The following is a 57,671-nucleotide window of genomic DNA, read 5'->3' on the forward strand; positions in this document are numbered from 1 at the left end:
CGCCCCAGGCCCGATTTGGACACCCCTCATCCCGGCTACGTTCTCGGCTGAGAAAGTCGCCACGTTCGGTGACTCTTCTGAGATGAAGCGTGCGGGTCAACCGGCAGAGCTCGCCCCGGCTTACGTCTATCTCGCAAGCGATGACTCGACGTACGTCAGTGGGCAGGTCATGCACGTCAACGGCGGTACCGTCATTAACGGATAAGTGTTTCGGAAGGCTCAGTTCACAGCTGAGTCTTTTTTGTGTGCGTGTCATACTTTGCGCGCGTTTCTTGCGTCCTTTCGTCGGATTGCTTTTCTGCATGAGTCTGGACGCCAAGGACGCATTTCCCTCTCCATGAAAAGATTCTGAATATCGATGGCATCGAACAAGTATACTAATGATAAACAAGTTTGGATGGAAGTCACTCGAAATCCTAAGGAGAATCAATTCATGGATAATGATATGCCGTTTTTTAAAGAACGTATTACTTCTCTCCTTGTAGCCTTTCTCTGTCTCAGTGTAGTCGCAGGCTGTTCAACCGATTATAGCGAGGTCGATGTTCAAGGGAAAATTGTAGACGTAAATACTGAAGAGACGATGATTTTAGTCGAAGATCAAGACCGCGGTCAAATTTGGGTCGATTTATCCGGTTTGAATGACGAGATTGAACGACTGCACAGTCCGCTCGAGGTCAACGTTTGGTTAGACGAATCCATCACCGAAGACACCTCCACTGTAGGAAAGGCCGAACGAATCGATGTCATCAAATAATATCGAACACATCAAAAAAGCACGAACGCCCACAACGGACGTTCGTGCTTCTCTCATTTCTTGACCATTCCTTTTAACACGAACGCGACATTGGCCGGACGTTCGGCGAGGCGGCGCATGAAGTAACCGTACCAGTCACGGCCGTACGGCACGTAGACCCGGACTTTATAGCCTTGGCGGACGAGCTCGAGTTGACGCTCGACCCGGATGCCGTACAGCATTTGGAACTCGAACTGGTCGAGTGGGATGTTGTTCAATTTCACATGCTCGATGATGGCATCGATCATATGGTCGTCATGGGTCGCGATAGAGGCGTAGTTCCCGTTCGCAAGATGGAGTTTGACGAGCTTCAAGTAGTTGTGGTCGACGTCTTCTTTCTCCGGGAAAGCGACCGTCGCCGGCTCTTTGTAAGCCCCTTTGACGATACGGAGGTTCGGCTTGATCAGCGCGAGATGATTGATGTCATCTTCCGAACGATACAAGTACGATTGGATGACCGTCCCGAGTCCGTCAAAGTCCGCTTTCAACTTCTTGAACAAGTCGAGTGTCTTCTCGCAGCGCGACTCGTCTTCCATATCGATGGCGACGAAGACGCCGACCGACTTAGCCGTCGTCAAGATCTGGCGCATATTGTTCTCGATCAACTTGTCCGAAATATCGAATCCGAGTGACGTGAGCTTGAGCGACATATAGGCGTCGAGTTTCTCTTCGGCCATGATCTCGATGGCACGGATGATCTCGTCACGGTTTTGGTTCGCTTCTTCGACCGTGTTAATGAATTCCCCTAGATGGTCGACCGTGACCGATAGCCCTTTCGCGTTCAGTTCGCGAATCGTCGGCACCGACGTCTTGAAATCTTCTCCCGCCACAAATCGTGAAGCCCCGAACCGAAGCCCGTACTTTTTAGCCAAACTGTTGAGTGCTTTGTTTTGAGACATGTAAATAAAGCCATCACGTAACACTTTTTCCATCAGATTTTCCCCCTTGCGTTTACACTCATCTATCTCTATGACGATGTCTGAAATTATTATGACATACAAACGTCAATTCGTCTTTAGTTTTGTAACCGTTTCCAACACTTCATTGGCCAAGTTTATAAAAAAGCAGACGCCCTCACGGACGTCTGGTTCACAGGCCTGTATTCGGTGCGACGTAGAGCAAAATACTGAGGAAGACGAACACGCTCCCGGCGAGCACGAACAAGTGCCAAATCGCATGATTGAACGGCAGTTTCTGCCAGACGTAAAACACGATCCCGACCGAATAAGCGAGCCCACCAGCAAGCAGCAACATGAACCCTTGATGCCCGAGCGACTCGTAGAGCGGACGGATCACGATGATACAAATCCACCCGAGCCCAAGGTACGTCACGTTCGATACCCACATGTACTTCCCGGTCGAATACATTTTCCAGACGATGCCTAAGATGGCGACGCCCCAAACGATGCCGAATAACACCCATCCGAGCGTTCCCTGAAGCGACACGAGTGCGAACGGCGTGTAGCTCCCGGCAATCAGTAAGTAAATCCCAGCGTGGTCGAACACTTGGAGCACCCGCTTCGCCCGTGGATGCGGGATCGCATGCATGAGCGTCGAGAACAAGTACAACAAGATCATCGATACCCCGAACACGCTCACCGCGATGACGTTGCCTGTGCTACCGGTCTCAGTCGCGGTCGTGACGAGCAGGACGAGAGCGACGATGCTGAAGATGACCCCTAGTCCGTGCGTGACGGCGCTCGCGATTTCTTCGCCGAGCGTATCGGCATGGAGCATGTCTTTTAGTTTCTCTTGATCCATTCGGGTCCCACCTTTCTTTCCTTGCCTCTATTATGGATATTCCCCAATTTTGTTGCAAATAAAAACACGGGTCTGTAAAAACCCGTGTCCTTGATTATGCGACTTCCTTCACCGGAACGTCACATTCCATATTTTGTGCCCGCATCGCCCGTGCGCGTATGTGGAACAAGACGAGTAGCGTCACCGTACCGATCGTCGCGATGACGTAGGGAATGACCCCATCCATCTTGAAACCGATCGGTGCTGTGAGGATGTAGAACCAAACCGCATACAGCATGAACGTCCCCGGGATGAGTGCAATCCAGTGGTTGCGTCCTTTAATGTACAAGTACATCGCACCAACGAACAAGGCGATGACCGCTGTCGTCTGGTTGGCCCAGTTGAAGTACTGCCAAAGCATTTGGAAGTCCATGTTTGTGAGCACGTACGAGATCGCGAACAACGGGAGTGCGATCCAAAGGCGTGACGAGAAGTTCTTCTGCGCGACTTTCAAGTAGTCGGCAATGATCATCCGGGCACTCCGGAACGCCGTATCGCCTGACGTGATCGGCAAGACGATGACGCCGAGGATGGCGAGCGTGCCGCCGATGCTGCCGAGCATGAGTGTCGCCACTTCTTGGACGACGAGCGCCGGTGTCCCCGCTTGAATCATGCCGAGCAACTCACCCGGCTCGAAGATGGCCATGGCCGCTCCGGCCCAAATCATGGCGATGACGGCCTCGACGATCATCATGCCGTAGAAGATGCTGCGGCCATTACTTTCTTTCATCGTCGTCCGAGAGATGATCGGCGACTGCGTCGCGTGGAAGCCTGAGAGTGCGCCGCACGAGATCGTGAAGAACAAGAGCGGCCAGATCGGCAAGCCGTCCGGGTGCATGTTCGTCAATGTCATCTCTGGGATTTGATAGCCTTGGACGAACAGGCTGACCCCGATCCCGATGGCGCTGATCATGAGGAGCGCCCCGAAGAACGGATAGATGCGGCCGATGATCTTGTCGACCGGGAGGAGTGTCGCCAAGATGTAATAAGCGAAAATCGCAAAGACGACGAACACGAGCGTCGACGCGTTGCCGTCGAACAAGTTGTTGATCATGTTACTCGGCGACGTGACGAACACCGTCCCGACAAGGAGCAGCAGTAACAGGGCGAACCCGTTGACGATATGGCGGAGCGAGCGGCCGAGGAACTTCTCGGCGAGCTGCGGCAAGTGTGCCCCGTTGTTACGGAGTGAGATCATCCCGGTCAAGTAGTCGTGCACGGCACCTGCGAAGATCGATCCGAAGACGATCCACAGGAAGGCGACCGGACCGTAGAGCGCCCCCATGATCGGCCCGAAAATCGGACCGACGCCGGCGATGTTCAACAGTTGGATCATCGAGTTCCGTTTTTTCCCCATCGGCACGTAGTCGATGCCATCCTGCGACGCATAGGCGGGCGTCGTCCGCTCTTCCTTGATACCGAACGTCTTTTCGACGTAACGGCCGTAGACGATGTACCCGACAATTAAAATAGCTAAGGCGATAAAGAATGTAATCATGTGTGCTGTCCCCTTTTAAACTGTGTAGCCGATCCCCATCGGCCCCGAAAAATGAATCCTGATGTTTTACGCATATAATGTAAACGCTTTCGTGATTGATTATACAGCAATTCCCAACGTTTCGTAAGGGGTTTCGTTCACTTTTTCGACACTTTTTTAACACGAGAAAAGACGGCGCTGTACACGCCGTCTCCACCCCATTATTTAAGTACGATTTTCGCTTGTTTCGCACCTGATCCATTATAGTCACTCGCGATGACGGTATAGTTCCCTTTCGCCAATCCTTTTTTCGATGTGAACGTATACCAACCGGCCCAGTTCGCTTTCGTTTGGGCGATTTTCTTGCCTTTCGCGTCTTTCAAGACGACCGTCGCGCCACTCGTCGTACGTCCACCAAGCGCTTTCGTGTTCGCTTTCGCCCCACGTAATACATTCGGTGTCTCGACGACTAGTTTTTTGAGGGTGAACGCTGTCTGCTTCATCACTTTCCCAGAAATTTCTTTACTCGTCACTTCATATTTACCGGCTGTGAAACCTGAACGGCTCGTGAACTTGAATGAGCCTGAGTCATCTGCTGTCATGGTGCCGATTGTTTTGCCGTTCTGCTTGAGAGTGACGTTCGCCCCCGGTGAAGATTTCCCGTAAAACGTGTTCGTGTTTGTATACGTATACTTCGATGATAAGGCAGGGGTGCGGACGAACCCGGCACCGACGACTTTCGTTTCAGTCATCGTTTGTCCGTTCAACTCGCTGACGACCGTCAATGACTGACGAAGTTTGAGCGGTTTGACAGCAAGTTTGTACGTTCCGTCTGCCTGGGCTGTCGTCGTAGCCAACACTTTGTTCCCGTCTTTTAATGTCACTTTCGCCCCTGATGCCGTCACACCTGTGACTTGCTTCGCTCCTGGCTTGATGACATCGATTGTGAGCGTCACATCGACTGCCGCTACTTCAAGTTCGGCCGTATACGTCCGGAAGAGGCGGTTTGCCGCATCGGCACGTGTCGCGTCTGTCGCTTCAATCCCTTCATACAAGTCGACGTACTGCTTGCCGGCGTCTGCCGTCTCAAACTTCACGGTCCGCTTCGCGTCCGCGACAATCTTCCAGTTGTCGTCAGCTTTATAGTCGACGGCACCTTTACTCGCGATAATATAGTCCGAGATGACGTTACGTGTCTCATATGCCGAGCGGTAGACGATATTCTTTCCGCCGCCAAGGCCTGGGAACGAGCTCGACCCAGCCCGGTAGTTGTTCGTCGCGACCAAGAACTCTTGGTCCATCGTAATCGCTTTTCCGTCATACTCAACGTTTTTGACCCGGTTCGCTGACGCGTCGAGCAGTTTCCCGCCACCGTCATACTTCGCCGGTCCCGTCACATCGATCTCATACGTCAAGCCGTCCAAAATATCGAAGTTGTAGCTGCGGAATTGAAGGTTCAATAGTTCGTCCCCATCCGCATCGATCTCGTTATACACCCCAGCCGACATCTCGAGCCAGTCCATCACGTCCGCTCCTGTCACTTTGACGACTTCGAGCGTGTTCGGATAAACGTACAAGTCGGCCACGTTCTTCAAGGCGATTTGGCCTTTCGGGATGTTCGTGTAGTATCCGGCATCTGTCAATTCACGGCCACCTGCTTTGAACGGGGCGCCTGCTGACAGGAGTGGCAGCCCTTTGTACGGGGCGAGGTCTGGATTCGTCTCGAGCTCTTTCTCGACGTACCATTGTTGTGCGTTCGTCACGAACTGGACCGAAGCGTCGTCGCGGACGAGCGCGAAGTAGCTTTGAATGTCGTCTTGAACCTCACCGACGGAACGATTGATGTAGTCGATCGTCGCCCGGTGCTCCGTGTCGATCAGTGCGTGTGTTTCGGCATCGACCGGCGTGCTAGCCGTGACCGTGTCAAGTTTCGCCGACGCGTCGAGAATTTGCCACTTGCCGTCGACTTTCTCGAGCTCGAAGTCGATGACGCCGAGGTCTTTCCCTTGGTTGTTCGCCATGACGACCGGTTTGCCGTTGATGAGCCCTTTTTCATTGTCCACGTTCGGGAACGAGGCGAACATGCCTTTCGCATCCGGGAAGCGACCGTGTTGATGCCCCGTCATGACCATGTCGAGCCCGTCGATTTTCGTGAGCGCGTAGCCGACGTTCTCTTCGCTATCGAGTTGGGCGTCGGCGAGCGCCGCACTCTCCCCGATACCTGAGTGCGCGAGCGCGACGACGACGTCCGCCCCTCGGTCTTTCAACTTGCTGACCGCTTCACGCGCCGACGGGATGATATCATCCACCGTCACACGGCCTTGAAGGTTGCCCGAGTCCCACGACATGATCTTCGGTGGGACGACACCGAACACGCCAACTTTGATCGTATGTGTCTCCCCGTCCGTGTCCGTGACCGTCCGCTCGATGATTTGGACCTCTTGTCCGTCAACGTTGAACTTCGATACGATTGGATTCCCCTCTAAATCCTTGACGTTCGAGTTGACGAAACGAAGCTTGCCTTTTGACCCTTCCATCGCGTCATATAAAAATTCAAGCCCGAAGTTGAACTCGTGGTTGCCGAGCGTGACCGCGTCATAGTCGAGCGAAGCCATCGCCTTGTACATCGGGTGCTCGAACGTGCCCGGATTTTGTTGATGCAATTCGCGGATGTAGTCTCCGAACGGTGTCCCTTGAATCGTATCCCCGTTATCGAACAAGAACGTGTTCGCCGCCCCCGCCTGTATTCGGTGCGATTTGATCAGCGTCGCTGTCTTCGTGAGCCCGATCGTCTCATCGACCTTGTCTTGAAAGTAGTCATAGTTGGTAATGTTCGTATGTAAGTCGGTCGTCTCTAAAAATCGAAGTTTGACGAGGTCTTCGTCCGACGCCAAGACGTTCGGTGCTTGGAGCGGTAACGTCGAAGGCAATACGAGTGCGGTCGCGATTGTCCATTTCAGAGCAGTTTTCATGTTCGTTTCCCCTTTTGAATGAAATTGGTCTCACCGTCTTCAATATACCACCAGAATGAGAGCACAACTATTAAATTTTTTCAAACAAAAGACCCGATTTTCTTTACAGAAATCAGGTCTTTTGTCACTGTTTATTGTTTGATCCGGACCGTGAACGGACCGTCCGCGGTGACGTCTTCGAAGACGACCGAGACCGGATAGGCGTGTTTGCCTTGGACCGGCTCGCTCAAGCGAATCGTCGTGTTCGCAATCGCTTCGTCCCCGCTCACGAGTTCGAGCGGTAACTGTTCAACGTTCAGTTCATGCCCGTAGCCGTTACGGAGAAGCAACGTCGCCGTGACGTTCGTCTCACTTGTTTCGACCGAGACGAGCATCAAATTGAACTCATTCTCGCCGACGGGCGGTGTCGACACGTTCGTGCGACGGAGCTGTTGCCACGCCGTGTTCGAAAATTGTTCGACTTCCTCATCTAGAAGCATCTGTAACGGATCGATCGGATTCATTTGGAAGACGAGTCGCATCGACGTCAGTTCTTCCGCTTCAAACTCGCCGAACAGTTCATCTGCAAAAAAGTCCAAATAGACCGGTTTGCTCGTCCACGGCTCGAAGCTCGGAAGGTCGACGCGGCTCAATACTTTCCGCCCGAGCGGAACGTTGTCTTTGTTCAAGAGGAGAACCGGCAATTCATTGACTTCGAACGAGCTCGGGAGCGTGTTCCGGAACAAGGCGACGAGCGACAATCCGCCCATCAAGTTTTCAGCGTGCAACAGCTCGATCGACAGTTGGTTGTCGAGGAGCGCCGGCAGCCGCTTCGCATGATAGCGGAACATGTACTCGTCTTCTTTCGGAATTCCCATGTCGCTGTCGATCACGAGCGTCAGTTGACGCCCTGTCTCGGTCTTCCCTGTATCGATCTGTTTACGTTTACGAAACCCTAACATATTACTCCTCCTCCAATTGCGTGACGAAATAGCGGTCGAGCTGACATACTTCCGTCGTCACTTCACGGGCAATATTGACATACGTCTGTTCGAAGATCTCAAATCCTTCTTTACCGAACTGACGACTCGGGTCTTCCTGACCATAACTGCGGAGTCCGATGCCTTCTTTTAATCCGCTCATCGTCGTGAGGTGGTCCGTCCATTTTCCGTCCAACGCCCGTAACAGTGATTCTTTGACGAACGTCACGACTTCCTCGGCTTGAAGACGGGCCTCGGCCGTTTTGACGATGTCGTCGATCCACGGCGCAAGCTCTGCCTTCAATTCCAACGAGTCGGCGATCTCATCTGACCAGACCGGCTCGCGTGTCGTCAAGTAGACGAGGTCTGTCTTCAACTCGTCGAGCGGCCACTCTTCTGGGACGAGCTCGTCCGAGACGTGCATGTCGATACTGTTCGCTAAAGCGAGATGCATCATGCCGAGCACGTTGTTCGTGATCGCCGCAGCGTCGGCGTTGACCGCCTGATCGCGGATCGTGTAGATGATTTTCCGTTGTTCGTTCAAGACGTCGTCGAGCTTGAACAAGTAGTCCCGAATCGAGACGCCGAGTCCTTCGATCGTCGTCTGGGCGTACTCGATGACGTCAGCCGCGTCTTTTGCGGACACTTCGCCACGTTCGTCCGGCTTCAGTTTCTTCTCGATCCGCTCCAGTTTTTGGATCGCGTAACGTTTGACGATCTCATCTTCGAGCGAGACGAAGAACTGCGTCGCGCCGGGATCGCCTTGACGTCCCGAACGACCGCGGAGCTGGTTGTCGACACGTTGCGACTCATGGCGTTCCGTCCCGATGACGAACAAGCCGCCCACTTCTTTCGATTTCGCGTCAAGCATGATATCGGTCCCGCGACCGGCCATGTTCGTCGCGATCGTCACTTTGCCGAAGCGTCCGGCGTCGGCGATGATGTCCGCTTCTTGCGTGACCGTCTTCGCGTTCAACACCTCATGCTGAATCCGCTGTTTCGACAAGTGCTTACTGATGGCCTCGGACTGGGCGATCGACGTCGTGCCGATCAACACCGGGCGTCCCGTCTCATGCAGCTCGACGACTTTGTCGGTCACGGCCGCATACTTTTGGTCGACCGTCATGAAGATACGGTCCGGGTTGTCTTCGCGCAAACGCGGCCGGTTCGTCGGCACTTGGACGACGTCCATGTTGTACGTCTTCAAAAACTCTTGGCGAGACGTCTGGGCCGTCCCGGTCATACCGCCGATGAGCGGATACATCCGGAAATAATGCTGAATCGTGATCTCGGCCGTCGTCTTGTTCTCCTCGGTGATCGTGACGCCTTCTTTCGCCTCGAGCGCCTGATGAAGCCCTTCCGACAGACTGCGTCCTTCCATGATCCGTCCCGTGAACAAGTCGATGAGCTCGATTTTGTCTTCTTTGACGATATAGTCGACGTCGAGTTCGAACAAGACGTTCGCCCGGAGCGCTTGGACGAGGTAGTGATAGAGCACTTGATGCTCGGCGCTGAACAAGTTGTCGACCGCGAACATGTCTTCGATTTTCAAGATTCCGGAGTCAGTGAGCGCCGTCGATTTCGATTCGAGGTCGACTTCGTAGTCCGCCTCGTCGAGCTCGGTGACGACACGTTGCGCCAACTCCTTCAAGCGGATGTGCGAGCGGTCTTTTTGGGCGATGATGAGCGGCGTCTTCGCCTCGTCGATCAAGATGCTGTCGACTTCATCGATGATGGCGAAGTGGAACGGGCGCTGGACGCGCTCTTCCGGTGACCCGACCAAGTGATCACGCAAGTAGTCGAACCCGAACTCGGTCCCGACGCCGTATGTAATGTCGGCCTGGTAAGCAGCGTGCTTGTCGCTCTGTTCCATCTCAGGAACGTTCAACCCGACCGAGAGACCAAGGAAATCGTGGATCTGCCCGATTTGTTTCGCGTCACGCGTCGCGAGATATTCGTTGACGGTGATGACGTGGACGCCTTTGCCTTCGAGTGCTATGACGTAACTCGGGAGCGCGGCGACGAGCGTTTTCCCTTCTCCGGTCGGCATCTCGGAAATGTTCCCTTCGAGGAGGGCGAACCCGCCGATGAGCTGGACGTCATAGTGACGCATGCCTAAGACACGCACCGCCGCCTCACGGACGAGGGCGAACGCTTCTTCGGCGACATCATCGACTTTGGCGCCGTCGGCGATTTTTGCTTTCAATGTTTCGGTATATGTGCGCATCTCGTCGTCCGAGAGCGCCTGCATCGTTGTCTCTAATTGGTTGATCCGGTCGACGCGTCGCTGATAGCCTTTCAAGCGCCGGCTCTGGTCATTCGTCAATTGCTTTACAAACTGAATCACGTTGTAGCCTCCATTTAGTTCACAGTCATTGTCAAATCCATACCCGTCTATTATAGCGAAATTTTGCTCATTTCGGAGACTTTTTTACGAAAACTTCCTAAAAGATGGTTTTTAAATTGTGAAATTCCTATAAAAATTGGGTAAATTTCAAAATATATTTACAAGTTTATTTTCATTTTTCTATTTGAGACGGTTTGAGACCGTGATACGATAAGAAAAACAGAACATTTGTTCGTAAAAAGGAGATGGAATCATGCGCCGGCGGATCTTCTGTGTCGACAGCGTCTCATTTTATGCCAGCTGCGAGTGCGCAGCCCGTAACTTGAACCCGTACAAGGCGAAGCTCGTCGTCTTATCGAACTTACAGGACAGCGGCGCCCTCGTCCTCGCCGCGACCCCGCCGCTGAAACGGCTCGGCATCAAGACCGGCTCCCGGCGCTTTCACATCGACCGCCTGCCTTGGCATGAACGACGGCACGTCCTCTACGCCGAGGCCCGGATGAGCCACTACTTGAACGTATCGGTGCAAATCGTCCACATCCTGCACCAGTTCGCACCGCCTGAGGCGATCCGCGTCTACTCGGTCGATGAGACGCTCGTCGACTTGACGGGGACGGAGCGCTTGTTCGGGAACGATGACCACGTCGCCCGCCTCATCCGCTCGACCGTCTTCCGCTACACCGGCGTCCCGGTCACGATTGGGATCGGACCGAACAACGTCCTCGCCAAACTCGTCCTCGACTTGCATGGCAAAAAGACCGGTGTCGCCAGTTGTGCCCTCCACGACGTCGAACGATTGATCCATCCGGCGCCGATCGAGAAGATGTGGGGCGTCGGGGCGAAGATGGCGGTCCATCTCCATCGGCTCGGCATCGACACAATCGGCGACCTGGCCCGTTATCCGCTCGACGTGTTGCACGATAAGTTCGGTGTCATCGGCGCCGAGCTGTGGCACCACGCCTGGGGCATCGACGAGTCGCCGACGATCCTGCCGGCGAGTTCGCTGTTCGGGGCGAAACGCCAACGGCCCCGGACGATCGGCCACGGCATCACGCTCATGAAAGACTATACGACGGAAAGTTCGATCCGACTCGTCTTGCAGGCGATCGCCGTCGAGGTCGGGATGCGGACGCGGCAGTCGGGACTCGTCGGCGGCAACATCCATCTCGGTGTCCGCTACACTCGGACGAGCGAGCGGCGCGGCTTCAGCAAACAAAAAAAGCTCGCCCGCTTCACAGCGGACGAGCGTGAGTTTTTGCCGGTCCTGTTCCAACTGTTTCTTGAGGCGTGGGACGAGACGGAGGCGGTCCGTTACGTCTCGGTCGCCCTCGGCAAGCTCGAGCCCCGGAGCGACCACATCCAGCTGTCGTTGTTCGAGGACGAATGGGCCCGGGCCCGTCGGTTCGACTTTTTAGACCTCGTCGATCAATTGAACGTCCGCTTCGGCCGCGGCACGATCCGTCCGGCATCGAGTCTACTGAAAGACAGTCCGCTCCGCACGCGGCAACGCCTGATCGGCGGACATAAACAAGGAGGTGAACCGTCATGAGCCAAACCCGCTACAAAGACCGCGGTGAATTGAAGTGGATCCCGTTTCTCATGCCCGAACACGTGGCGCTGCTCAAAAAATATTACGCCCACGTCCAAAAGATCGAGCTGCCCGACATCGACGAGCAACTCCTTTATCTGTGGCAGACCGAACTCGAACGGGCCATCCGGGAAGGCGATCAAGTCGAACTGACGTTGTTCGAGGATGGTCTCGCCCGCTCTATGCGTGGCTACGTTCATGCCATCTATTACGCCGAACGCGAAGTCGAACTGTTCGACACGGACGTGCGCCGCATCCCGTTCGGCCACATCCTGTCGGTCCGTTAAGACGCGTCAATCGCGTCTTGCGTCGTCTCGAACGTCGCAATCCCGTCAAGGACGCCGTAATGGTCGAGCGTCTGCCGCACGGGTTCCGATAAGTGGGCGAAGACGACACGACGATCCGCCGCTTTCAGTTCCCGGACGACCCGGCGGACTTCTTCGACCGCCGTCACATCGATGACCGGACAGCGATGGAAGTTGAAGATGAACACGTTGGGCTCGTTATGGATCTGTTGCAGGACGTGCTCGAACATCTCGATCGCCCCGAAGAAGAGCGGCCCTTCGACGCTGAAGACGACTTGGCCGTCGCGCGTCACGTAACGTTCCGTCTGTTCGCGGACGTCGATCGTATCGGCCATCCGTTTCGCGAACAAGGCGAGCGCACAGATGACCCCGACCTCGACGGCGACGACGAGGTCGACGAAGACGGTCAGGCCGAGCGTGACAAGCAAGACGAGTGACTCGGCGGAGCGATGTTTGAGCATCTCGAAGACGTGGTGCCGCTCCGACATGTTCCAGGCGACGCGCATCAAGATCGGCGCGAGGGCGGCGAGCGGGACGTAGCTCGCGAGCGGTGCCAACACGAGTACGGCGAGGAGCACCGTCAACCCGTGGATGACACCGGAGCGGCGGCTGACGGCCCCTGCTTGGATGTTCGTCGCCGTCCGGGCGATCGCACCTGTCGCCGGGATGCCGCCGAAGAACGGGACGACGACGTTGGCGAGCCCTTGCCCGAACAGTTCCTTGTCCGGGTTCATCTTCGTGCCGGCCATGCCGTCCGCGACCGCACCTGACAACAGCGACTCGAGCGCCCCGAGGAAGGCGATGGCGAACGCCGATGGGAGCAGCGTCGCGATCAAGTCGAGGTCGATCGTGAGCCAGTTGAAGTCAGGCAGTCCGCTCGGGATGCCACCGTAGGCGCTGCCGATCGTCGCGACCTCCCCTGGGATGACGAGGCTGATAAACGTTGGCACGAGCATCGCCATGAGCAAGAGCGGCAACCGGACCGGCAGTTTCGGGACGAGCCAGAGCGTCAGAAAACCGATGGCGGCAATGAAAACAGGCCAAAGACTCGCCTCGGGGAGTGACGTGACGAGTTTTAGGACGTTCTCATGGAAGTGCGGCGCCTTCTCGAACGTGATGCCGAACAGTTCATCGAGCTGGTCGACGAAGATGACGACGGCGATCCCCGCCGTGAAGCCGATCGTTACGGCGCGCGGCATGAAGCGGATGAGCCGGCCGACGCGGAGCACGCTCATGAGGAACAGCAAAATCCCGGCGAGAAACGTCGTCACGAGCAGCCCTTCGTAGCCATGCGCCAGCATGACGCCCGAGACGATCGGGATGAAAGCGCCGGTCGGTCCGGCGATTTGGAACGTCGAGCCGCCGAACAGGCTGACGAGGATGCCGGCGATGATGGCCGTATAGAGCCCGTACACCGGTCCGACGCCCGAGGCGATCGCGAACGCCATCGCGAGCGGCACGGCGACGACCCCGACGGTGATCCCGGCCGAGATGTCTTTTTGCCACGCCTCTCGTGTTGTCATGAAGTTGTCCATTCTTGCATTCCTTCTTTCCATTAGTTCGAAAACAAGTTCAGTGTACGCCTGTCACCACTTCTTGTAAACGTCACAGAAGAAACGTTTACATAATCGACAAACCAAAAAGACGTATCCATCACGCGATGGACACGTCTTCGTTAATTCGTCGGTGCTTCGACGACTTGGTCACCCTCGTCCGCATCTTCCCCAAGCAAGCGAACGTGGCGGCCGAATAGCCACATGACGACGAGGTGGGCTTTCGCCTGCGTCTTCGTATAGAACCACCACGGCATGGCCGGCACGAACTCATGGATGGCGATAAGCCCCTCGTTCGAGTCCGGGAGCCGCCTGAACTCGAGGCGGCCGGTTTTATCGTCCTCGGTCAGCTTCGCGAACAGTCCCCCGTCGATCTCGAACGATGCCATGTCGTCCGTCGCCGCATCTTCAAGCGACAGATGGAGTGCGACGAGTGATGGGCGCAAAAGCGCGATCTCCCAATCATCCTGTTCTTTCGTCGTCTGGATGAGCGGATACGCGATCCGCCCGAGCCATTCGAAATATTCGTCGGCCATCCAGGCAGCCGACTTGTCGTCCGGCAGACCGAAGCGTTGGATCGAGCGGACCGTATACTGTTGTGGCGCTTTTTTCGTCTTGCCGGCCGACTTCTGCTTCTCTTCTTCCTCGAGCGCGTGTTCGACCGCTTCCTTGAACGGGATCTCACCTTGCTTGACGCCGTCCGTGTCTTTGGCGACCATGGCGTGATCCATGCTCTCGACGAGCGGATAGACGGTGTCTTTCGGCTCACCGGTGACAGCCATGACCCAAAGCCGTGACAGCTTGATCGTCGGGAACGGGAAGTCGATCATGACGCGACGCTTACCCATGACGTCAGCCGTATCTTCGATCATCTTTCGATACGTCATCACTTCCGGACCACCGATGTCGATATGATGGTCGTACAGCGACTCGGCCCCGACGACCGAGATGAGCGCTTGGACCGCTTCTCGCAAATCAATTGGATGTGTCTCCGTCTTCGTCCAGTTCGGGAGGATCATGACCGGGAGTCGTTTGACGAGTTTCGCGAGAATCGGAAACGACGAGCCTTCCGGACCGATGATGAGCCCAGCCCGGATCGTCGTCACCGGCACGCCTTGCCCGCCGAGGATGCGTTCGACTTCAAGTCGGCTCTTCAAGTGACGCGACAACGTCTTCGACTCTTTCGGGATGATGCCGCTCAAATAGACGATCTGCTCGATATCGTTCGCGCTCATTGCCCGGGCGAAGTTGTCAGCGATGAGCGCGTCCATGTCTTCGAACGTCGCCTGCGTCAACCCGCCGTCCGGGATCATCGAGTGGACGAGGAACATCGCATAGTCCGCTCCCTCGCACGCCTCGCGCGTCTGTTCATACGAGAACAAGTCGCACGACCGCCATGTGATGTGGTCCTCGTCTTCCTTGTTTTTCGTCGAGCGAGACAAGGCGATAATGTCATATTCTTCTTTTAAATGCTCCATCACGTTCGAGCCGATATAGCCGCTCGCGCCCGCGATGACGATGGTTTTTCGCATAGTGGTCACTCCCCTTCATTTGCACATAGAGGTAATGTACCCGTCTTAGGCTGAGATTAAATCAGTCGCGCGCCCTACAGTATGTACTGGAAAATTTATGTAAACTAGACTCAACTACAGGCAGAGGAGGACTGGCTATGGGCTTTTGGTATTTCTTGATGCTGTTGATCGGTGGATGGCTCGTGATTCGCGGTTTATTTAAAAAGAACACGAACGCGCTCATGCGGTTCGGCACACTCATCATCGGAGGTCTGTTGATCGCGCTCGGCTTGTTCATGTTCCAAGATGGAAGTGCTGCGATTGTTGCGGATCTATTCAACTTGTGGTGAGGATCAAATAAACGTAAACGAGTCGAACCTGTTTAGGAAGGTTCGACTCGTTTTATGTTTTCGGTGCCCAGTTGGCTTCAAACCCATTTTGGACCGCATAGTCATACAGATGAATCAGTTTGGTCTCTTTATACGTGCTCATCTGCTCGGCCACTCGCAACTCCTGATTTCGTTCCACAAGCGCATACAGATAATCAATTTTCGCCATTCGGTTGTTTTTACTCGTGTTGCAACTCGGGCATGCCAAGACAAAGTTCCATAATACATCATTCTGCATGTATGACCACGGGATAAAGTGGTCGACATGAATCTGTCTCAGCGGCTTCATGCAATAAAAACAGACGGGATGACCGTGGCTGAGTAAGATTTGCTTAAACTCATCGAGCGATTTTCGTGCCGAGACGAACTCAATTTTACTCAAAATCTGCTCCATCGCCTCGCGCGTATTGTATTTTTCTAAGAAGACAGCGAGTTGATAGTTCGTGACGTTCATCAATACTCGCTTGTACTTTTCAAAAAAGACGATATAGCTTGGCACGAGTTTGATCCACTCTTCTTTCCGATTAAATGAATAGATGGTCCCATCGAACGCAGTATAGAACGAGCCATACACATACTTCTTATAAAACTGATTCACGTTCCGAGTCAATTGTTGTTGCTGCTCATCCGGCAGGCGGTCAAAGTTCCAAGTGGACGGAATTTCGTGTGTCGCTTGAAACGTGAGCATCGTTTTTTCGACCGAGCTCAATTTCCCAATTTGATTCACTTGTCGCAACCCGTTCGTCACAATCAAATTCCAATACATCTTCGTCACATGCCTCGAAATTTGCTGGAACGTCACCACACCGGAATCGCTTAATTCGGTCGTGCATTCGAGCAACGCCTTCATGAGCATATGCTTGTACGTCGTCGTATGTGTCGCGTTCATGAGAAATTGTTGTGTATAGCGCCATAAGTCGGTTTCTGTTAAATACTCGCTTTTCGCTTCAGCGATTTCTAAATTCCAGCCCATTATGTTCACCACTTTTCAGAACTAACTAATTGTAGATAAACAGATTCAATTCGTTTTAAGGATCGTATTGTAACATAGATGACAACTTTTCAATCGATAACCATGGTCTCACTCAATGCAACATACGGTGACAGTTCGAACAAACCGTGACAAATAGTTTAGCTGCCACGAAGCTTTCGCGAAGGGTATTTGATGCTTAATTTGACAAAATATCATTTCAAATAGCACTTACCACTCCAGATGACTATAAAATTCAGATGGGAAATGAATTTCTGAAGGATGACACCTATGCTCGATTGCTGCTTCTATAACCAGCCTTTTTTGGCGCTCATAATCTGGGGTTAGCTGACATGTTCGTTTCGCGAAAATATTAAAATTCTTTTTGCGTTTCTCTAAATCCATCTCGTTCCACTTACTGTTTAAGTAATCAATATATTGCGTAAATAAAATACTCTCTACACTATTTTCGGTAATCCATTTTTTAAAGCTTGTGAACTGTCTTGATGTAACCGTTTCTTCCACCAATTTAAAAATTGCAGATTGCAAAATACGCGCCTGTGTAACATGCGGATCCCAAATAGTGGCCTTTGAAGTTTTCTGATAATCTCTAATAAATGTTTCTAATGAAAAGACAACGTAAAGCATTTCTGGCCATAGTGTTTCAAATGCAAGATTCAAATTTTGTTTTGGCCCTACAAGCGATAAAAAGGCTAATTGCTCATCACTAAATCCATGTTCTATATAGGTTGCATTACGGTTCCCCATAAACGTATGTCTAATATCGTAACAAACGCCTAAAATTCGAATTGCCGATTCATTCTCTAATTCATCGCCTACATTTCCAACAATCTTATGTAATGAATCGTATAGAATTCTAAAATCTTCTGGTTCCCCCGAAAGTAAAACACCAGTCATATTAGGTGTGTGTGATGCCTGTAACATCCAATCCCTCCGTTATCTAGGTAAAAAAAGTATTATGAAAAGCTCGATAGAACTAGCTTACCATGCAATGAATTCAAAGAATATTGAAATAATTTATTCAATCAATTAGTTCAAAACCTAAATGGTTATGCATGAATACTCTAAATAAATGAAAAGCTAAACTAAATACTTTTTATCAAGTGTCTATCATTCTAGGTTTAGTTCATTTCGAATCTGATGGGTAAAAAGAGAAACAAGAAGAGGGCCACCCATGCAAAAATACGCACGAATGATCCTCTTCTTTTATTTCAACTTCTTATAGCATAACACTTGAAGTCAGCTAAACTTTCTGATCATTCACCAGACTGTTTCTTGTCGTTTTTCTTCTGCAAATATGCTTCTCGAATCTGATTAAGTTTTTCTTTTTTATTCGAAACAGCTGGTTTTTTACCGTCTTGATACTTGGCAGCAGCTACTTTACTTTTATGATCTAATTGATATTTTCCCATTTGATTCACCTGCTTTCATTTCATTGTGATTGACGTGCTCCGTTAAAATCAAAAAACCTTCTAATCTCAATGAAATTAGAAGGTTTTCAGTAAAAATCGTTGATTCCAGTCACTGTAGACTGCTTAAAAATGGAGACGGCGGGAGTCGAACCCGCGTCCGAAGGCATCGTAACGCATGCTTGAGGTTATTCTTCCTCATTATATCAGTGTTTGTTGTTTGGGGCGTATTACATATATACTAACTTAGTTCAAAACCTTCTATAGCATAACTTTACTATAGATTTAAAGAATATGAAAACATTTTAGATTGCCATGATATTAAAGATTGTAGTTAGGTGGGCATTGCTAGTGACTTCTAAGATCTTTTCCCTTACTACGTCATTATTTATATCTAATCGTTTCAAAGAATTTCCTTGCCTCCGAATTAACTCTATTCTTCCGAAACTTGTCCAGTGCTTCTCTGAAAACTTAGCTAAGCCTATAGCTTTTTTCCAGTTGTCCTCTAAATCGTCTCTATGTGGTTCTAATATATCGACAATAAACTCACCATCTTGTTGTCTAATAACAAGAAAGTCAGGATACATAGCAGTAGATTTACCTTGATTCTCGTAAGGGACACATAGCGACCATGATTTTCTATCATAGTTTCTAAGCCATCCTACTGTCTGATCTTTTTCAATTTCAGCCTGGATAGTTTCTCGTTCCCAGTCACTTCCTAAAACCGTTAAGAATTTATCTTCTTCATCTACATAAAGATGCTTCTCATATGAACCAATTTTAGGATTTGTTATATCTAGATTGACCATGATTTGCGTAGGAGAGATAAAGGATATTGCTTCAGGAACTCTAGCTTGTTCTCTAATTTGATTGTACTTTTCGATTTCTGAAGTTTTTAATTTCCTAATATCATCCTTATGCGTTCTAAATAGTGTATCGATTCTTTCGCCACAAGCTTTTTCAAGAGTATCAAAAACTTCTTTTTCTTGCAGAGTTAAAAACAACTCTAGTTTGGGCTTTTCAGGATTAGATTGATTATAATATTTCTTCCAATAATCTAGATGGAGTCCTTCACCAAGACGTTTACCACATCTAACAAAGAGTTCTTCAATATTCTCACTTGTTAAAGTTACACGAATAGGTTCCCCGGGAATTCTCATCCATATTCCTTGTTCTACAACTACTGGATTTATAGTTATTTCTTTAGCCTCATTGACTTTTTTATTAAACGATAAGTTTTTAGAGGCTAACTCTTTTTTAAAAGAATGTATTGTATCAATTATTAAGTCTTTAGAATTATCTAAAGCTTCCTCATCGATATCGTGAAAAGAAGTCAACAATCTAGAAAGCTTAATAAGTCTTCTGATATTAGACACTTTTCGAGTTTTCTCTAGATGATACGTAGGTAATTGATTTAATTGCCTAAACAAATAGTCCGAATTTTTTCTTCTGTAATAGACGGCTTGGTTATTACCCTTTTCAACTTCAGTAGGAGGGACACTATCAGAATCACTTTTCAAGAAGTTAATTACTTCTTCTAGGCCTTCTGAATCATAATATGGCAAATAAAGAGACACTGAATTAAGTAATTCTTGACCTTCAATCCTTCTTGCCAATGGAGTTCTAACCATCCTACCTACTAACTGGGCAATTAGAGTATGATCTTTTGCAGTTCTAAAAGACATCATAACCTCAGCCCTTGGACAATCCCAACCCGTAGTCAAACTCATTTTAAAGAAAACAAACTTAACTTTTGTATCATCTTGAATTTTAGAGGCCTCTATTTTTCTTATTGTTTTTGCACCAACTGGGATATCAATATCTTCTTCAAAACAATGTGCTAACTCTTCGTCATCAATTGGTCCGATTTCGGATTCTAAAGTTTTAATTACGAGTTCTAAATCGGTTTTAGTGATATGTGTATCACTTCTGTCTTCAACTTGAATTATCATCGCAGGATTTATTGAGTCTATACCCTGAGATTCGGTATAGATTTCCCATTCAGATTTTATATTCTCCCATTTTTTCACCGCAGAAGAAAGGAGAGTCCAGTCAGTAGGATACTCAGAATCAGGATGATACAAAATTATTTTATCTTTTAATAGGCCAGATGATCTAACGTCCTCAGGATCAATTTGAACGACACGAGTAATACGTTGAACACTTGTGTGTTGAACACCTTCCATAAGCCTTAAAAATCTATTTGGAGTAGCAGATAGACCTAATACCATGCTGACAGGAGAAATCCCCAAATCATTGTCGCCTAAAATAAGCTTTTGAATAATCGTTCTTGAAAACAACTCTTCCCTAGCACTTTGATTCATCCCTCGATGGGCTTCATCAATTATCAAATAAAACTTATCGCCTAACTGTTGCGATGTATTATTTATTGTTTCCCAAATTGTATAACTACGATTATCTCCTTTAGTAGTCAATAATTTGTCCTTACCTAATTTTTGAGAGTTAATAAAGTAAAGTTTCCCACCTTCGAAGACCTCTTCATCAAAACTCGAATCTACAACAACTAAATCATTTCCCCTTAGTCTATCTGTAGCGTCAAATACTTTCTTTCTAGATTGTTCATTTAATTCAGGTTGATCAGAAAACCACAAAAAAACTGCATCTTTTTCGAAAGATATTTCATCCGTTCCTTCCAATATCGCCTCTATTAAAGCAGCGGTAATAATTGTTTTACCAGACCCCGTTGGAGAAGAGAGTACCACGGATTGTAATCCGCCCTCTCTGACTTCTCTTTTAGCTTTTGATAAATTTTTGAGTAGATTTTCAACTGCTTCTTCTTGGAATTCTTTCAACCCAATCTTCACTCGATTACCCCTTCCACTGTCTGTTGATTTCAAAGTTTTTTAAATAATCTTTATACAGTAGCAATACATTTTTAGTACTAAATTCTGCTTTCATTTCAAAAAAAGCATCTTCGGAATTCGTAACAATAAATACATGAGTGATATTATCCATCGCATTAACAATCGAATAGAATTCATTGAATTTCTGTTCTTTTAACAGCACAGCAAAAGAACATTCTTCCGAAATCATATACTTTTGATTTTCATCAATATCAGGAATTTCACCTTTTGCCCCTGCCATCATCCAAAGTAAAGGTAAAATTGATTTAAACTGCATACCCATCGCTACTTCATTTGGATTCAAGAAATCTAATTTGAAATAATCTAGACTTGCAGAAAACCCACTTGAATAAAGTCTTTTTCCTTCATCCATTACTATTAGAGGGCCTAATTTAGAGTTAATTTGTGCTTTCATTCGTTTAAATACACTAGCTTTTTTAGTCAAGATATAGAAATTAGTAATGTGAGTATGACTCTCAAGTGATTCTAAGTACTCTTCAAAGTTATCATCATCAAAAATAATACTAGCTTCGCTATTACTATCAACAAAGAACGTCGTATCTGCCTTTATTTTTGATTGTGGAATACCGTCAATTAAAGCCACTAATTGTTTTTTAGAGTTGAGATCCATACTCTTACCATCAATGAAACCTAAGTGTTTAAATGTTCTTGGTTTTTCTTTTTCTACGTAAACTCCAGTCATATACTCCCCTGGAATTTCAGAACCATCATCTCTTTTACCTAAAATAGTGTATTTGGATCTTGGAAATGTAACAGATTTTGCAATACCGTGGGCTTCCCATTCTTTTTCTCCTGGGTAATGGCCTTTTTCACTAAGTACAGTAGCCTCTTCTCCAGACACTTCATTATTAGTCACTAGAATACATTGATGTTGGGTGTCCATAGCTTCGTTCAGCATAAGTACAGAATGAAGAGTAGTACCACTTCCTGCAAAGAAATCAAGAATTAAAGCATTCTCTTTATGGCCAACCACAGCTTTAATACAATCTAGTACTGAATAAACAGATTTAGGGAAATCGAACTTAGATCCCTTCCCTAATATTTTTGCCAATAGTTCAGTACCATGAGTACTTGCATCAAGTGAAGACTTACTCCATACAGTTTTTAATCGTCTTGATTTTTTGACTCGAAGAGTATAATAAACTTGTAATCCGTAAGCTTGTTTGCGAGCTACTAGTGTACCTTTTTCAATTTGTTCTCTTGTACGGGGCAAACCATAATGCCAGTTTTTTTCTACACCTTGTTCGTCAATAGGCCAGACAGTTATGATGCCTTCTTCTTTACTATCCTCATAAGCTTGACCTAATGGAACAGCTTCGCCGGCCCCAACTATTTCCATAGTAGCTTCGTTAACATAAATTGGGAAGAACTTTTTCCAACGTTGCGTCCGTAATGATCCGCTACCAGTCCGTCTTAAGTTTCTTGTTTCTCCTCCAATAACTTCATTTAATTCTTCTTCTTGAATTAAATTTTTCCCTTTCGGTACAAGGAATAGGGCAAATTCATTTGTCTTGGCAAAGTTCTTTCCTCTTCGTCCTCTTCTATTATGTTCAATTGTTATAATAAACTGATCGTATTCAGTAAATATCTCTTCTAAAAGCGTACCAATATGATAAAGTTCGTAATCATCAATTGTTAAAATAAGGACTCCATCATCACTCAATAACTGTTTGGACAATGTAAGACGTTTTTGCATCATAGATAGCCATTTACTATGTCTGTATGTATCATTTGAATCAACATAGTTATTATTATATTTCCAATCTTTTGCCCCAGTATTATACGGAGGATCAATATATATACAATCAACCTTTTTAGGATATACGTACTCCAAAAGCTGTAAAGCGTGATAATTATCTGCCTCTATTAAAATATGGTGAGGTGCAGAATTATCATTATTTGAAACGGAATCAACTTTAACAAGGGCTGGGTAAATAGGTTCACCAAACCTTTTTACAACTGAAATTGTTTTTAAAGGAACAGTTTCAATTGATTGATCTACGATATTTAAAATTTCGGCTGTTTCCCCTAATATCTCTTTAACAGCATATAACTCTCTGAGACTATCAGTTTTTTTAGCAACAATTGACCCCTTCAATATTGGGGCACTATAGATAGGCACTGCTTCCGGAATATGTTGTTCAAATACCAATCCAAATTGTTTTCTGTTTTTAATTTTTTTTACTTCTTCTCTAATAACTTTTCGTATATTTGGATCCGAGATCTGATCTATTTTTTCTTCTAATCGTGCCATTATTATTACACTCCCATATCTAAAACCTAGTATCTGATTTTATTTACATTATCTTCTTATTTAAAGATATCACAGTGTCACAGTTCGTCTCAAAGAAATAATTGACCTCAACGGAATGAATTTTAAACTTGACTGTGCTTAAAGATAAAAAGATTACAAAAAGATCCCGAAATTTTTTTTTGTAATCTACATACACCAGACAGGTGGTGACAGCATACCCACCCCCCAAGGGTAGGGCTTCTAATATTTACAGACAAATAAAGTATATCGATATAAAAAATGTAATTGTTATTCTTATTGGCTTTGTCACAAAATGAATTATAGATGTCACATGTTGAACACTCTTAGCATGTGTGACATTGCTTTCCTCACTTATCTATTATCTACTCTCTATTTCCTCTCGTTTCTTCTGTTGTTGTTTATTTGCTTCTTCTCTTCTCTTCTCTTCTCTTCTCTTCATTATTTTTCATTAGTGATACCCTTTCAATCCATTAGCATAATCATTTTCTTATATATGAGAGTAACAAGCACTTGTTAATTTTCAGCCTCAATCTAATTGGGACTTTTATTTCAAAAGGAATATGTAACAAAATACATATAAAGTTACATTCTTTTTGTTGAAAATAAAGAACTCTTCATATATCTATGATATATTTAAATCATGTTAAAAAATGTTACATTCAAAACACCTAAATTAAAGGGGTTATAAACTATGAAAAGTGAAAAACAACTAGAGATAAAAGATGTGCAACCAATTCGATCAAAGGAAAAAATCGAAGATATGAAATGGTCTTTGAAAAAGTGGTGTGGCGAACGTGACTACATCATGTTTCTTTTAGGTATAAACACAGGGTTGCGTATCAGCGATATATTAAAACTAAAAATCAATGATGTAAAAGGTAAACAATCGTTTACAATTTTCGAGGGTAAAACAAAGAAAAAAAGGACTGTTTATTTAAGTGGCATCTACGAAGAACTAAATTCTTATATTAAAACATTAGAAGAAACTGAATGGCTGTTCCCAAGTCGTAAAGGCAATCAACCTATCAGTCGTATTCAGGCTTATCGACAGCTTAATAAAGCCTCCTATATGGTAGATATTCCTGATGGGATAGGTACACACACATTAAGAAAAACATACGGGTATTGGCACTATAAACAATTTAAAGACATTGCAGAACTGCAACTAATTCTGAATCACTCGCATCCTAGAATCACTTTAAAATATATAGGCATCACTGATGAACAAATTGAGAATAACCTTAAAAATTTCTGCCTATGATTTTGTTGCCAAATTGAATAAAGCTAGCGGTCATTCAATATCTCTCTATTTGCTTGAAGAGATAAATACGACTGCTAGCTTTTTAATATTTTAGCTTGCTAAGACTTTTCTATTCTTTCCGTTCTGTAATGCGATTTTATGTTCCTTTGATAAAACACGTTTTCGCTTTAAAAAACTACTGTTAAAAAGGTAATCTGGTACTGACAACTTGATACTAGAAGGTTTATCTTCATAGACTGTAAGCACCTCTAGATTCTCCTTCTGTAGAAGCGGATTATTGAGTAACCGTTTGATATGTGATGGCACACAAGTATAAATTGACCATGTAGACGTTACTGGATCAAAATTTATAGTAGTTTCTTGTTCCCATTTAGAAATCTTCATTGTCACTACTTTCTTCATTTCATATTCTTTAATACCATTTAATGATTCATTTTCTAATTTCTTCAACATTATTTCTTCCTCCTAAATGTATGTCACAAAGTTGATTTAGAATTTTATTCGTCTTATCACTCATTGTGCATAGCTTTTTTCAATAAACTAATTACTCTTAGACGTTGTTGACACTCAGTGTTGGTACTATGCCATTTATAAGCTATTTAAAGAGAAGTCGTATGCACTAACTCCCTATTACAAATAAAAATAACGAACAAATTTGCATAATATATTTCGCTTACATACTCGGCATTCGCCTCGTGTGAGGGAAAATCACCCTCACTTAATAGGACTAATAGAAACTTTCTTAAGTTGTCTAAGTAACATGGAGAGGGATAACGTTTTTTAGGTTATCCCTTATAGTGTTGCTTAGAGTATATCCCTACTCCTTGTTATCTTTCTTATAAGGAAAAATCCTTGAAACCCAGTCGTACCAATGCTTTTCAGCCCTCTTTACTAAGTTTAAACAGTAGTGGATTTTCATTTGAACCTTCAAGATAGCCCTCAAGTAAACTTCTCATTCTCTCAGATGGAATATACACATCGATTGGTTCTCCTTTTCTTACTCTACTTCTAAACAGCCATTGCAATAGTTCTGATAAGGCAAACAAATCTTCATCGACAGTTATACCTTTTGAAGCAAAGAACTGTTTTGTGACAGGATTCATATAACGATTAGCTATATAGATACAAACGGACTTATCCGCATAATCGTTCGTAGCCCTAGCATTTACCGAAACAAATTCCTTTTTCAAACCTATCGGAGATAGCTTAATCTGAAACTCTTTGAATGTTGTCCACATTACTTGATCAGATTTAACTTGTACTTTATTTCGATAGAAGTTATACGAATTGTTTTTAAGGATTTTTCGGGTTGTATTCTTCCGTGTCAGATCTCTTAAATTACTTTTACTTAAAGCATATCGCCCTTCACCCATACGGTTTAAATCAATCTTATCGGATGATTTAGAATAGTGGATTTTAATTAGATCCTTTAAATGTTTTCTATCCTCATCTTCCAATTCAACATAATCAACTAGTGTGTATTTGCCATTAAGATCAGAAACTGAACGGCACTCATAATGCAGATTAAACAAATCATAATAATACTTCTGAATCTGTCCACTAAACATATAAGTCATAATGAACACTTCATCGAATCCCTTAAAAGCTTCAATCGGAAATAGCCAGTACATAGCAACATTATTAAAAAGCATTAAGTTCCCCGCTTTAGCAACGTTACGAATATTTGTGAAATTTCCTTCCAAATAGGTTTCGTCATTCCAACTTACAAATCCATTTCCGTTAACTGTGATAATACTTTCACCTCTTTTATTTTTTGCGGATAAAAGAACTTTTAAGTCATCACTTGATAACTTCACTGGTTCTAATACATCCATGACTTCGTCTAAAATTAAGGTATAGCCTTGAAGCTGAATCAGAGTAATCAATTCTTTATCCATTCTCTGAAACAGTGCGTGTGTTGAGACAATGTCTTTTCCTTCAGTAATTAGTTTCTTCAAAGATTCAAGTTTAGTGCCATCTTTAGTGTTCTCTGGCTGTACGAAATCTCTGTCTAGAGAACTTATAACTCGTTCAATTTCTGATCTGAAAGGCGTAATGTAAATAAATCTTTGACTTGGTGAAGCTTCGTCCATATAACCAATAGCCCAACTCGTTTTTCCGCTTCCCATCATTGAATCGACCACTGTGATTTTCGTTTTCTTTTTACCAATTGTTTTCATCTAAAAATCTCCCAAAAGTTTTATTTGTAACGGTGTGTTACAAGGTGGTACTAGCAAACATAGTTACCTTTAGGACAAGTTAGATAAAAATTATTTTGAGAAAAAGGAATTGCAATTCGCAAAATAAAAAAGCACTTAATTAACTAGCAATTAAGCACCTTCAAAATAACTTTATTTATTGAATCTTTTATAAATAATTTCTTAAGTCCGTCGCAACTTCCTCTACATCCAAATCTAGGTATTGGGTCGTGACAGCTAAATCAGAATGCCCTAATGCTTTACTGATAAGAGTTACACTCGCACCTTTCTTCAAAAGATTCTTTGCAAAACCTCTTCTGATAGCATGTGCGTTGATATTTTTTAAGTTATATCGTTTAGAATACTTGTGTAGTTGCTTGGATACGGCACAGTTAGACGACTTGGTATTGTTCATAGGAAACCCGTTTTGAGTGATGAATACATGGTTATTCTCTACCTCAAAGTGACTACGAACTCCGTTGTTAAGTTGAAGCAATACCTTTAAAATCATAGCAATTTCTTCAGTTATTGGTAACTTCAAAAATTTATGGTTTTTAAGCGTAGAACCGTCTAAATTTAAGCAGAGATTTTCGAAGTCAATATGTCTTTCCCTTAACTCTCCAAGGGTACGAATACGAATTCCCGTAGCATACATTAAACGGACAGCGGTTGCGTCACGAAAACCGATGAACGTGCTTTGATCAATCAATGACAACAAGGCTATAATATCAGCTTCTTCCGCCCCTTGCTTTACTTCCTTATCAATTTTGATGTGGATATTACTCCAAAACTTCTCGTGAATCCATCCATTATCAAAAAACTTACTCAACACTGCTTTCAAAGTCTTGAGTCTTATCAATTTCGTATTAGCTGAAACATTCAAAGAATCTAAATAATGATATATGGAATCAATAGAAATATCTTCTACGAATTTTATAGAACTAGTTTCTTTAAATTGATTAAATACGTATTTGTAACTCTCAATAGTACGAGGGCGGTTCCCGCTGATTCTCATTTGTTGATAAACCGTATTAAGTGCGTCCTCAATCTCTGGTGATTTTTTTTGTATAGCAACTTTATTGATTGATACTGGAACAATCAAACTTTCATCTACAGCAAATACCCCGTGCTTTCTACTCTTGAACATAAAAACGTCCTCCAACTCATCATTTGAATTAGAAGATTTAAGAACGAAGTTGAATAAATATGTAGGGATGCAAAAAGGGATATTCAACAAGAGTTTAACTCCCGTTCAATACCCCTAATGTCATAAAACCTTGATATAGCTACGTTTTCAGCCATTTAATAAATGGAGACGGCGGGAGTCGAACCCGCGTCCGAAGGCATCGTAACGCATGCTTCTACGTGTGTAGTTTATCTATTGGATTTCAATGTGACACTGCCGATAAACAGGCGTTGTCGCATCCAGTCTGATTCATCTCTTCTTCGCGCCCTCAGACGGCGAGGTTGAAGCGTAGCTTGCTTAGTTTGAGACCCTGAAAGTCATCCACACAAGCGATGGATGTCAGGATCCGCAGGGCACTTAGGCTGCTGCGAGTTGTGTGTTAGTTTTGCCAGTTATAGGCGTTTGCGTTTTAACGAGGCCGACCCCTCGACACGCCACATACGACCGACCTACCCCCGTCGAATCCATAACGTCCCCGAGGTGGTAATTGGTACTATCACTACTATACCACAATCAGGTCTCGCTGTCAGTATTTTTGCCGGTCCCGGAGTGCCCGGTCGACGTCACGCTTCGCGTCTTTCTTCTTCAAGTCATCGCGCTTGTCATACTTCTTCTTCCCGCGCCCGATGCCGAGGAGACATTTAGCGAAGCCGTTCTTGAGATACACTTTGAGCGGGATGATCGTATACCCGTCCCGGCCTTGTGCGCCGATGAGCTGGTTGATTTGTTTTTTATGCAACAATAGCTTTCGGATACGGAGCGGCTCGTGATTGAACCGGTTCCCTTGCTCGAACGGGCTGATATGACAGTTGTGAAGCGTTGCCTCGCCACCGTCAAAGCGGACATACGCGTCGGCGATGTTGATCTTCGACTGGCGCACCGATTTAATCTCGGTCCCGGTCAACACCATGCCGGCTTCAATCGTATCTTCGATCGCATAATCGAAGGACGCTTTTCGGTTTTGCGCGAGCGCGTTCGAATCTTTCTTCTTGGCCATATTACTCAGTCCTTTATATCAAATTACGGAAGGGGTCTCCCCCTCCCGTCAGCGACGTTTCTTCGCTCCGCGTTTCGCGTCGCCTGTTCGTTTTTGACCGTCTTGTTTCTTCAGATCGAGCGCCGAACGTCCTTGTGACGATTTCGGCTTCTCGCCCGGCTTACTCGGCTTGCTCGCTTGACCCGGCTTACCTGGTTGTCCAGGCTTGCCTGGCTTGCCGCGTTTCGGACGTTTGTCGTCACGCCCGCGACCTCCGCGCTTATCGTCTTTCTTCGGACGACTTTCCGTCGCTTTGATCGTCGTCGGTTGGCGACGACGTGTCTGTTCCCGTTTCGGCATACCGACGACCGTGAAGTCGATCGTGCGCTCGTCTAGGTTGACGGCGTCGACTTTGACCCGAACCGAGTCACCGATCCGGAACTGACGTTTCGTCCGCTCACCGAGCAACATGAGCTGTGACTCGTCGAAGTGGTAATAATCATCCATCGTTTGAAGACGGACGAGCCCTTCGATCGTGTTCGGGAGCTCGATGAACATCCCGAAGTTCGTGATGCCGCTGACGACACCGTCGAACTCTTCGCCGAGACGTGACTCCATGTACTCGGCTTTCTTGAGTGCTTGCGTTTCCCGTTCAGCGTCGACCGAGCGACGTTCGCGTCTCGACGTCTGTTCGGCGATCGAGCCGAGACGTTCCTCGTACTTGGCGATCGTCTTGTCCGACAAGTCCTGGTTGAAGGCGTACGTCCGCATGAGACGGTGGACGATCAAGTCAGGGTAACGACGGATCGGCGACGTGAAGTGCGTATAGAAGTCGGTCGCAAGACCGAAGTGACCGAGCGAGACGTCGTCATACTTCGCCTGTTGCATCGAGCGCAACATGATCGTGCTGATGACCGGCTCTTCCGGCTGCCCTTCGATCGCTTTCAAGATCTTCTGCAGCGTCTTCGGTTCGACCTTCTGGCCTTTGAAGCGTTCGATATGCACGCCGAAGTTGGCGACGAAGTCGAAGAAGAAATCGAGCTTGTCTGATTTCGGGTTATCGTGCACACGGTAGATGAACGGGACGTCCAGCTTGTGGAAGTGTTCGGCGACCGTCTCGTTGGCCGCGAGCATGAACTCCTCGATCAACTTCTCGGCGACCGAGCGTGGGCGCAAGACGATATCGGCTGCTTTCCCTTCCGTATCGACGATGACTTTCGCCTCGGCGAAGTCGAAGTTGATGGCCCCGCGCGAGTTACGACGTGCCCGGAGTACTTCCGCGAGTTCGGCCATGAGGTCGAATTCACCGATGTACGGCTCGTAGCGCGCGAGCGTCTCCTCGTCGTCACGTTCGATGATCTCACGGACGCTCGTATACGTCATCCGCTCCGTCGTCTTGATGACACTCGGGAACAGCTCATGGCTGACGACTTTCCCGTTTTGCGGCGAGATCTCCATGACACAGCTGAGCGTCAGGCGGTTGACGTGCGGGTTGAGTGAACAGATCCCGTTCGACAAGCGGTGCGGCAACATCGGGATGACGCGGTCGACGAGATACACACTCGTCCCGCGCTCGAACGCCTCGACGTCGAGCGGTGAGCCTTCCTTGACGTAGTGTGACACGTCGGCGATGTGGACACCGAGCTCATAGTTGCCGTTGTTCAGTTTCTTGACGTGGACGGCATCGTCCAAGTCTTTTGCGTCTTCGCCGTCGATCGTGAAGATCGTCTCGTTACGCAGGTCGACACGGCCGATGAAGTCTTTCTCGTCCGCCTCTTCCGGCACGGCGTTCGCCTGGTCGATGACGTCTTCCGGGAACTCCGTCGGGATGCCGTGCTTGTAGACGATCGACAAGATGTCGACGCCAGGGTCGTTCTTATGTCCGATGATACGGACGACGTCACACGCTCCGGCGAAACGTCCATCCGGATACTTCGTGATGCGGACGACGACTTTGTGTCCTTCGACGGCACCGAGTGATTTGTCCGTGTTGACGATCGGCCAGAAGTTGATGCGTTTGTCGTCCGGTTCAACGAAGGCGAACTGGTCGAGGCGACCGCTCGGGAGCGTGTACGTCCCGACAAATTCAGATAGGCCGCGCTTCAATACTTTGAGCAACACGCCTTCTGTCTTGCCGCGATTGTCCTCGCGTTTTTTGACGAGGATCGTATCGCCGTGATAGACGTCTTTCAATTGGTCCGGTGGCAAGAACACGTCTTCTGTCTCGCCTTCGACCGACAAGAAGCCGAAGCCGCGTTGGTGGATCGAAATGATCCCGGCCGCTTGGCCGAGCACGGCGAGCGTGCCGTAACGGTTCGTCCGCGTCCGGCCGATCAAGCCTTCCGCTTCAAGTTCGTTCAAGGTGCGGATGAGCTCTTTAAAGGCATCCGTCGACTCGAGCGCAAGACGCTCGGTCAATTGGTCTACAGTCAGCGCTTTGTCGCTTGACTGGATGATTTCTAGTAGTTGGTCACGTAAATTCAACGTGACACCTCCTTTTTCACACTGACCAGTCCAACGTTTCGAGAAAATCGAGCACGTCCTGGTGCAGTTTCTCTTTTTCTTTGTCGAGGGTGATCACGTGTCCCGAATGCTCGTACATGAGCAGTTCTTTTTGGAACGCGTTGATCGCCTCGTAGATCTCGTGTGCAGATTGAGGATCGACCATTCGGTCTTTCGCTCCTTGGATGACGAGCGCCGGTACGAAGATATCTTCGAGCCGAGACGTCGTCTCCTCGACGAACGCACGTAAATCGGTGAGTGTCGGCATCGGTTTGAAGTCCGCCATCTCCCGTTCGATTTGTTCGGTCGATTTGTCTTCCCTTGATTTATATTCTCGGGCGTACGCCTGGACTCCTTTATACAATCGGTCCTCGGCATCGATTTCAGTCGGTGCGCACATCGGCACGACACCCTTGACGCTCGCTTCTGAAGCGAGACGGAGCGACATGACGCCACCGAGCGACAGGCCGCAGACGGCGATCTCGGCGTAACCTTTGTCTTTCAACGCTTGGTAGGCGTCTTGGACGTCCTGCCACCAGTCGTTCGGTCCAAATTCGAGCAACTCTTCCGGTGGGACGCCATGTCCCCGGTACTGGGGTCCCATGCACGTGTAGCCTTCTTTTTGTAGGAAACGACCGAGCATGCGGACGTCCGCGCTCGATCCTGTAAAGCCATGCAACATTAACACGGCACGTGGTCCGCCTTCGAAGAAGAACGGTTTCGGTGCACTCACTTTCATCGTCCAAGTCAACTCCTCATACATTCCATTATTCCCAAAAAATAATGCAAAAAAACAAAAGCTGACCGCCTCACGTAAAAACCGAGAACGATCAGCCTTTCATCATAGTGATGCGACTAGTAATCCTAAAATGAAAAACAATGTGCCTAGTACAGCTGCAGTTCGGTTCAAAACAGCGTCAAAGCCGCGTGCTTTCTGGCGGCCGAACAACTGCTCCGCGCCACCTGCAATCGCCCCAAGACCTTGCGACCGACCTGACATGAGCAGTACGACGACAATCAATAAAACAGCCACGACGAGCAGGCTGATTGTAGCGATCGTTTGCATAATAGTCAGTTCCTCCTTCTTTTTACACGCTTCTTATTATATAGAAGTTGTGATAAAAACGCCAGCTTTCAAATTAACGGGATGGGTAGCTGAACCCTTCCCCGATCACTTCTTTCACTTGGTGGATGACGACGAACGCACGAGGGTCGGTCACTTCGACGATTTTCTTGAGCGGACCGACTTGGCGCTTGTCGACGATCATGTACAACATGTTCTTATCTTGCTTCGAATAATGGCCGTGACCGTGGATGATCGTCGCTGAGCGGCCGAGCGTCTCCGTCAAGACGGCGGCGAGCTCTTCGTGCTTGTCGCTGATGATCGTGACGGCTTTCCGGATGTTCAACCCTTCGGCGACGAGGTCGATGACCCACGAGCCGATGATGATGGCGATGAGCGTATAGAGCACGACTTGTTCCCCGAGGAAGAAGCCCGAGGCACCGACGACGATGACGTCGATGATGAACATCGAGACGGCGACGCTCATGTGGAGATAGCGTTCCATGAGCCGGGCGATGATGACCCCGCCCCCGGTCGTCCCGCCGACGCGGAGCACCATGCCGATGCCGACACCGATCAAGATCCCGGCATAAATCGCCGCGAGCAGTTTATCCTCGGCCGGGCTGCCCCAGTTATGGGTCAAGCTGAGGAAGAACGACGTCGCGACGACGGCGACGACCGAATAGACCATCGTCCGGCGGTCGAGCAACTTATAGCCGACGATGAACAACAGGCCGTTCCCGATGATCGACGTGATACCGAGGTCCCAACCGAACAAGTAGTACAAGATGATCGTGACCCCGAGCAGGCCGCCTTCCGAGAAGGCGTTCGGGACGGTGAAGTAGTTGACCCCAAAGGCGAGGATGAACGACCCGGCGATGATCCAGGCGATGTCCTTCAATGAGATCGATTGGAGTTTTTGCCAAACTTGTTGACGCAAAAGATGTTGTTGCTGACGTTTCATAAAAAATCCCCTTTCCATTTTGCATATAAAAAAGACCGCGGCAAAAGCCGCAGTCTTAACGTTGTACTGGCTTTGGCGCACCGTCTTTCATAATCGGCAACTTGCGGTCTGCGACGTTTTCGTAGACGTTCAAGAGTGCCTCTTTTTCCAAATCCCAGTTATATTTCTCACGCGCCGTCTTCGTGTTCTCTTTGACACGGGCGTAAAGTTCTTGATCTTCGAGCAGGCGATTGACGCCTGCCGCAATCGATTGTGGATCGTGTGAGTCGACGACGACGCCGACGTCGTTGCCGGCGACGACACGTTCGATCTCAGGGAAGTCACACGACACGACCGGCACTTCGGCCATCAAGTATTCGAACAGCTTGTTCGATGACGCCGAGTAGTGGTTGAAGCAGACGTTGTTCAAGACCTGGAAACCGAGATATGCGTTCATCGTGTAGTACGGTAACGCCTCGACCGGTACTTTATCAATCATTTTGACGCGGTCACTGACGCCTTCGTCCTCGATCATCTGTTTGATGACCGGCTTCAGTTTCCCATCGCCGATCATGACGAGCGTGCCTTCTTTAAAGTCTTTCGCTGCCAAGACGAGTTGTTCGAGACCGCGTCCCGCTTGGACGCCGCCTTGATAGAGCAATATCTTCTCGTCTTTTGGCAAATCGAGCAAGGCGTGCAAGTCTTTCCGGAGCGAGAAGTCGAGCGGACGGTAGAACGGATAGTTATGGAGCACGTACGGATAGAAACCGTACAACTCTTCGTTGTGCGCCGCACGCGTATGGTTCTCGACCATCATCGAATCGACGTATGGCAACAACCAGCCCTCAAGGTTACTTTGGATGTAGCCGTAACCGGTCCGGTCGGTCTGGACCTCATGCGAGTCGTAGACGATCTTGCCTTTATTGACGAGTTTGCCGGCGATCAACGCCTGCGGCAATGTGTTCAAGTCGTTCGCGTGATAGAAGTCGTACGACTTCTTCGTCGAGGCGAACACCATCTCGAGCATTGCGCTCGCGTTGACGATGTTTTTACGGACCGGCGGGAGCAAAATCGCACCCGCTGCCGCGCCGAGACCGAGCATCGTCAGTGGCGCGAGGATGACTAATCCCGCCCCGACGAGACCGGCCCCGAGTTGGCGCGTCTTCTTCTCCGACACCCACGTCCGGACTGATTTCAACGCCTTCATCCCGTTGACGAGAATCGACGGTTGACGTTTCACACGGATGACGCGGAAACCTTCTGGGCGCATCTCTTCGGCCGGGAGTGCTTTGTTTTTAGGGTCTTGCAAGGCGATCAAATCGACCTCGTACCCCGCATCGGCGAGCGCCGAGCATTCGCGAAGGACACGGGCGTCATTCGTAAAGTGGTTCCAAACAAACATACATACCTTCATCGTTGTTCCTCCATCAATAACTTTTCGATCACGTCGTCGAGGACGTGTATATTGTTTTCCCAGCACAGGTTGTCTTTCACGTAACGGATGCCGTTCGCCCCGAACTTATCGCGCAGGTCCGCACGATCGAGCAATGTCCGGAGTGACTGTTCGATCTCGTCGATGTCACGCTTCCGTGACACGTAGCCGACTTCCGCCGCTTCGATGACATTCGCCGCATGGCCTGACACCGCAGCGACGATCGGTTTGCCGACCGCCATATAATCAATCAGTTTACCCGGGATGACCGTGTCGAACACGTCTTGGTCGATCAGGCTGACGAACGCGACGTCGGCATTTTTGATCGCTTGGAACGCCTCCGTCCGTGGCATCGCCTCGAGGAAGAGGAAGTTCTTGAATCCGCGGGCTTTAATCGTTTCTTTCAGTTCGTTCTTCCGGTAACCGTAACCGATCAGCTTGAAGTGGACACGCGGCTCGTCGCGGAACCGCTCCGCGAGTTCAAGCAACAGCGACACGTCCTGGGCGAGCCCCATGTTGCCGGCGTATAAAATCTCCATCCGGTCGTCTTCGGGAACGGTCCGCTCCAAGTTGCGTTCGCTCACACGGATCGAGTTCGGCATATAGTGGATCATGCCGTTGTCGACGCCACGCTGGCGCAAATAGCTGCGGAAGCCTTCCGAGTTGATGATGATCGCATCGGCTGACTTGTAGAGCCGCTTCTCGAACCAAAATGCGGGCGTGAGCATCCAGTCGTACTTGAACACGCCGACGCCTTTGACCGACTCCGGCCACAGGTCACGGACGTCGAGCACGAACGGGACGTCATGTTTTCGCTTCGCATATACCCCGACGAACGCCATAAAAAAAGACGGGGTCGTCGCGAAGACGACATCCGGTTTCGTATCGAGTGCTCTGACGGCGGCGACCCCTTTGATCATCTGTTCGAGGAACAAGGCGAGCCGGCTCACCATGTTCGACGTATGCTTGCGCTGTTTCGTGATCAACCGCTTGATGAACGGCTGGTTGTTCAGCTCCACGTCGTTCCAGAACCGGTCGTCTTTATACAAGTTGAAGTTCGGATACGACGGCGCGGCCGTGATGACCTCGACTTCGTAGCCGCGTTCTTTCATGAGATGCGTAATATTTTGCATCCGGTTGCCGGCGCTGCCGATCTCCGGATAATAGTTTTGACAGACCATTAACATTGTTTTCAAAAATAACACACCTTACTGTTGTTCGAGTTCGTCCACGAACCGTTTTAACAGCTCATGGACGTTGGCTTTTAAATTTGGGTCGCGAAGCGCGTAGGCAATCGTCGCTTCGATGAAGCCGATCGGTTCCCCGACGTCATAACGACGGCCGTCAAATTCGTAGGCGAACACCGTCTGCGCCTCATTCAAGCGCGCGATGGCGTCCGTCAATTGAATCTCGCCTCCGGTACCGATTTCTTGGACCGATAACGCCTCAAAGACGTCAGGCGTCAAAATGTAGCGGCCGAGGATGGCGAGGTTCGAGGGCGCCTCTCCGGCGGGCGGTTTCTCAACGAACGTCCGCACCGGGATGAGCTTCCCTTCGACGGCAAGCGGGTCAATTATACCATATCGATTCGTCATTTCATACGGGACACGTTGGACCCCAATGATCGAGCGTTCATGAACCTCGTACTGCTCGATGAGCTGGCGTGTCGCCGGCACTTCCGCCTCGATGATATCATCGCCCAAAAGGACGGCGAACGGTTCGTCGCCAATGAACTTGCGGGCACACCAAATCGCGTGGCCGAGTCCTTTCGGCTCCTGTTGGCGTATGTAGTGGATGTTGGCGAGGTTCGACGAGTGGCGGACCGATTCGAGCAGCTCCGTCTTCCCTTTCGACTCGAGGTTTTGTTCGAGCTCGATGGCCCGGTCAAAATGGTCCTCGATGGCACGTTTGTTCTTCCCGGTCACGATGATGATGTCCTCGATCCCTGAGGCGACCGCCTCCTCGACGATGAACTGGATCGTCGGCTTGTTGACGATCGGGAGCATCTCTTTTGGCATCGCCTTCGTCGCCGGCAAGAAGCGCGTGCCGAGACCAGCGGCTGGGATGATGGCTTTGCGTACACGTTTCATGGACCTATCCCCTTTTATCATTATGTAGATGATTATACCCAAAAATCCGACTTTCACGCACGCTCAAAACGGCCGTGACACATGTCACGACCATTTTCAATCGTCCATACGTGTGTACAAGCCACCCGGCGCCGCCGCTGTTGTCTGCAGGCAATCTAGCAGTGCCGCTCGGACGGTGTCACTTGGAACATAAATTCGTCTCGTTGTTACTCGCATCCAACGCTTAAATAACCGGTCCGAGTTGACGTCAACGGAATCAGACGGTGGGCGACTCCTTGGGGAGAGTGATGCAAGGATGACCCCGTAAAGCGCGAAGGCGCTGCGGAGGCATCCGCATCACCCCAGGAAAGCGTCCCACCGTCGGATGAAGTGTCGACAACAAAAAACAGGCCCGCCATAAGGCGGACCTGAAACAATCAATCAATTATTTTTTGAGGTTGTAGAACGACTTGATACCGTCGTATTTCGCTACATCGCCGAGCATGTCTTCGATGCGGAGAAGTTGGTTGTACTTCGCGATACGGTCTGTACGCGAGAGTGAACCAGTTTTGATTTGGCCAGCGTTTGTCGCAACTGCGATATCAGCGATTGTCGCATCTTCTGTTTCACCAGAACGGTGCGAGATAACTGCTGTGTAGCCAGCTTTTTTAGCCATTTCGATCGCGTCGAATGTTTCTGTGAGCGTACCGATTTGGTTAACTTTGATGAGGATCGAGTTCGAGATGCCTTTTTCGATACCTTCAGCAAGTTTCTCAGTGTTCGTTACGAAGAGGTCATCCCCAACGAGCTGAACTTTGTGACCGATTTTGTCAGTGAGCAATTTGAAGCCGTCCCAGTCGTTTTCGTCGCAACCGTCTTCGATTGAGATGATTGGGTACTTGTCAACGAGCTCAGCGTAGAAGTCTACGAGCTCAGCAGTTGTCATTGACTTGCCTTCGCCAGCGAGTTCGTACTTGCCAGTCGACTTGTCGTAGAACTCAGACGATGCAACGTCCATTGCGAGGTAGATGTCTTCGCCAGCTTTGTAACCAGCTTTTTCGATTGCTTCAAGGATAACTGTGATCGCTTCTTCGTTCGACTTAAGGTTTGGTGCGAAACCACCTTCGTCACCGACAGCTGTGTTAAGACCCATACCAGAAAGAACTGATTTGAGGGCGTGGAATACTTCTGCACCCATGCGGAGCGCTTCGCGGAACGTTGGCGCGCCTACAGGCATGATCATGAACTCTTGGAAGTCAACGTTGTTGTCAGCGTGCGAACCACCGTTGATGATGTTCATCATTGGAGTTGGAAGCGTCTTCGCGTTGAATCCACCGAGGTACGTGTAAAGTGGAAGGCCGAGCTCGTCTGCTGCTGCGTGTGCTGCTGCCATTGAGACACCGAGGATCGCGTTTGCGCCGAGTTTACCTTTGTTTTTCGTACCGTCGAGCTCGATCATTTTCGCATCGAGTGCGTTTTGGTCGAAGACATCGTAGCCGATGAGTTCAGGTGCGATTGTGTCGTTTACGTTAGCAACGGCTTTGAGTACGCCTTTACCAAGGTAACGTGACTTGTCGCCATCGCGAAGCTCTACTGCTTCGTGCTCACCAGTTGATGCGCCTGATGGGACGAGGGCACGACCGAAGCCGCCGTCTTCTGTGAATACTTCTACTTCGATTGTTGGGTTACCGCGTGAATCCAAAATTTCGCGTGCGTAAATTTCTGTGATCATTGACATAAAAATCGCTCCTTTTTGTTTGGAAAATGTAGTTTACTTCTTAACGATTGACGTACCGGTCATTTCAGCCGGTTGCTCTCCTCCGAGGAGGTGTAAGAGCGTCGGCGCGAGGTCGCAAAGCGAACCTTTCATAACTGGTTTCAGTTCAACGCCTGGCTTCGTGACGATACACGGTACAGGTTCTGTCGTATGGGCCGTCATCGGTGAGCCGTCCGGGTTCGTGACGAGGTCAGCGTTCCCGTGGTCCGCCGTGATGATCGCCGCGCCGCCTTTGGCGAGTAGTGCGTCCACTACTTTACCGAGGCATTCGTCGACGACTTCGACCGCTTTTTTCGTCGGTTCAAGCATACCGGAATGGCCGACCATGTCCGGGTTCGCGTAGTTGATGATATATGCGTCGTACGTGTCTGATTCGATGCGCTCGAGAAGACCTTCTGTGAGCTCGTATGCGCTCATTTCCGGTTTCAAGTCGTACGTCGCTACTTTCGGCGACGGGACGAGGAAGCGATCTTCACCTTCGAACGGTGTTTCTTGTTGTCCGTTCAAGAAGAACGTGACGTGCGGGTATTTCTCAGTTTCCGCGGCGCGGAGCTGTTTGTACCCTTGCGCGGCGAGCGTTTCGCCGAGCGTGTTTTTCAAATCTTCCGGCGGGAAGACGATATCCGTATCGATCTCATCCGAGAATTTCGTCATCGAGACGAGCAAGACGTTCTCCGGATGCGCGCTCGAGAGCTCGAACCCTTTGAAGCCTGTCTTCTCTTTGAACACTTTCGCGAGTTCGATCGCCCGGTCCGGACGGAAGTTGAAGAACATGATCGCGTCGTTGTCTTTGATCGTCGCGACCGGTTGACCGTCTTTCTCGATGACCGTCGGCAAGACGAACTCATCTGTCAAACCGTCTGCGTACGACTTGTTGAGCACGTCGACCGCATTCGTTCCGACTTCGCCTTTCGCGTTGACGAGGACGTCGTAAACTTTTACGACGCGTTCCCAACGGTTGTCGCGGTCCATTGCATAGTAACGTCCAGACACGCTAGCGACTTGACCGACACCGAGTTCAGCGAGCTTCGCTTCCGTCTGTTCGAGGAAGCTTGCACCTGATTTCGGATCACAGTCACGGCCGTCCGTGAAAGCGTGAATGAATACTTTTTCAATGCCGTGGAGTTTCGCGAACTCGACGATGGCGAACATGTGCTGGATGTGGGAATGGATCCCACCGTCTGAGACGAGCCCCATGATGTGGAGGCTTGAATCATACTTCTTCACATGTCCCGCCAAATGGTTCATCGCTTGACGGTCGAAGAGCGACCGGTCTTTGATGGCGTTGTTGACGCGTGAAAGTGACTGATAGACGACCCGGCCGGCACCGATGTTCAAGTGACCGACTTCCGAGTTGCCCATCTGACCTTCCGGGAGACCGACGTACTCACCTTGCGCATTTAACAGCGTGTGTGGATACGTCTCCCAGTAACGGTCGAAGTTCGGTTTGTTCGCCGCAGCGACCGCGTTACCGAACGTTTCGTTCCGCATACCGAAACCATCTAAGATGATAAGGGCGACAGGTCTTGCCATTTAAATCGCCTCCAACAACTTGAGGAACGAAGCAGCTTCGAGTGAAGCACCGCCGACGAGTGCGCCGTCGATGTCTTCTTGAGCCATATACTCCTTGATGTTCTCAGGTTTGACTGAACCGCCGTATTGGATGCGAACCGCAGCCGCCACGTCTTCACCGTAAAGGCCTTTTACAACGTCGCGAACGTATTTGCATGAGCTTTGCGCGTCTGCTTCGTCCGCTGATTTGCCAGTACCGATTGCCCAAACTGGCTCGTACGCGATGACGAGTTGTTTGACTTGGTCAGCTGAAAGATCGGCGAGGCCACCTTCGACTTGCGTCTTGATGACTTCTTCGAACTTGCCGCCTTCGCGCTCGTCAAGTGTTTCACCGACACAAACGATTGGCGTAAGACCGTGTTCGAACGCTTTTTTCGTTTTGCTGTTGATGAACGCATCTGACTCGCCGAAGTATTCACGGCGCTCCGAGTGTCCAAGGATGACGTAAGTGACGCCGAGGTTGGCGATCATCGCCGGGCTCGTTTCACCTGTGTATGCCCCGCTGTCTTTGTCGTACATGTTTTGCGCACTAAGCTTTAAGTTCGATCCTTTAGCCGCTTCTACCATTGGGGCTAAGAATACTGCTGGTGCACCAATCGCCGCGTCAACTTTGTCCGTTGACGGGATATTGTTTTTAACTTCCTCTACGAAAGCGACCGCTTCCGAGAGAGTTTTATTCATTTTCCAGTTACCTGCAATAATCGGTTTACGCATCGATAATCCTCCTCAGTTTTACTTGTCGTTCAACGCTTCGACGCCTGGAAGTTTCTTGCCTTCCATGAATTCGAGTGAAGCGCCGCCACCAGTTGAGATGTGACTCATCTTGTCAGCAAGGCCGAACTTGGCTGCTGCCGCGGCTGAGTCGCCACCACCGATGATTGAATACGCGTCGCTGTCTGCGAGTGCTTGAGCGACACCTTTCGTTCCGTTAGCGTATTTATCGAGTTCGAATACGCCCATCGGTCCGTTCCAAACGACAAGTTTCGATTCGCGAATCGCTTCCGCGTAAATTTCGACCGTCTTCGGTCCGATGTCGAGACCCATGTGATCCGCAGGGATCGAGTCGATATCGACTGGTCCGACGTATGTTTCTTCGCCGAATTCTTTCGCAATCACAGCGTCGACCGGCAACAAGAACTTCACGCCTTTGTCTTCTGCTTTTTTCATGAACTCACGAGCGAGGTCGAGCTTGTCTTCTTCAAGGAGTGACGTTCCGACTTCGTTCCCGAGTGCTTTCGAGAACGTGTACGAGAGTCCGCCACCGATAATGAGCGTGTCAACGATGTCGAGAAGGTGGTCGATGACCCCGATCTTGTCAGCAACTTTCGAACCGCCGATGATAGCCGTGAACGGGCGATCCGGGTTCGAGAGCGCTTTGCCGAGCACTTCAAGTTCTTTCTCCATCAATAAACCAGCAACCGCCGTGTCGACGTTTTGCGCGATCCCTTCCGTCGAGGCATGGGCACGGTGAGCCGCACCGAACGCGTCGTTGACGAAGACGTCAGCGAGCGCCGCAAAGCCTTTAGCGAGTTCTGGATCATTTTTCGTTTCACCAGGGTAGAAACGGACGTTTTCGAGAACGACGACGTCACCTTCACCAAGTTTTGAAACGGCTTCTTCTGCAACTGGACCGTACGCCTCTTCAGCGAGCGGGACGTCTTTGCCGAGAAGTTCACCTAGACGTTTTGCAACCGGTGCGAGCGAGTATTTTTCGTTCTTCTCGCCGCCTGGACGGCCGAGGTGGCTCGCCAAAATGACTTTCGCGCCGCCGTCGATCAAATGCTTGATCGTCGGAATAGCTGCTTGGATCCGCGTCTCGTCTTGAATGACGCCATCTTTAGTTGGAACGTTGAAGTCAACGCGGCAAAAGACGCGCTTCCCTTTTACATCGATGTCACGAATAGACTTTTTGTTCATAAACTTCGCCTCCATATGTCGTGCGTTTAAATTTCATAAATAGAGCGGAGAACAATCTCTTGTTTCCGCTCCTATTTGGTTCTATTTAGTTCACGAACTTACTTCGCGATTTCAGCAAAGTGCTTGAGTGTGCGAACCAATTGTGCAGTGTATGACATTTCGTTGTCGTACCATGCAACTGTTTTAACGAGTTGCTTGTCGCCGACTGTCATGACTTTCGTTTGTGTCGCATCGAAGAGTGAACCGTAAGTGATTCCGACGACGTCAGAAGATACGATTTGGTCTTCAGTGTAACCGAATGACTCGTTCGCTGCTTTTTTCATTGCTGCGTTGATTTCGTCAACAGAAACTGTTTTCTCGAGAACTGTTACGAGCTCAGTCAATGAACCAGTTGCGACTGGTACACGTTGTGCTGCGCCGTCAAGTTTACCTTGAAGTTCTGGGATAACAAGGCCGATCGCTTTAGCCGCACCAGTTGTGTTCGGTACGATGTTCGCTGCTGCCGCACGTGCACGACGGAAGTCACCTTTAGGGTGTGGAGCGTCGAGTGTGTTTTGGTCGCCAGTGTAAGCGTGGATTGTTGTCATGAGACCTTCGATGATTCCGAACTGATCTTGGAGAACTTTCGCCATTGGCGCCAAGCAGTTTGTTGTACAAGAAGCACCAGAGATTACTGTCTCAGAACCGTCAAGGATTTCGTGGTTCGTGTTGTAAACAACTGTTTTCATGTCACCTGTAGCCGGAGCCGAGATCACAACTTTTTTCGCGCCAGCTTTCAAATGAAGCTCCGCTTTTTCTTTGTCTGTGAAGAATCCAGTACATTCGAGAACGATGTCAACACCGAGCTCGCCCCATGGAAGTTCTTCTGGGTTGCGGTTAGCAAGTGTAACGACTTTCTCGCCGTTTACGAGGAAGTGACCGTCGTGTACTTCAACTTCTCCGTCGAAACGACCTTGTGTCGTGTCATATTTGAGAAGGTGAGCAAGCATCTTCGTGTCAGTCAAGTCGTTGATTGCAACAACCTCGACGCCTTCACTCTTCAAGATCTCGCGGAATGCCAAGCGACCAATACGTCCAAAACCGTTAATACCAACTTTTACTGTCATAGTTAATTTCCTCCTTAGGGTAGAAGCTATTTATTAGAAGAGCCAACGGGGGTCAACTCTTTAATAACGAGTTAATAATTCTGTGGCCGCACCTTCGTCTGTGACGAGGATGATGTTCGGCCTATGTTTCGCATATGCGGCAATCGCTTGTGCCTTTGACTTTCCTCCGGCGACGGCGATGACGGTGTCCATGTCGTCGAGCTCCTCTAATTGGATGCCGACCGTCTTGACCCGATGAACGATTTCGCCTTCTGCGTTGAAATAATATCCGAACGCTTCGGCGACGGCTTCGTGCCGTTCGATCATCCGCAAATGCTCCGGTGTGGCGTGACGACGTTTTGCCATCGTTTCGGCCTCACCAATTCCATGTACCACTATTCGAGCCGCTCTAATCATTTCCAGCACATTTTTTATGCTTGGTTCCTCCACCATCCGTTCAAACGTCTTTTGTGAAACCTCATCCGGAATGTGGAGTAAATGATAGTCGGCGTGGGCCCGGTCCGCCATTCGAGAACAGACGGTGTTCGCCTGTAACTCGAGCGTTTCGCCGAGTCCGCCGCGTGCCGGCACGAAATGCATCGGTCGTTCTTTTTTATCGGGCGACATCATTGCCGCAACCGATGCCATCGTCGTCCCGCCTGTGACCGCGATGATATTGTCGTCAGGTGCCAGTCGCGCTTTTAGTTGCGTGACGGCGGCCCGACCGATATCTCGCTGGACCCAGAACGTCTCGTCCGAATCTCCCGGTACGATGACGACTTGGCGAACGCCTAGTTTTTGCTCGAGAACTCGTGCGATTTGTGAAATCCCTAGGATTTCTCCCATGACCTCGTGCAAGTCTCTGAGAACGTTTCGGCCCGATTCTGTAAGTGAGATCCCTTGGGTCGCGACTGTGAGAAGACCTTGGTCTTTCAAAAAGTCGACTTCTCGTCTTAAGATTCGTTCCGTCAGCCCGAGGCTAGTGGCCAACGTCCGGCGGCCGATTGGCTGCATGAGCCGGACATAATGTAAGATGTCATAACGATGTCGGAGCGTGTCGAGCAGGTCAGGGACGATTTGCTTCTGAACTTGAATCAGTTGCTGGATCATGCTCATTCCCCCTCGACTTAAAGTGTGGACAAAAATTGTCCCACTTTTATTTTTACGTCCCACCGCTACGAGTTCATCTTACCAATCACCTTACCGTCTGGCAACCCCTTCAAACGTTTTTTTTCGATGTAAGCGTATACTTAACAAATTCTTCAACTTTCTCGTCATCGTATCGCCCTTGACTAATAAGGGTTCCTTCATGTACAACGACGGGAATCTCAAATAAATATTTTTCTTCAAGCAACGCGTCGCCCGTGATGTCGATTTGCTCGAGCTCGAACGGATAATCTTCCTGTAGCCATTCGAGCATGACGAGCGCCTCCTCACAGAGCGAGCAGTTCTCCCGGCGATATAACGTCAGTACCATGTCACGTCTCCCCTTTCCATAACTGTCGTTCCCGCTCCCGCGAGTTGCCAAAACCTAGCGCCTCACGATAATTCGCGACCGTCCGCCGCGTCACGGTGTAGCCGATCCGGGCCAGCTCATCGGTGAGCGCCTGGTCGCTCAAAGGCGCCGTCTCTTGTTGGATCAGCTCGGCGAGCGCCCGTTTAATCATGAACGGGGCTTGGCCGTGGTACGTGGCGCGGACGAAGAAGTGACGCCACTCCATCACGCCGCAAGCGGTCTTGGCGTACTTGCCTTGAATCGCGCGGCCGACCGTCGACTCATGCTTGCCGATCTCGATGGCGACTTCTTTTCGTGTGAGCGGATGCAGGACGAGTTGGCCGCGGAGCCAGTCCGCCTGGCGTCGCTCGATGACGGCCCACACAGAGCGGAGCGTCTCTGCGCGCATCGCGAGCGTCTCTTGCCACCACTTCGCCTCCCGGTCCGAACCGACGTCCAAGTCAATCACCGGGCTGAACCACGTCGTGATGAGTTCCCCGTCTTGAACGACGACCTCGAGTTCGGGCAGAATATGCTCGGTTTCTTCATATAATATCGGTGTCCTCGGGAGCGTGGCGACGATTCGGCTGATTCGCTCGTATTCGTCGGTCGTCATCCCGAGCCTGTCCGCTACATGCTCGACCTTTGCGTCAAGCGCCTCGAACACGTCGAGCACGTGTGGATCGTCATGCTCGATCGCGTGACGGTATTGGCAGTCATGTTCTGAAGCCGCACCGATCCCGGTCGGCTCTAAAAATAACAGTGCGCGCCGGGCCAGATCGACGTCCGTCATCTCAACACCGAATCGCTTCGCGAGGACGGCATCGGTCTCCGACAGTAGCCCGCGATGGTCGAGCGCCATGACGAGTTGTTTTTGAAGCTGCTTTTGGGCCCCGGTCCCGCTTCCTTCGTCAATCTGTTCAAATAGCCGTGCTTCAAAACCGCCCGCCGCCTCCGCAATCCATTCGACTGTACCGCCCGTTGTGACGTGCGCGTTTCGTTTAGCCAACCGGGCGAGCTGCCACTCGAGCGCGACCCGGTCCGCCTCAAGAACCGGCAGACGCCGGACCATGTCTTGTGTCAGCTGAAGCTTCTGCAGTTGTTGCTGTTCTTGCCGTTGCATCGGTCACACCCCTCTCACTTCTAATTGTAACGAATGGTCGCCAAACGCGCTTGCAAAAAAAGACATAACAACAGGATTGCTTTTTCAAAAAAACAATTGTATAATAAATCGTGTCAGAGAACATGCACCCGTAGCTCAGGGGATAGAGCACTGGTTTCCGGTGCCAGGTGTCGGGAGTTCAAATCTCTCCGGGTGTATCTACTTATTAAGACGAAGGCAATTTGCCTTCGTCTTTTTTTGTTTTATTACCAATAAAAATCCATCGTATATCATTAATTACTATATGTAGTATATTTAAAGAAATAAATGTGATTGAGGTGTACATGATGGCTTTATCTGTTCCTGAAACAATTCGTACTTCTGCAACGTCAGGAGAGCGCTTAGTGTTTCGTACGTTAAAGCACTATCTTCCTGATGACTATATTGTCTATTTCGAGCCTAGCATTCTTGGCCGACGACCTGACTTCGTAATCATTGGACCGGACTTAGGGCTATTAGTGCTAGAAGTGAAAGACTACACTCGTAATACATTATTTCAATTAACAAACGATGAATGGATCATCACACCTACAGACGGCAAACAGCAAAAAATAAAAAGTCCTTTCGTTCAAGCACGAGAAAATATGTTTCATATCGTTGATGTTCTTAAACGTGATCAAAATTTGATACAAGCAGAAGGGAAATACACATCATCTTTAAAATTCCCTTACGGTTCTGGGGTAGTGTTCACCAGGCTAAATCAAGATGAATGTATACGTCATGGACTTTATAATGTCATTGACCCTTCATTCTCTTTTACACGTGACGAAATAAATCCTGATGACGATGATTTTTCAGAGACTGTGCTGATCGAAAAAATATTAAATATGTTTACCGTCCCCTATCGACTGCGGACCCCTCTCACCCATGATGATATTGACGCTATTCGATATCACTTGTTCCCCGAAGTAAGAATTAGTGCCGAGTTCAAAAAACCCGCACAATATCAAGACCAGTTGCTACTTTCCCTTCACAATATTCGTGCCATGGATTTACATCAAGAAAACTTGGCGAAACAGTTGGGGGATCAAAATAGGCTAATTCGTGGTGTTGCCGGAAGTGGGAAGACGTTGATTCTGGCGAGTCGTGCTAAGTTACTATCGAGACAACATCCCGACTGGAACATCTTAATCCTTTGTTACAATATTTCACTTGCACGTTTCATTGAACAGATGGTCAATCAAATGATGCTCGAACCGGACGATCTATTCGACTTCGATCCTGAAAAAAGAAGAGATCACCATGTTCAAATACGTAACTTCCACGCATGGCTCAAACATGATTTAAAGTTTTCAGAGCAGTCGTTACCACACGTGATTGAAAAACTTCGAAAAAATGAAACGATTTTGCCAATGTACGACGCAATTTTGATTGATGAAGGTCAGGATTTCGAACCCGAATGGCTAGAGCTCGCGAGTGAGCTTCTTAATCCAGAAACAAAATCACTCCTCCTTGTCGAAGATCGCGCGCAATCCATTTACAAACGTAAACGAAGCTATGCACAAGACACAGGTCTGGATTTCCGAGGACGATCTAAAATATTAAGTATCAATTACCGCAATACGGCCCAAATCGTAAAGTTCGCTTGGGATTTTTACCAATCGCAATCAAAATTAAAAAATAAAGTAGTTTCTAAAGAATTAGACGGTGAAATAATCGCACCTCAGAGCACAAGACGACGTGGAGTAGAGCCTGCCATCGTTAAATGCGATAATTTTTTCATAGAAGCAGATATTGTTGCCCGTCAAATTAAAAAGTTACACGTTGAAAAACAAATCCCTTACTCGGAAATGATAATCTTATATCGAGTTCAGAAACTATCGACCATGTATTATGTGGATGTGCTGAGCAGGGCTTTAAATAAACAACAAATCGGGTATTACTGGATAACTGAAAACAGTGAATCTAAACGAAACTTCTCAAAAGATGATCAACTAGTAAAAATTAGCACGATCGATAGTAGTAAAGGGTTAGATTTTCAAGCCGTGTTCATTGTAAATGTTGACAATATGCCTTTCAAATATGAAAGTGATGTCGAACGAGAAGTGGCATTGCTTTACATCGGAATGACTCGCGCCAAAGAATTTTTATTTTTGTCTTACTCTGGGCAATCCGCTTTTACGCAATACCTCGAGTCTCTCAAAACTGAAGTGAAGTCTAGGTTACTGAGGAAAGATAGCTAAGTCATACTTAAAAGTTTTATTGCTGTTTAATCGTGGAATATAGGCTAGAAAGCTTAACCGTTTGACCAACATTGACTATAGCGGTTATGATAGGTTTACACGATACATACAAGGAGGCAAATTCAATGTTAATTCCAACAGTTATCGAACAAACAGGTCGCGGGGAACGCGCGTACGACATTTACTCACGCTTGCTTAAAGACCGGATCATCCTTCTCGGAAGCGCGATCGACGACAACGTCGCCAACTCGATCGTCGCCCAGCTTCTTTTCCTTGCAGCTGAGGACCCAGATAAGGACATCTCACTCTACATCAACAGCCCGGGTGGCTCGATCACTTCCGGAATGGCGATCTACGACACGATGAACTTCATCAAGCCGAACGTATCGACAATCTGTATCGGAATGGCCGCATCGATGGGTGCCTTCTTGCTCCAAGCCGGTGAAAAAGGTAAACGCTTCGCGCTTCCAAACGCGGAGATCATGATTCACCAACCGCTCGGCGGAACACAAGGTCAAGCGTCGGACATTAAAATCCACGCTGAACGGATCATCAAGATGCGTGAGAAGTTGAACCAAATCATGTCCGACAACACAGGACAGCCGCTTGAAGTCATCGAGCGCGACACAGAGCGCGACTACTTCATGTCAGCTGATGAGGCGAGCAACTACGGTCTCATCGATAAAGTCATGACACGTTAACACGTAAACCCATTCTCAGCGGAGAATGGGTTTTTTATTTACTCTTCGACCTTGACGCCGAACACGTAACGGCTGTCGCCTTGTGCCCAGTCCCCGCCCGTCTCGAACAAATAGACGCCCGGTTCATCGGGAACGACTTGCTCGGACGGGACGAGTTCCCCGTCGACAATCTGATTGAATGAAAAGTTCGACGGCTCGGCGTGGAACGTCACGTCGATCTCAGCACCCGGTTTGACCGGGACGAGCTGCAGGTCGTCCGCTCCCGGTAACCCATGGTCTTCACATACCCCTTGTCCCTGATCGGACCAACAGAACGTCGACTGTCTCACTTCGGCGGTCACTGAACCGACCCGGACCGTCGGCAGTGGCGGGCGCAGCGACGATTCTGCTTTCCAAAGGGATATCGCGAGCAATCCTCCCCCGACTACCAGTAACCCGATCACCCACACCCATCGCCCTTTTCGCTTCAACACGCTCATCTCCTTTCCCTGTCTATTCCCCACTCCACAAAAAAAAGACCCACTTTCGTGAGTCTTCCGTTCATTTCGGGCGTCGGAGCCCTTTCAACATATATCCACCTTTAAAATCGACCGGGTCGAACGCGACGAGAAACGCCTTCGGTTCATACTCCTCGACCATTTGGCGCAATTCTTTCATCCGCGTCCGAGCCGCCAAGACATCAAGACGATAACGCGTTCCATCACGGCCTTGACCTTGATAGTGCGTCACACCGTAACCGCTGTCGCGCATCTTTTGAATGAGCTCAGCCGGAAACTCTTGCGTGTGGACTTGGATCATGTTGTAGCCGATCGCAAGTTTCCGCTCGACGAAACCGCCGAGAAGAATACCGAGCCCGAACCCGACCGCATACACGATCATCCCGAGCGTCGTCAAATCTTGAAAGACGATACCGAGCGCGAAGATGTAGATGAGCGTCTCGAGCGTCCCGAACATGGCCGCAATCACCGTTTTCCCTTTGACGAGCATGATCGTCCGAAGCGTGAGCACCGGTACAAATAGTAATTGTAATAATAAAATGAGCAAGAGTTGGCTCGCTTGTCCCATAGGATCGACCTCCATTCCAATTCAGTAACTCCACTATTCCAAATTTCCGTGACGGATGCAACCAAAAAAGGCTGACCGCGGTCAGCCCTTTTCTCATTTACTTAAATTATCAACGCTCGTGAGCAGTTCATAGTCTTTACGGATGACTTGGTAAATCGCGTTCGTATCGCCTGACAACATCTCTTCAGCACGCAACTGGTTGAGGAAGAGGCTTGTCGCGAATGTCACGAGCGCACTTTTCGGAATCCCGATTTCTTTGGCCCGGTCCGTGATGACCCGGTCTAGCTCAGCGTCAATCGTGAGCGAGAGTCTTTTCTTTGCATTCGACATAATGTTGAAGCTCCTTTAGTTTACATTTCAAATTCCTATACACAATTGCTAATTATATAGGAAGAATGCTTTTGGCGCAACCGGTGTCAAGATGACCCGATTTCTTCGCCGCTGCGAACTTTCTCCGCAATCTGGTCGATTTTGCGAAGCCGGTGGTTGATGCCCGACTTTGAGATCGGTCCCGTCTCGAGCATTTCCCCGAGTTCTTGGAGCGACACGTCTTGATGGGTGACCCGAAGCTCGGCGATCTCGCGGAGCTTGACCGGTAAAATTTCAAGCCCGACCGTCCGTTCGAGATACTTGATATTCTCGACTTGCCGGAGCGCCGCCCCGACCGTCTTGTTCAAGTTTGCCGTCTCACAGTTGACGAGCCGGTTGACCGAGTTGCGCATGTCTTTGATGATGCGGGCGTCCTCGAAATCGAGCATGCCGCGCGTCGCCCCGATCAGTTTAAGGAAGTCGGAGATCTTCTCGCTCTCTTTGATGTAGAGGATATGCCCTTTTTTCCGCTCGAGCGTCTTCGCGTTCAAGCCGAAACGGTTGGCGAGGTCACGGAGCGCCTGGTTATGGTTCTCATACAGACTGTACACCTCTAGATGGTAAGACGACGTCTTCGGATGGTTGATCGATCCCCCGGCGAGGAACGCACCACGCAAGTAAGCGCGGGCCAGGTTCTGGTTGCGCGTCATATCCGAGTTGAGTGTCCGGATCATCTCATAGTTCTCCCCGAGGATCTCGAGGTCACGGAGCATCGTCTCGGCGCGTTGCGAGACACGGACGATGTAGACATTGTTCTTCTTCAACCGCATTTTCTTCCGGACGAACAGATCCAAGTGATGGTCGTACAGACGTTTCATGAGGGAGTAGATGCGGCGCGCGATCGCGGCGTTCTCGGTCGAGACGTCAAGCGTCATCCCCCGTCCTAAAGCGAGCGAGATGACACCGTTCATGCGGACGAGCGCGGACAATTCCGCTTTCGCCTCGGCATCGGTGACGTCGAGTTGCGTCAGTTCTTTTTTCACTTCTGAGGCAAAGCTCATCTCGGTCCCCTCCTTTCCATTCCTGCTATTTCAGTTCAAGCTCCTGGTACGAGCGTGGTTTCTTGATCCGCAGCACGCGTTGCATGACGAGTCCGGCAATCGCGTCCGAATCGTGACGGATATAGTCCCGGTTATAGTCGACGATGTCCCCGGCGAGCACGTTCGTGCCATAGTTGCGGAGCTTCTTCCGATCGAACCGGACTTCTTCCGATCCGTCTTCGAGGTAGCGCTCTAAATAAATATCTTCAATCGGTTCATTGTTGACGACGATCGTATCGACCGTCGACTTCCCGAGGTACGCCTCGACCGACTTCAAATGCCGCATCGCGTCGTAACCTTGCGTCTCACCCGGCTGCGTCATGACGTTACAAATATAGACGATCGGGACGCCGGCCCGGACGATGGCATCGCGCACTTCCGGGATCAACAAGTTCGGAATGATGCTCGTATACAGGCTTCCCGGACCAAGGACGATCACATCCGCCTGTTCAATCGCCTCGACGACGCCCGGTGCTGCTTTAATGCCTTCTTCAAGCAAGAACAGGCGCTTGATCGCTTTTCCGACGAGCGGAATCTTTGATTCGCCTTTGACGATCGTCCCGTCCTCAAATTCAGCGGCGAGCGTCATGAGCGTCTCCGTGACGGGCAAGACCTTCCCTTGGGCGTTCAACAGCTGCGACAACACGTCGATCGCCTTGACGAACGACCCTTCACAAATATGTGTCGCCGCCGTCAACATCAAGTTGCCGAGCGAATGACCCTCGAGCCCGTAGCCGCTGTCGAACCGATACTGTAAGATACGGTCCATGAGCGGCTCGACTTCCGATAACGCCAAGATGACGTTACGGATATCCCCGGGCGGTAGCATGTGGAACTCGTCGCGGAGCCGTCCCGAGCTGCCACCGTCATCCCCGACCGTGACGATCGCCGTGATCGCGAGCGGATAATGCTTGAGACCACGGACGAGCGTCGATAGACCCGTCCCGCCACCGATGGCGACAACTTTTCTCTCGCGTCTCATCTTACTTCTCCTTCGTCGCGTGGACGAGGTCACGATGGACGGTCTTGACGTTGTAGCGCTCGGCGAAATGGGCCGATACTTTTTCAGCGAACGTGATCGAGCGGTGTTTCCCGCCCGTACAACCGAAAGCGACGACGACTTGCGCTTTCCCTTCCCGCTTGTATTGCGGCAACAGGAACTCGAGCATATCGATCACTTTTTTATAGAACGCCCGCGCCTCAGGATGCGACATGACGTAGGTCTGGACTGCTTCCGTCTGACCGGTGAGCGGCCTTAGCTCCGGGATGTAGAACGGGTTCGTGATGAAGCGGACGTCGAACAATAAATCGATGTCGAGCGGTACGCCGTGCTTAAAGCCGAACGACATGAAGTTGACGGTGAACGGGATCCGCTCCTCGTTGAACTGGAGCAAGATCCGGTCTTTGAGCATTTGTGGCTTCAAGTCGCTCGTATCGTAGAGCGTGTGGGCCCGGTCACGGAACCCTTCGAGCAGCGAACGCTCCATCTTGATGCCGACGAGCGGTGCGTCTTCCGGGGCGAGCGGATGCGACCGGCGCGTCTCTTTATAACGACGGACGAGCACTTCGTCCCGTGTGTCGAGATAGAGCAGATGCGGGTGCACGTTCTTTTGTTCGAGATCATCGATGACGATGAACAGGCTATCGATGAAGTCCGGCGTGCGCGTGTCGATCGCGACCGCGATCTTCGGACGGACCGAACTGATGACATCAATCAGTTGCGGCAACAGTACCGGTGGCAAGTTATCGACGCAAAAATAGCCGAGGTCCTCAAAGCTATTCATCGCGACCGATTTCCCGGCCCCGCTCATCCCGCTGATGATGATCAATTCTTCTAATCCTTTAAAGTCTTCCATGTCGCTGACGCCCCCTTAAATTTGACAACCGAGCCGTGTGTTCGGCTCTCTTTTATCCTCAGTATAACGAACGCCCGAAAAAAAGAGAAGGGATTGCGGTTGCCCGCAATCCCTTCTGCCTTGGTCACGCGTTTTGTTCTTGTAATTTCTCGAGGAGACCCTCGATGAAATGTTGCGCGTTTTGAGCGGCGATCGACCCGTCGTTCGTCGCTGTGACAACTTGACGGAGCGTCTTGTCACGAACGTCTCCGGCGGCGAAAATCCCAGGGATCGTCGTCTCCATCGCTTCGTTCGTGACGATATAGCCTTGCTCGTTCAAGATGCCGAGGTCTTTGACGAATCCAGTGATCGGGTTCATGCCGATGTAGATGAACACGCCATCGATCTCATGCTCCGACTCCGTGCCGTCGATCGTGCTGACGAGACGGGCCCCGCCGACTTTCCCGTCTGCTTCCACGATCTCTTTCAACGTATGGTTCCAGATGAAGTCGACTTTCGGGTTGTCGAACGCACGTTTTTGCAGGATCTTCTGCGCCCGTAGCTCATCGCGACGGTGTACGATCGTCACTTTGTCCGCGAAGCGCGTCAAGAACACGCCTTCTTCGACAGCAGAGTCGCCGCCGCCGATGACGAACAAGTTTTTCCCTTTGAAGAACGCACCGTCACAGACCGCACAGTAGGATACACCGCGGCCGCCGAGCTCTTCTTCGCCCGGTACGCCGATTTTTTTATACTGCGCCCCTGAAGCAAGGATGATGGCGCGTGCCTTGTAGTCACGGTTATGGGCGTGGACGACTTTATATTCGGTTTCGTCCGAGATGCTTTGGACATCGCCATACGCGTATTCCGCACCGAACGCTTTCGAGTGGTCAAACATTTTTTGAGATAGGTCAGGACCGAGAATGCTGTCGTAACCTGGATAGTTTTCGATATCTTCCGTGTTCGCCATCTGCCCACCTGGGATGCCTCGTTCGATCATAAGTGTCGACAAATTGGCACGCGACGCGTAAAGTGCCGCCGTCATTCCGGCTGGACCGGCCCCGATGATAATGACGTCATAGATTTTTTCTTCTGTCATAGTGATTCCACCTCTGCATGAAATTGATTGACTTCAGTATAAGAAACCTAGGGAGGTATCGTCTATCTTTATGCTTGCTCGAGTGTCCGCTTGAACGTCCGGATCGTCCCGGTGAGCGTGTCGACCGAGACGCCGAACGTATCGGCGCACTCCTCGAGCAGGAGTGATTCGCGTTTCGCGTAAAACATCCAGACGAGCGCCGCGGCCGATGCCGTGACGTCTTCGAACGTTTCTCCCGCTAGTAGCAGTCGCGCGAAGCGCTCATAGAAATCGCCGTCGAGACTCATCTGTTCTGCTTCCGTCACTTCTGTTTCGGCGAGGACGAGCGCAGCGTATCCTCGTTCGATCTGGGCGTCGCCCATGAACGGAGAACCGCAAATTTCAGCGCGACACTTTTCGGCGAACGAGATCACCGTCTCGTTGTCGGTCAATCCGTTCGTCAAGGCGAGCGCCTCGAACGCTTCGTCATCGGCGAGCTTTGAGATGATCCGAATGATCTCGATACGGGCCGTGTCTTCCTCTTGGCGCAAACCTTGGACGAGCGCCGAGCGGAACTCGAGGTTGTCGCGGATGTCGAACGGATTTTTCTCTTCAAACTGTTTCAACTCGTCACTGTTCAAATAGGTAGCCGCTTCTTCAGAACGTCCTGTCTTGTAGGCGGATACGCTGAGCCAATGCCCGAACAATGAGTCGCCACGGAAGCCGCGTTCTTTCAATAGACGCAGTTCTTCGTAGGCGTGGTCGTACTGGCCGACGAGAGCTAGCGTCGTAGCGAGCTTGTAGCGCAATTCAAATTGGATCGGACGGACACGTGTGAGTGGGACCGACAGTTGCAGCGCCGCTTCCGACTGTCCGGCCTCATGTAATAGAAGAATCGTGTTCAAGATCGCATGCAAGTTGCCCGGATTTTGGTCGAGGACGTACTCGAGCGTCTCGAACGCCGATTCGTCGTTGCCGAGGTAAAAGTGGACGATGGCCAAATTGTTGAACGCCGGCCAAAACGTCGGATATTGATCGATCAAGCGCTCAAGCGTCGACTTGGCGGCGAAGAGCCGACCTTTGTCGATGTGTTGCTGCGCCTCGGTGTGCCACGTGATCAACTCGTCCTCTTCTTCGTCCTCGAGCTCTTGTTCAAGCTCGATCAGTTCGAGAAGGGATTGGACCGATTCCGCGTAACGACCGTGCGCTTCCTGTTCAAGATAGCGGCTCGCATACGTGGCCGCTTCTTCGTACTGTGAGATATAGGCGCAGTTGCTCGCGAGGTGATAAAGTGCCTCTGTCGCCGTCTGGTCGAGTTCTAATACCCGTTTCCACACATCGTTGGCGTGGTAGACCTCCCCTACTTCGAATAACAGTTCAGCGTACTGTTTGTGGTAATCGACGCGATGGACTGCCGCAGCAGTTGCTTCAGCCATGAAAAAAGTCGCTTCATCTAGGCGACCTTCTCGTAACGCTCGACGACCTCTATAGTAGTGGAGCTCCGCAGCAAGCGGAGATTCTGGTTCGGGTAGCGTCATTAGTGCTTCATAGTTCGCTTCCATATTCTAAATCCTCCACATCGTCTCTAGTATCTTTTTTTAGTTGCAGGATTAAGAATACCGCACTCAATCCATGAGGGCAACCGAAAAAGTTTAAAAAAATCGGGACTACATTCCTTCTATAATGAATATATTTTACTAGGTCTGACAATTGTTTTTCGACAAAAATATACATTATGACCTAGCTCCCGTCACGACACAAAAAAACGGCATCACCTTCAAATAAAGTGATACCGCTCAAGTATTTTTCACACGAAGACCGATCAAACAACATGAAATGATTTCGCGCTAAATTGTGTCTATTTCGTGTCGACAGTGTGCAGTTTGGCGCCGACGACACGTTCACCGGGCAAGACGTCGCGATGCACGACGGCTCCGGCTCCGACGACCGCCTTGTCCCCGATTGTGATGCCCGGCAAGATTGTCACGTTCGCCCCGATCAAAACGTCGTCACCGATCCGGACGTCACCGATCCGATACTCGTCGACGAGATATTCGTGACAAAGGATCGTCGTGTTGAAGCCGATGACCGTGTTGCGTCCGATCGTGATCCGCTCCGGGAACATGACGTCCGGCGTCACCATGAGGGCGAGGGCGCTATACTCCCCAATCTTCATCCCGAGGAAGTTCCGGTACAGCCAACGCTTCGCCTTGACGGACGGGAAGTAACGCCCGACGAGGACGACCGTCGTATTTTTGAAGACTCGCAAGAAGCGGATCGTCCGATACATCTGCCAGAGCGGATTGGGCCCGTCCAGATGATACCGTTCCGTCTTACGCATGGACCGTGACCTCGTCGAGCCACGTCTCGAAGTGCTCCATCGACTCGATGATGACGTCAGGCTCGAGCGTCTCTAAGAACGCCCGGCCCTTCAAGGCCCAACCGACGGCGACCGTCTTCGTGCCGGCGTTTTTGCCGCTGAAGATGTCCGTATCGTTGTCCCCGACCATGACGGCCCGTTCCGGTGCCGAACCGAGCGCGCGCAGCGCCTGTTCGACCGGCTCGGCGTGCGGTTTCTCGTTTTCGACGTCGTCAGCCGTGACAACGACGCCAAACAAGTGGTCGATGTTGAACAGGCGAAGTCCGTGTTCGACGACCGGCCGGCCTTTCGATGTGACGATGCCCATCTTATAGCCTTTTGTGTGCAGACGATGCAGTCCTTCGATCACGCCAGGATATTCGGCGACGAGCGCGTCGTGCATGGCGATGTTGAAGCTGCGATAGAATGCCTGCATCTCTTTCCATTCCGGTTCATTGAGCGCTTTGAACGACTTCTCGAGCGTCGGCCCGATGAACGGGAAGATATCTTCGTCCCGATACGTCTCGTTCGGGAAGTAATACCCGAGCGTATGCCGAAAACTCGCAAGGATGAGCGGGTTCGTATCGAGCAACGTGCCGTCTAAATCAAATAAAATCGTATCCATCAATCAAACAGTCCTTTCTCAGAAGGGTCATCGTACCGCTTCGCTTTCCGGCGCAACACCATCATCACGATCCCGAACACGATCATCGCGATCGAGACGAGCTGTGCCGTCCGCAGATCACCGGCCATGAGGCTGTCCGTACGGAGTCCCTCGATGTAGAAGCGACCGATCGAGTACCAGACGAGGTACGACAAGAAGATGTAGCCGCGCGGCGGATTGCCGACCATGCGCCAAACGACGAGCAAGATGACGCCGATGATGTTCCAGACGCTCTCGAACAAGAACGTCGGCAAGTAGTACGCCCCGTCAATATACATCTGGTTGACGATCCAGTCCGGTAACAACAATGTCTCTTTCAAAAACCGGCTCGTCGTCTCAGACCCGTGCGCCTCTTGGTTCATGAAGTTGCCCCACCGTCCGATCGCTTGACCGAGCAAGAGCGATGGCGCGAGGATGTCGGTCACTTTCCAGAACGACATCGATTTACGCATCGAGTAGATGATGACGACGAGCAAGGCGCCGAA

Annotated in this window: 51 protein-coding genes, 1 tRNA gene and 1 other RNA gene (2 of these 53 cut by a window edge); 9 read left to right on the plus strand and 44 right to left on the minus strand. The window is 49.6% G+C overall.

Annotated elements, in window-relative coordinates; all coding sequences use genetic code 11:
• Positions 1 to 205: the final stretch of an SDR family oxidoreductase gene (locus EVJ28_RS02875; RefSeq protein ID WP_131487952.1), read on the plus strand. 698 nt of this gene lie to the left of the window's left edge; the window shows 205 of its 903 coding nt (coding positions 699–903); the start codon falls outside the window, past its left edge; its stop codon occupies positions 203 to 205.
• 228 nt (positions 206 to 433) lie between these two features.
• Complete coding sequence (locus EVJ28_RS02880; protein ID WP_131455885.1) at positions 434 to 754, plus strand: hypothetical protein; 321 nt, start codon at positions 434 to 436, stop codon at positions 752 to 754.
• A gap of 53 nt (positions 755 to 807) precedes the next feature.
• Here the strand turns inward: EVJ28_RS02880 and EVJ28_RS02885 are convergent, their stop codons facing one another.
• From EVJ28_RS02885 to secA2, 6 genes are all read right to left on the minus strand, one after another.
• A complete protein-coding gene (locus EVJ28_RS02885; RefSeq protein WP_070328724.1) occupies positions 808 to 1,725 on the minus strand; it encodes a proline dehydrogenase family protein in 918 nt (305 codons plus the stop codon).
• A gap of 157 nt (positions 1,726 to 1,882) precedes the next feature.
• The gene (trhA, locus tag EVJ28_RS02890; RefSeq protein WP_070328723.1) at positions 1,883 to 2,554 is read right to left on the minus strand and encodes a PAQR family membrane homeostasis protein TrhA; all 672 of its coding nucleotides are present in this window, start codon (positions 2,552 to 2,554) and stop codon (positions 1,883 to 1,885) included.
• A gap of 94 nt (positions 2,555 to 2,648) precedes the next feature.
• Complete coding sequence (locus EVJ28_RS02895; RefSeq protein ID WP_131463961.1) at positions 2,649 to 4,091, minus strand: carbon starvation CstA family protein; 1,443 nt, start codon at positions 4,089 to 4,091, stop codon at positions 2,649 to 2,651.
• Between the two features lie 200 nt (positions 4,092 to 4,291).
• Positions 4,292 to 7,042 carry a bifunctional 2',3'-cyclic-nucleotide 2'-phosphodiesterase/3'-nucleotidase gene (locus EVJ28_RS02900; RefSeq protein ID WP_131487954.1) on the minus strand — a complete coding sequence of 917 codons (2,751 nt, stop codon included), beginning with the start codon at positions 7,040 to 7,042 and terminating at the stop codon, positions 4,292 to 4,294.
• 131 nt (positions 7,043 to 7,173) lie between these two features.
• Complete coding sequence (locus EVJ28_RS02905; RefSeq protein WP_131487956.1) at positions 7,174 to 7,983, minus strand: SLAP domain-containing protein; 810 nt, start codon at positions 7,981 to 7,983, stop codon at positions 7,174 to 7,176.
• A 1-nt stretch (position 7,984) separates the two neighbouring features.
• A complete protein-coding gene (gene secA2 / locus EVJ28_RS02910; protein ID WP_131455876.1) occupies positions 7,985 to 10,348 on the minus strand; it encodes an accessory Sec system translocase SecA2 in 2,364 nt (787 codons plus the stop codon).
• 253 nt (positions 10,349 to 10,601) lie between these two features.
• On the opposite strand from secA2, the gene EVJ28_RS02915 reads away from it, so the two are divergent.
• Positions 10,602 to 11,897, plus strand: coding sequence for a Y-family DNA polymerase (locus EVJ28_RS02915; protein ID WP_131469799.1), 1,296 nt, complete (start codon positions 10,602 to 10,604; stop codon positions 11,895 to 11,897).
• The gene (locus tag EVJ28_RS02920) at positions 11,894 to 12,223 is read left to right on the plus strand and encodes a YolD-like family protein (protein ID WP_131469801.1); all 330 of its coding nucleotides are present in this window, start codon (positions 11,894 to 11,896) and stop codon (positions 12,221 to 12,223) included. Before EVJ28_RS02915 ends, EVJ28_RS02920 begins: the two co-directional genes overlap by 4 nt.
• On the opposite strand, the gene EVJ28_RS02925 is transcribed toward EVJ28_RS02920, so the two are convergent.
• Positions 12,220 to 13,776, minus strand: a complete 1,557-nt coding sequence (locus tag EVJ28_RS02925) for a SulP family inorganic anion transporter (protein WP_131469803.1) — start codon at positions 13,774 to 13,776, stop codon at positions 12,220 to 12,222. The genes EVJ28_RS02920 and EVJ28_RS02925 overlap by 4 nt on opposite strands.
• A gap of 140 nt (positions 13,777 to 13,916) precedes the next feature.
• Positions 13,917 to 15,326, minus strand: a complete 1,410-nt coding sequence (locus tag EVJ28_RS02930; RefSeq protein ID WP_131469805.1) for an NAD-dependent epimerase/dehydratase family protein — start codon at positions 15,324 to 15,326, stop codon at positions 13,917 to 13,919.
• Positions 15,327 to 15,463: 137 nt separating this feature from the next.
• On the opposite strand from EVJ28_RS02930, the gene EVJ28_RS02935 reads away from it, so the two are divergent.
• A complete protein-coding gene (locus tag EVJ28_RS02935; RefSeq protein ID WP_131455868.1) occupies positions 15,464 to 15,655 on the plus strand; it encodes a hypothetical protein in 192 nt (63 codons plus the stop codon).
• Between the two features lie 52 nt (positions 15,656 to 15,707).
• Here the strand turns inward: EVJ28_RS02935 and EVJ28_RS02940 are convergent, their stop codons facing one another.
• The 5 genes from EVJ28_RS02940 to EVJ28_RS02960 all read right to left on the minus strand — a co-directional run bounded on the left by EVJ28_RS02940 (position 15,708) and on the right by EVJ28_RS02960 (position 23,233).
• A complete protein-coding gene (locus EVJ28_RS02940; RefSeq protein ID WP_131455866.1) occupies positions 15,708 to 16,667 on the minus strand; it encodes an HNH endonuclease signature motif containing protein in 960 nt (319 codons plus the stop codon).
• Between the two features lie 228 nt (positions 16,668 to 16,895).
• Entirely contained in the window at positions 16,896 to 17,609 is a 714-nt protein-coding gene (locus EVJ28_RS02945) for a DUF6904 family protein (RefSeq protein ID WP_131455864.1), read from the minus strand.
• Between the two features lie 332 nt (positions 17,610 to 17,941).
• Entirely contained in the window at positions 17,942 to 18,097 is a 156-nt protein-coding gene (locus tag EVJ28_RS02950) for an alcohol dehydrogenase (protein ID WP_131469807.1), read from the minus strand.
• 302 nt (positions 18,098 to 18,399) lie between these two features.
• On the minus strand, positions 18,400 to 20,907 hold the full coding sequence (locus tag EVJ28_RS02955) for a DEAD/DEAH box helicase (RefSeq protein ID WP_161566947.1): 2,508 nt from the start codon (positions 20,905 to 20,907) through the stop codon (positions 18,400 to 18,402).
• A gap of 16 nt (positions 20,908 to 20,923) precedes the next feature.
• Positions 20,924 to 23,233, minus strand: coding sequence for a site-specific DNA-methyltransferase (locus tag EVJ28_RS02960; RefSeq protein ID WP_131487960.1), 2,310 nt, complete (start codon positions 23,231 to 23,233; stop codon positions 20,924 to 20,926).
• Positions 23,234 to 23,945: 712 nt separating this feature from the next.
• On the opposite strand from EVJ28_RS02960, the gene EVJ28_RS02965 reads away from it, so the two are divergent.
• Positions 23,946 to 24,515: a tyrosine-type recombinase/integrase gene (locus tag EVJ28_RS02965; RefSeq protein WP_131487962.1), complete on the plus strand. Its 570-nt coding sequence runs from the start codon at positions 23,946 to 23,948 to the stop codon at positions 24,513 to 24,515.
• Positions 24,516 to 24,605: 90 nt separating this feature from the next.
• On the opposite strand, the gene EVJ28_RS02970 is transcribed toward EVJ28_RS02965, so the two are convergent.
• The 20 genes from EVJ28_RS02970 to EVJ28_RS03065 all read right to left on the minus strand — a co-directional run bounded on the left by EVJ28_RS02970 (position 24,606) and on the right by EVJ28_RS03065 (position 45,853).
• Positions 24,606 to 24,968: a hypothetical protein gene (locus tag EVJ28_RS02970; RefSeq protein ID WP_131487964.1), complete on the minus strand. Its 363-nt coding sequence runs from the start codon at positions 24,966 to 24,968 to the stop codon at positions 24,606 to 24,608.
• Positions 24,969 to 25,393: 425 nt separating this feature from the next.
• On the minus strand, positions 25,394 to 26,695 hold the full coding sequence (locus tag EVJ28_RS02975) for a hypothetical protein (RefSeq protein WP_131487966.1): 1,302 nt from the start codon (positions 26,693 to 26,695) through the stop codon (positions 25,394 to 25,396).
• Positions 26,696 to 26,882: 187 nt separating this feature from the next.
• Positions 26,883 to 27,860 carry a tyrosine-type recombinase/integrase gene (locus tag EVJ28_RS02980; protein ID WP_131487968.1) on the minus strand — a complete coding sequence of 326 codons (978 nt, stop codon included), beginning with the start codon at positions 27,858 to 27,860 and terminating at the stop codon, positions 26,883 to 26,885.
• 160 nt (positions 27,861 to 28,020) lie between these two features.
• Positions 28,021 to 28,376: a transfer-messenger RNA gene (ssrA, locus tag EVJ28_RS02985) on the minus strand.
• A 49-nt stretch (positions 28,377 to 28,425) separates the two neighbouring features.
• On the minus strand, positions 28,426 to 28,896 hold the full coding sequence (smpB, locus tag EVJ28_RS02990; protein ID WP_070328710.1) for an SsrA-binding protein SmpB: 471 nt from the start codon (positions 28,894 to 28,896) through the stop codon (positions 28,426 to 28,428).
• Between the two features lie 48 nt (positions 28,897 to 28,944).
• Positions 28,945 to 31,359, minus strand: a complete 2,415-nt coding sequence (gene rnr / locus EVJ28_RS02995) for a ribonuclease R (RefSeq protein WP_131487971.1) — start codon at positions 31,357 to 31,359, stop codon at positions 28,945 to 28,947.
• 16 nt (positions 31,360 to 31,375) lie between these two features.
• Positions 31,376 to 32,116, minus strand: a complete 741-nt coding sequence (locus EVJ28_RS03000) for an alpha/beta hydrolase (protein ID WP_131443155.1) — start codon at positions 32,114 to 32,116, stop codon at positions 31,376 to 31,378.
• A 102-nt stretch (positions 32,117 to 32,218) separates the two neighbouring features.
• A complete protein-coding gene (secG, locus tag EVJ28_RS03005; RefSeq protein WP_012726902.1) occupies positions 32,219 to 32,443 on the minus strand; it encodes a preprotein translocase subunit SecG in 225 nt (74 codons plus the stop codon).
• Between the two features lie 73 nt (positions 32,444 to 32,516).
• Positions 32,517 to 33,404, minus strand: a complete 888-nt coding sequence (locus EVJ28_RS03010; protein WP_167615727.1) for a YitT family protein — start codon at positions 33,402 to 33,404, stop codon at positions 32,517 to 32,519.
• A 55-nt stretch (positions 33,405 to 33,459) separates the two neighbouring features.
• Complete coding sequence (locus EVJ28_RS03015) at positions 33,460 to 34,797, minus strand: glycosyltransferase (RefSeq protein WP_201738397.1); 1,338 nt, start codon at positions 34,795 to 34,797, stop codon at positions 33,460 to 33,462.
• The gene (locus EVJ28_RS03020) at positions 34,794 to 36,002 is read right to left on the minus strand and encodes a glycosyltransferase family 4 protein (RefSeq protein ID WP_236634024.1); all 1,209 of its coding nucleotides are present in this window, start codon (positions 36,000 to 36,002) and stop codon (positions 34,794 to 34,796) included. Before EVJ28_RS03020 ends, EVJ28_RS03015 begins: the two co-directional genes overlap by 4 nt.
• Before the next feature lie 21 nt (positions 36,003 to 36,023).
• On the minus strand, positions 36,024 to 36,905 hold the full coding sequence (gene galU / locus EVJ28_RS03025; RefSeq protein ID WP_131487975.1) for a UTP--glucose-1-phosphate uridylyltransferase GalU: 882 nt from the start codon (positions 36,903 to 36,905) through the stop codon (positions 36,024 to 36,026).
• Between the two features lie 424 nt (positions 36,906 to 37,329).
• Positions 37,330 to 38,622 carry a phosphopyruvate hydratase gene (eno, locus tag EVJ28_RS03030; protein ID WP_131455853.1) on the minus strand — a complete coding sequence of 431 codons (1,293 nt, stop codon included), beginning with the start codon at positions 38,620 to 38,622 and terminating at the stop codon, positions 37,330 to 37,332.
• A gap of 33 nt (positions 38,623 to 38,655) precedes the next feature.
• The gene (gpmI, locus tag EVJ28_RS03035; RefSeq protein ID WP_070328704.1) at positions 38,656 to 40,194 is read right to left on the minus strand and encodes a 2,3-bisphosphoglycerate-independent phosphoglycerate mutase; all 1,539 of its coding nucleotides are present in this window, start codon (positions 40,192 to 40,194) and stop codon (positions 38,656 to 38,658) included.
• Positions 40,195 to 40,947 (minus strand): triose-phosphate isomerase, encoded by a 753-nt coding sequence (tpiA, locus tag EVJ28_RS03040; RefSeq protein ID WP_070328703.1) that lies wholly within the window; start codon positions 40,945 to 40,947, stop codon positions 40,195 to 40,197.
• Between the two features lie 18 nt (positions 40,948 to 40,965).
• Positions 40,966 to 42,150: a phosphoglycerate kinase gene (locus EVJ28_RS03045; RefSeq protein WP_070328702.1), complete on the minus strand. Its 1,185-nt coding sequence runs from the start codon at positions 42,148 to 42,150 to the stop codon at positions 40,966 to 40,968.
• Positions 42,151 to 42,248: 98 nt separating this feature from the next.
• On the minus strand, positions 42,249 to 43,256 hold the full coding sequence (gene gap, locus EVJ28_RS03050) for a type I glyceraldehyde-3-phosphate dehydrogenase (RefSeq protein WP_131469815.1): 1,008 nt from the start codon (positions 43,254 to 43,256) through the stop codon (positions 42,249 to 42,251).
• Positions 43,257 to 43,316: 60 nt separating this feature from the next.
• Complete coding sequence (locus EVJ28_RS03055; RefSeq protein ID WP_201738329.1) at positions 43,317 to 44,342, minus strand: sugar-binding transcriptional regulator; 1,026 nt, start codon at positions 44,340 to 44,342, stop codon at positions 43,317 to 43,319.
• Between the two features lie 112 nt (positions 44,343 to 44,454).
• Entirely contained in the window at positions 44,455 to 44,712 is a 258-nt protein-coding gene (locus tag EVJ28_RS03060) for a glutaredoxin family protein (protein WP_070328700.1), read from the minus strand.
• Between the two features lies 1 nt (position 44,713).
• Positions 44,714 to 45,853: an RNA polymerase factor sigma-54 gene (locus EVJ28_RS03065; RefSeq protein WP_131487977.1), complete on the minus strand. Its 1,140-nt coding sequence runs from the start codon at positions 45,851 to 45,853 to the stop codon at positions 44,714 to 44,716.
• 124 nt (positions 45,854 to 45,977) lie between these two features.
• Between EVJ28_RS03065 and EVJ28_RS03070 the strand changes: the two genes are divergently transcribed.
• From EVJ28_RS03070 to clpP, 3 genes are all read left to right on the plus strand, one after another.
• Positions 45,978 to 46,050, plus strand: a tRNA-Arg gene (locus tag EVJ28_RS03070).
• Between the two features lie 129 nt (positions 46,051 to 46,179).
• Entirely contained in the window at positions 46,180 to 48,075 is a 1,896-nt protein-coding gene (locus EVJ28_RS03075; RefSeq protein ID WP_131469819.1) for a 3'-5' exonuclease, read from the plus strand.
• 86 nt (positions 48,076 to 48,161) lie between these two features.
• Positions 48,162 to 48,776: an ATP-dependent Clp endopeptidase proteolytic subunit ClpP gene (clpP, locus tag EVJ28_RS03080; protein ID WP_255417547.1), complete on the plus strand. Its 615-nt coding sequence runs from the start codon at positions 48,162 to 48,164 to the stop codon at positions 48,774 to 48,776.
• Between the two features lie 38 nt (positions 48,777 to 48,814).
• Here the strand turns inward: clpP and EVJ28_RS03085 are convergent, their stop codons facing one another.
• From EVJ28_RS03085 to lgt, 11 genes are all read right to left on the minus strand, one after another.
• Positions 48,815 to 49,255, minus strand: a complete 441-nt coding sequence (locus EVJ28_RS03085; RefSeq protein ID WP_131455839.1) for a hypothetical protein — start codon at positions 49,253 to 49,255, stop codon at positions 48,815 to 48,817.
• A 61-nt stretch (positions 49,256 to 49,316) separates the two neighbouring features.
• Positions 49,317 to 49,841, minus strand: a complete 525-nt coding sequence (locus EVJ28_RS03090) for a DUF2179 domain-containing protein (RefSeq protein ID WP_236634017.1) — start codon at positions 49,839 to 49,841, stop codon at positions 49,317 to 49,319.
• A 93-nt stretch (positions 49,842 to 49,934) separates the two neighbouring features.
• Positions 49,935 to 50,171 (minus strand): hypothetical protein, encoded by a 237-nt coding sequence (locus EVJ28_RS03095; RefSeq protein WP_016508644.1) that lies wholly within the window; start codon positions 50,169 to 50,171, stop codon positions 49,935 to 49,937.
• Positions 50,172 to 50,257: 86 nt separating this feature from the next.
• Positions 50,258 to 51,211: a DNA-binding protein WhiA gene (whiA, locus tag EVJ28_RS03100; RefSeq protein ID WP_131455835.1), complete on the minus strand. Its 954-nt coding sequence runs from the start codon at positions 51,209 to 51,211 to the stop codon at positions 50,258 to 50,260.
• A gap of 25 nt (positions 51,212 to 51,236) precedes the next feature.
• Entirely contained in the window at positions 51,237 to 52,232 is a 996-nt protein-coding gene (locus tag EVJ28_RS03105; RefSeq protein ID WP_131455833.1) for a gluconeogenesis factor YvcK family protein, read from the minus strand.
• Between the two features lies 1 nt (position 52,233).
• Entirely contained in the window at positions 52,234 to 53,106 is an 873-nt protein-coding gene (gene rapZ / locus EVJ28_RS03110) for an RNase adapter RapZ (RefSeq protein WP_131455831.1), read from the minus strand.
• Positions 53,107 to 53,230: 124 nt separating this feature from the next.
• Positions 53,231 to 54,184 carry a thioredoxin-disulfide reductase gene (trxB, locus tag EVJ28_RS03115; RefSeq protein ID WP_070328693.1) on the minus strand — a complete coding sequence of 318 codons (954 nt, stop codon included), beginning with the start codon at positions 54,182 to 54,184 and terminating at the stop codon, positions 53,231 to 53,233.
• A 68-nt stretch (positions 54,185 to 54,252) separates the two neighbouring features.
• Positions 54,253 to 55,725: a tetratricopeptide repeat protein gene (locus EVJ28_RS03120; RefSeq protein WP_236634018.1), complete on the minus strand. Its 1,473-nt coding sequence runs from the start codon at positions 55,723 to 55,725 to the stop codon at positions 54,253 to 54,255.
• A gap of 296 nt (positions 55,726 to 56,021) precedes the next feature.
• Positions 56,022 to 56,504: an acyltransferase gene (locus EVJ28_RS03125; protein ID WP_131455829.1), complete on the minus strand. Its 483-nt coding sequence runs from the start codon at positions 56,502 to 56,504 to the stop codon at positions 56,022 to 56,024.
• Positions 56,497 to 57,147, minus strand: a complete 651-nt coding sequence (ppaX, locus tag EVJ28_RS03130) for a pyrophosphatase PpaX (RefSeq protein WP_131455827.1) — start codon at positions 57,145 to 57,147, stop codon at positions 56,497 to 56,499. Before ppaX ends, EVJ28_RS03125 begins: the two co-directional genes overlap by 8 nt.
• Positions 57,147 to 57,671: the 3' portion of a prolipoprotein diacylglyceryl transferase gene (gene lgt / locus EVJ28_RS03135; protein ID WP_131455825.1), read on the minus strand. Its footprint extends 297 nt past the window's final position; 525 of the gene's 822 nt are visible here — the last part of the coding sequence; its start codon lies beyond the right edge, outside the window — the gene reads right to left on this strand; its stop codon occupies positions 57,147 to 57,149. The genes ppaX and lgt overlap by 1 nt, the downstream gene beginning before the upstream one ends.

The organism is Exiguobacterium sp. SH3S3 (assembly GCF_004337115.1).
Taxonomy (GTDB): Bacteria; Bacillota; Bacilli; order Exiguobacteriales; family Exiguobacteriaceae; genus Exiguobacterium; species Exiguobacterium aurantiacum_A.

Excerpts from the sequence above, each read along its gene's own strand:
- galU (WP_131487975.1), bottom strand. The coding sequence starts at position 36,905 with ATGAAACGTGTACGCAAAGCCATCATCCCAGCCGCTGGTCTCGGCACG.
- EVJ28_RS02960 (WP_131487960.1), bottom strand. The coding sequence starts at position 23,233 with ATGGCACGATTAGAAGAAAAAATAGATCAGATCTCGGATCCAAATATA.
- EVJ28_RS02935 (WP_131455868.1), top strand. The coding sequence starts at position 15,464 with ATGGGCTTTTGGTATTTCTTGATGCTGTTGATCGGTGGATGGCTCGTG.
- eno (WP_131455853.1), bottom strand. The coding sequence starts at position 38,622 with ATGTCAATGATCACAGAAATTTACGCACGCGAAATTTTGGATTCACGC.
- EVJ28_RS02940 (WP_131455866.1), bottom strand. The coding sequence starts at position 16,667 with ATGGGCTGGAATTTAGAAATCGCTGAAGCGAAAAGCGAGTATTTAACA.
- EVJ28_RS03095 (WP_016508644.1), bottom strand. The coding sequence starts at position 50,171 with ATGTCGAATGCAAAGAAAAGACTCTCGCTCACGATTGACGCTGAGCTA.
- EVJ28_RS02915 (WP_131469799.1), top strand. The coding sequence starts at position 10,602 with ATGCGCCGGCGGATCTTCTGTGTCGACAGCGTCTCATTTTATGCCAGC.
- EVJ28_RS02945 (WP_131455864.1), bottom strand. The coding sequence starts at position 17,609 with ATGTTACAGGCATCACACACACCTAATATGACTGGTGTTTTACTTTCG.
- trxB (WP_070328693.1), bottom strand. The coding sequence starts at position 54,184 with ATGACAGAAGAAAAAATCTATGACGTCATTATCATCGGGGCCGGTCCA.
- EVJ28_RS03090 (WP_236634017.1), bottom strand. The coding sequence starts at position 49,841 with ATGGGACAAGCGAGCCAACTCTTGCTCATTTTATTATTACAATTACTA.
- gpmI (WP_070328704.1), bottom strand. The coding sequence starts at position 40,194 with ATGGCAAGACCTGTCGCCCTTATCATCTTAGATGGTTTCGGTATGCGG.
- EVJ28_RS03105 (WP_131455833.1), bottom strand. The coding sequence starts at position 52,232 with ATGAGACGCGAGAGAAAAGTTGTCGCCATCGGTGGCGGGACGGGTCTA.
- EVJ28_RS03045 (WP_070328702.1), bottom strand. The coding sequence starts at position 42,150 with ATGAACAAAAAGTCTATTCGTGACATCGATGTAAAAGGGAAGCGCGTC.
- EVJ28_RS03065 (WP_131487977.1), bottom strand. The coding sequence starts at position 45,853 with ATGCAACGGCAAGAACAGCAACAACTGCAGAAGCTTCAGCTGACACAA.
- rapZ (WP_131455831.1), bottom strand. The coding sequence starts at position 53,106 with ATGGAAGACTTTAAAGGATTAGAAGAATTGATCATCATCAGCGGGATG.
- EVJ28_RS03125 (WP_131455829.1), bottom strand. The coding sequence starts at position 56,504 with ATGCGTAAGACGGAACGGTATCATCTGGACGGGCCCAATCCGCTCTGG.
- EVJ28_RS02950 (WP_131469807.1), bottom strand. The coding sequence starts at position 18,097 with ATGGGAAAATATCAATTAGATCATAAAAGTAAAGTAGCTGCTGCCAAG.
- EVJ28_RS02930 (WP_131469805.1), bottom strand. The coding sequence starts at position 15,326 with ATGCGAAAAACCATCGTCATCGCGGGCGCGAGCGGCTATATCGGCTCG.
- EVJ28_RS03020 (WP_236634024.1), bottom strand. The coding sequence starts at position 36,002 with ATGTTAATGGTCTGTCAAAACTATTATCCGGAGATCGGCAGCGCCGGC.
- EVJ28_RS02900 (WP_131487954.1), bottom strand. The coding sequence starts at position 7,042 with ATGAAAACTGCTCTGAAATGGACAATCGCGACCGCACTCGTATTGCCT.
- EVJ28_RS03120 (WP_236634018.1), bottom strand. The coding sequence starts at position 55,725 with ATGGAAGCGAACTATGAAGCACTAATGACGCTACCCGAACCAGAATCT.
- EVJ28_RS02965 (WP_131487962.1), top strand. The coding sequence starts at position 23,946 with ATGAAAAGTGAAAAACAACTAGAGATAAAAGATGTGCAACCAATTCGA.
- EVJ28_RS03075 (WP_131469819.1), top strand. The coding sequence starts at position 46,180 with ATGGCTTTATCTGTTCCTGAAACAATTCGTACTTCTGCAACGTCAGGA.
- gap (WP_131469815.1), bottom strand. The coding sequence starts at position 43,256 with ATGACAGTAAAAGTTGGTATTAACGGTTTTGGACGTATTGGTCGCTTG.
- EVJ28_RS02980 (WP_131487968.1), bottom strand. The coding sequence starts at position 27,860 with ATGTTCAAGAGTAGAAAGCACGGGGTATTTGCTGTAGATGAAAGTTTG.
- EVJ28_RS02905 (WP_131487956.1), bottom strand. The coding sequence starts at position 7,983 with ATGTTAGGGTTTCGTAAACGTAAACAGATCGATACAGGGAAGACCGAG.
- ppaX (WP_131455827.1), bottom strand. The coding sequence starts at position 57,147 with ATGGATACGATTTTATTTGATTTAGACGGCACGTTGCTCGATACGAAC.
- EVJ28_RS02970 (WP_131487964.1), bottom strand. The coding sequence starts at position 24,968 with ATGTTGAAGAAATTAGAAAATGAATCATTAAATGGTATTAAAGAATAT.
- EVJ28_RS03085 (WP_131455839.1), bottom strand. The coding sequence starts at position 49,255 with ATGAGCGTGTTGAAGCGAAAAGGGCGATGGGTGTGGGTGATCGGGTTA.
- EVJ28_RS02920 (WP_131469801.1), top strand. The coding sequence starts at position 11,894 with ATGAGCCAAACCCGCTACAAAGACCGCGGTGAATTGAAGTGGATCCCG.
- EVJ28_RS02895 (WP_131463961.1), bottom strand. The coding sequence starts at position 4,091 with ATGATTACATTCTTTATCGCCTTAGCTATTTTAATTGTCGGGTACATC.
- smpB (WP_070328710.1), bottom strand. The coding sequence starts at position 28,896 with ATGGCCAAGAAGAAAGATTCGAACGCGCTCGCGCAAAACCGAAAAGCG.
- secG (WP_012726902.1), bottom strand. The coding sequence starts at position 32,443 with ATGCAAACGATCGCTACAATCAGCCTGCTCGTCGTGGCTGTTTTATTG.
- EVJ28_RS03060 (WP_070328700.1), bottom strand. The coding sequence starts at position 44,712 with ATGGTACTGACGTTATATCGCCGGGAGAACTGCTCGCTCTGTGAGGAG.
- clpP (WP_255417547.1), top strand. The coding sequence starts at position 48,162 with ATGATAGGTTTACACGATACATACAAGGAGGCAAATTCAATGTTAATT.
- EVJ28_RS03015 (WP_201738397.1), bottom strand. The coding sequence starts at position 34,797 with ATGAAGGTATGTATGTTTGTTTGGAACCACTTTACGAATGACGCCCGT.
- trhA (WP_070328723.1), bottom strand. The coding sequence starts at position 2,554 with ATGGATCAAGAGAAACTAAAAGACATGCTCCATGCCGATACGCTCGGC.
- whiA (WP_131455835.1), bottom strand. The coding sequence starts at position 51,211 with ATGAGCTTTGCCTCAGAAGTGAAAAAAGAACTGACGCAACTCGACGTC.
- EVJ28_RS02975 (WP_131487966.1), bottom strand. The coding sequence starts at position 26,695 with ATGAAAACAATTGGTAAAAAGAAAACGAAAATCACAGTGGTCGATTCA.
- EVJ28_RS03000 (WP_131443155.1), bottom strand. The coding sequence starts at position 32,116 with ATGAAAGTGAGTGCACCGAAACCGTTCTTCTTCGAAGGCGGACCACGT.
- EVJ28_RS02880 (WP_131455885.1), top strand. The coding sequence starts at position 434 with ATGGATAATGATATGCCGTTTTTTAAAGAACGTATTACTTCTCTCCTT.
- EVJ28_RS02925 (WP_131469803.1), bottom strand. The coding sequence starts at position 13,776 with ATGGACAACTTCATGACAACACGAGAGGCGTGGCAAAAAGACATCTCG.
- tpiA (WP_070328703.1), bottom strand. The coding sequence starts at position 40,947 with ATGCGTAAACCGATTATTGCAGGTAACTGGAAAATGAATAAAACTCTC.
- EVJ28_RS02885 (WP_070328724.1), bottom strand. The coding sequence starts at position 1,725 with ATGGAAAAAGTGTTACGTGATGGCTTTATTTACATGTCTCAAAACAAA.
- EVJ28_RS03010 (WP_167615727.1), bottom strand. The coding sequence starts at position 33,404 with ATGAAACGTCAGCAACAACATCTTTTGCGTCAACAAGTTTGGCAAAAA.